The following is a 53,108-nucleotide window of genomic DNA, read 5'->3' on the forward strand; positions in this document are numbered from 1 at the left end:
TCGTGTTGGTCTAGCGGCAGCGACTATCGGTGTGGCAGGCCTGCTGTTTGCGGGTTGCACCACCACCAGCCCCAAGTCCACCGCAACAGCGACTGACAAGCGCGAGTCAATGAACAGCGCTGCGAACGCGACCCTCTCCAAGCTCTACGAAGCATCGCCGCAATCCAAGGAATTGGTGGCGCGCGCCAAGGGCGTCCTGGTCTTTCCTGACGTGTTGAGCGGCAGCTTCATTGTGGGCGCTGAACACGGCAATGGCGTCTTGCGGGTGGGCGGCTCCAATGCCGGCTACTACAGCACGACGGCGGGTTCGATTGGCTTCCAGGCTGGCGCGCAATCCAAGGCCATGGTGCTGTTGTTCATGACGGATGATTCCCTGAACAAGTTCCGCAACAGCAGCGGCTGGACCGTGGGCGCGGATGCGACAGTGGCTGTCGTGAATATCGGCGCCAATGGCCGCATCGACACCAACACGGCGCAGCAGCCGGTGGTCGGTTTCGTGATGAACAACGGTGGCCTGATGGCGGGCGTGTCGTTGGCCGGTACCAAGATTTCGAAGTTGAACTGGTAATCGGTTAATCGGTCACCCCCAAGCAAAACGCCGCGGAGAGTTTTCCGCGGCGTTTTTTTGTGGGTGGCTGGTTTAGCCGAGCAGGGTATCGCCGTTATTGCGGACGGCGCTTTCGCGTTGCATTTCGGCTTCTTCGATGTTCGGGTCCAGGCCGCGCCAACGCACGATGTGGCCGCGGTCTTGCTCGGGTTCCCAACCCAGCATGCCGTAGCGCGTGATTTCAGTTTCGCCTGTGTCGAATTCCACTTCAAAGTAGCCCTGACGATCGGGTAGCGTGCCACCGGGGAACCATTCTGTTTCGGGCATGGTTTGCTCCTTGCTAAGCGATGGGAGGGACGCCGGCGCGCAAGTGCGCACCGACGGATTCATTGTGCGGGCGCGGCCGTGATCCCGCAAGTTTCTGAAAGCGTCGCGCGGTATCTTCAGGCGAGCGGAACGGCGGTGGTGTAGAGCACCTGCTTGAGCGCAAAGCTTGAGCGGATACTGGCCACGCCCGGGATACGCGTGATGTGTTCGACGATCAAGCGTTCCAGCGCATCGACATCCGGCACCAGCGCGCGGATCAGATAGTCGGCATCGCCCGACATCAAATAGCACTCCATGATTTCGGGCAGGACGGCAATTTCGCGTTCGAAGACATCCAGTGCGGCCTTGCGCTGCTTGTCCAGCGAGATCTGGATGAACACGTTGACCTTCAGGCCCAGCTTGCGCGCATTCAGCAAGGTGACGCGGCGATCAATCAGCCCTTCGGTTTCCAGCCGGCGCACGCGCGCCAGGCATGGCGAGGCCGACAAATTGACCCTCGCGGCGAGCTCGACATTGGTCAGACGCGCATCGCGCTGCAGTTCGTTAAGAATTCGGATGTCAGTGGCATCCAGGTTGATTTCCGGCATAAGTCACCTAAGGGCTTTGAATAGACAGTGCATTCGTGCTGTGCGTGCAGTGTATCGAAGTGAATTGAGGTGAAATATGCTGGGGTTTACCCTATAGACTATTCCTTCCTTTGGCTAATCGGCCAAAGCGCAGAATAATCCAGCAGTCACCGAGCAGTAATGAGTCAGCAAAGCACGTTGCGCAAGTTCTTGCCCCTGGTGGGCGCGGTCATGATCTGGGGCGGCAATTGGCCCGTCATGAAGCTTGGGCTGGCGCACATGAGTCCGCTCTGGCTGGCCGCCAGCCGGTTCGGGTCTGCTGCCTTGATCAGTGTGCTGGTGCTGGGCGTGTTGGGCCGCTTGCGTCTGCCCAGCCGCCAGGAATGGCCATTGGTGGCGGGGGTGGCGCTGCTGCAGATGGGCGCGTTCACCGCGTTGGCGCTGTGGGCCTTGCAATATGTGGCGCCGGGCCGCGCGTCGGTGATTGCCTATGCGACGTCGATATGGGTGATTCCGCTGTCGGCGCTGATTCTGAAAGAACGGTTGTCGGCCGGGCAATGGCTGGCCACCGCGTTGAGCTATGCGGGTATTGGCGTGATCGTTGCACCTGCCTTCAGCCCGTGGCAGGCGCACACGGTGATCGGTTTGGTCATGCTGTTGGGCGCGTCATTCGCCTGGGCGTGCAACATCATCCAGTTGCGTGGCAATCGTCATGTGCGATTGGGGGCAGACATGATTCCGTGGCAGACGGCAATTGCAACGGTGCCGCTGGCGGCGCTGGCCTGCATGCGCGACGGGGCGCCCACGTTCCTGACGGTGCCGGACGCCTGGCCCATCATCTTGTACACGGGGCCGCTTGCCACCGCGTTGACGTTCATCGTGGTACTGGGCATGACGCAAAAGATGCCGCCGGTCGCAACGTCCATCGCGATGCTGTGCGTGCCGGTGATCGGGCTCATTGTGTCGTCAGTGGTTTTCCATGAACGCATTTCGGCTGATCTGGCGTTGGGTCTCTCGTTGATCGGTGTGAGCGTGGTGCTGTCTGCTGTGGCCTCGCGCTTCAAGCGGCCGCTGGTGCTGCGTCCGTCGTAGCGGGCCCATGCGCGGATGGGCGGATAGGGACTTGCCTCGTCGTGCTATCGTTTCGCAATTGAAGAGAGAGTCACGCATGGCATTGCATCGTTTCCAGAAGGGCGAACTGGGTCATTGGCTTCGGGCGGTTGCCGACCAAGACGAACCGGGCGCCGCACCCGCTGAAGTGCCTGCCGAGGTTTCGCAGGCGCTTGTGACGCTGCGCTGCATTGTGGCCAGCGCCGATGGCCATTGGCAGATCACTGAAAAGGGCAAGCTCGCCCTGCGCATGGAAGAACCGGGCGCCATTCACGTGCGCTAAGCGATCACAGGGCCAGCATTCGCTGGCCTATCGTCACCATCGCTGCGGTCCCCGATATCCCACTTGGCTCGCTGCGTCTTGCATCAAGACGTGCCGGTTTGCTGCATATCTTGCGAATATTTTCGCTGTATGTCGCGTATTTGCGGGTAAATCTTGCGCAGTACGGGAATCTCCTGAGACGGAATGTGGCAATTGGCATCCTCCGGACGTATCGCGCACATCGGGTCGCCAGTAAGATGAACTTGCGTGACGCTTTCAGGTCTATTTGTTTACGCGGGAATTTGATCCCGCCACGTCACGCGTGGTTCACGCGTTTAGGTAACCGACTGGGAGGTAGCACATGCAGCATCGTGACCAGGAAGTTCTGATCGACGTTTCCACAGCGGCCATGGATACCGGCGGATATGGCGTTTTGCTGACGGTAACGGCCGAGGGCGGCACCGAAGTGGATGCCGCGTTTTCCCACTTGGGCAACTGCGCTTCCTTGGACGAAGCACGTGATCGCGCGGAAATATTCGCGCAGAACTGGGTCGAGGAAAACATCTTCCGATAGGGCGTACTTCCCTTGACGGAGCTGATCGGTTGAACCGGTCTGTGTGTGCATGACGCTTCGGAGAATACTCAAAAATTTGCGACGAAAATTTCGGTTATCGTTGCTGCTCCAAAACCTGGGGCCCTTTTTGGGTATGCGTCGTTCCAAGATGACTGCCGCACAGACCAATCTCTCTCTGACGGAGCATATCCGCGCGTTGCGCGAGCATTACGCCTCTGTCATCCTGCCCATGTGGATGGGGCAGGGCTTCAATAGCGCACTCGGTCTCCCATTTGAATCGCTGGATGGCGCAAGCGGCGAGCCCTTGCCGCCCGCGCGTTATCGCGCGATGGCCTGCGCGCGTCAGCTGTATGTGTTTGCGCAAGCGCCGGGCGCGGCCGCGGGTCAGCATGCGGATCGCCTGTTCGAATCGTTGCGCCGTGTGTTCCGTAGCGAACACGGGGGCTGGCGCTACAGCGTGGACGTCCAAGCGCTTCCGCTCGATGACACCCAGGATCTTTATACGCACGCGTTCATCGTGCTGGCCTGCGCTGCGTACTTTCAGCGTAGCCGCAACGCCGATGCGCGCAAGCTCATGCTGGCAACGGCCTCGACGATCGAGTCGCGCTTCAAGACGCAGGATGGGCTTTACCATGCTGCGCTCAGCCCCGATTTGACCCAGCCGCTGCGCCCGCCTGCGCAGAATCCCATGATGCATTTGACCGAAGCGTATCTGGCTGCCGCTCAAGTTGCGGAGCCGGCGTTGTTTGCTCAGCATCTGCGCAGCCTGGCGCAAGGCATGAGCCAGTTCTTCGTGCATGCCCCCACGCAGTGCATTTCGGAAGCGTTGCAAGGCACTGCCGATAACCGGCTGGAGCCAGGACATCAATTCGAGTGGTTGTCATTGGTGCAAGGCGCCGCCCAGGTTTTCGAAGGGCTGGATCTGGTTGAAACCTTGCCGCGCGCCATGCAATGGTCGCGCCTTCATGGCGTGGATGTGGGCGGGCCGGGCGTGTTGGCGTCGTTGGATGAGTCGGGGGCGGTGGTGGATGACACCCGCCGTATCTGGGCCCAAACGGAGTACTTGCGCGCGCTGGCCGTGGTGGGCGATCTGCCTGAGTTGGCGTCTGGCTTGGCGGCTTTCCGGGCCAATTTCCTGCACCCCGGCGGCTGGTACGAGTGCCTGGACGGCACCGGCGCGGTAGTGCGCAGCGATATGCCGTCGACCTCGCCTTACCATTTGGCGACCTGCCTAGCGGCGTTACCAATCGTTGTTTAATTGCCGTATTAACAATTATTGTTGTTTGATTGACATAAATTGATAGAAAAATATTGGTGAAATCCCTTACAATTTGGCAACACTGTTTGTGGGGAAGCATCAATGAGCGTTATGTGCTTGGCTTGCCAACGCATTAACCCGGGACTTTCGGGCGTGGCCCCGCATTCGCACCTGGGACATCAAGGTTTCACCAATCCGACCCAAAAAGGGCGGGAAGAAAGCCGTGAAGACCACTTTCGGTGCCTAAGTTGCGGGGCAAAGTGGTTGCGCGAGACCGATAAGTGGGGCGTGGATCTCGGATTCAAGCTCGCACCCTGATCGCTTTAGGGCGGTTTTCGGTCGCTTTCCGTCGCATTACAAGCGGGCCTCTGAAAAGAGGCCCGTTTCATTTGGAATTATGTGGCCGTCAAAACCAGAAACTGAAAGTTTCTTAATATGACGATACATTGCTATTCGGCTTGACCCGCCGCCACAACGTCAGGGTCCGCGCTGGCCGTTTGCAGCAGCCATTGGCGAAAGCAGGCCAGCGCGTAGTGGTCTCGCCGCTGCGTGGGTGCGCACAGGTGGTAGCCGCGGCTCAGCCGAATCGGCAGATCGGGGAACGGGGCGGCGACACGGCCGGCCTGAAGCTCATCGCGCACCAGGCAGCGTTGCAGGACGGCGATGCCCATATCGGCCATCACCGCCCGAATCAGGATGGACACCTGATCGAACCCATTGGACAAGGTCACGGCATCCCGCGGCACGCCCGCCGCGGTGAACCACTGCGCCCAATTGCCCATGCCATTCGTGTGATACAGCAGCGGCTCGCCCAGCAAACCGTGGGGCGTGCTCCACAGCCCTTGCGCCTGACGCAGGGCCAGACGATCGGGGTGGCAGATCACGACCATCTCGCGGCCGATCACGTAGTCGGCATCCCAGCCCGGCCATTGCTCCGGCGTGCCAGACAGAATGCTGGCGTCGGGCGTTGCGCCTGAGAAGTCCTCGTTGCGGCGGTAGGCCGCAAAACTCAGCTGAATGTCTGGATGGCGCCGATGAAAATCGGGCAGATGAGGCACGAGCCAGGCGCTGGCCAGCGTGGGCACCGTGGACAAGGTCAGGCGCAGCCGGCGGTCGTCGGCGCGCAATTCGGTGCTGAGCGTTTCGATGGCCTGCAAGGGCGCTTGCGCGCCGTCGTATAGCCGTTGGCCCATCTCGGTCAGGGTCAGCCCGTGCGCGTTTCGATGCATCAACGGCTGGCCGAAATGCGCTTCCAGGCGGGCGATGGCGCGGCTGATCGCGCCCTGCGTGACGCACAGCGTCTGCGCGGCTTGCGTAAAGCTGCCCAAGCGCGCCGCCGTGATGAAGGCATGCAGCTCGGACATGGAGGGCGAATGCAGCCGCATCGAGCATGACCTTTGGTAATGAAGGCGTGCAATATAGTCGTTTGAAAGCAGATCGTAAAGTTCGGACACTGGCGGCCGTGTTCGCAGACCCGCGAACGACCTCACCTTCGGAGTTGCTCCATGTCTCGCCGCCTGTTTGGCCGGTCCGCGCGTTGCGCGCTTGCCGGCATGTTCGCCACGTTGTCCTTTGCCGGCATCGCGCATGCCGCCGGTTATCCCGAGCGCCCCATCAAGCTGGTGGTGCCGTTTGCCGCGGGCGGATCGACCGATATCGTTGCCCGCCTGGTGGCGGAATACGCCGGCCGCGACTTGAAGCAGACCATCGTGGTCGAGAACAAGGCGGGCGCAGGCGGCTCCATGGGCATGGAGCAGGTGGCGCGGTCGACCCCCGACGGCTACACGATCGGCATGGCCACGATGAGCACGCACGGCTCGAACCCGGCCGTGTACCGCAAGATGAATTACGACCCCGTCAAAGATTTCGCGCCCGTGGCGAATGTGCTGGCCGTGCCCAGCGTGTTTGCCATCAACCCGAATCTGCCCGCCAAGAACATGGCCGAATTCGTGGCGCTGTCCAAGAGCGCACCCGCCGACCGCTACAGCTTCGCGTCGCCCGGTATCGGTTCGCTGGGACACGTGAACATTGAGAACTTCATGATGCTGTCGGGCATCAAGCTGCTGCATGTGCCGTATCGCGGCGCAGGCCCGGCATTGAATGATGTGATGGGCGGCCAGGTGGATGCGATCACCGACAACCTGTCGTCGACCTTGCCGCAAGTGCTGGGCGGCAAGCTGCGCGCGCTGGCTGTGTTGGGCGCCGAACGTTCGCCGTTGCTGCCGGATGTGCCCACCTACATCGAGCTGGGTTATCCCGACATGGGCACGGGCGGCTGGTTCGGTCTGGTGGCCCCAGCTGGCACGCCGACTGCTGTCATCGACCGCTTGAACCAAGCCGTGCGCGCCGCGATGCAAGACCCGGAATTCCGCAAGAAGGCCGAGGACGTGGGTGGTACGCTGATGCCCACGACGCCCCAAGAATTCCAGGTCCAGATCGAACAGGCCCTGGCCCGTTACGCCAAGGTGGCCAAGGCCGCCAACATTCAGGCTGATTGACGATGACACACGCCGATTTCAACGCGGTATCCGTGCATGAACCCGAAGGACCCGCCTTGCCGCTGGTCTGTGATTCGCCGCACAGCGGCGAACGCTATCCCGATGATTTCGGGGCAGCCGCGACGCAGGCGCAACTGCGCCAAGGCGAAGACACGCACGTGGACGCGTTGTGGTCGGCGGCCCCCGCGCTGGGCGCGACGCTGATTGCGGCGAACTTTCCGCGTGTCTACATCGACCCCAACCGCACGTTGCAGGATCTGGACCCGGAGTTGTTGGCCGAGCCCTGGCCCCACCCCCTGGACCCGGGCGAGAAGACGCGTCTGGGCAAGGGGCTGATCTGGCGCCGGATGGACAAGGCCACGCCCATTTACGACCGCAAGCTGAGCCTGGCCGAAGTGCGCCATCGCATTCAGGCTTATTACGAGCCTTATCACGCGGCCTTGTCGCAAGCGATCAGCCGTGTCGAACAGCGCTTTGGCGCGGTCTGGCACTTGAATCTGCATTCCATGCCGAACGACGCCTACGAGCGTCTGGGCCGGCACAGCGAACATCCGCTTGCCGACCTCGTCTTGGGTGATCGTGATGGCACCACGTGCGAGCCAGAGTTCATCGCACTGATCGAAAAAGCCCTGCGTGACCTGGGCTACACGGTGGCGCGCAATGATCCCTACAAAGGCGTGCAACTGATCGCGCAGATCGGCCAGCCCGCACTGAACCGGCACAGCCTGCAAGTGGAGATTCGCCGCCCCTTGTACATGGACGAGGCGACGCGTGAACGCAACGCGGGCTTCGAAATTCTGCGCGGGCATTTGTCGACGGTGCTGGAACAGGTGGCGGGCTATGTGCGTGTGCGCATGGAGGCGGTTACGTCGACAAAATAAATTCGTTTGTATGTGCGTTGCGCGCGCCGCACACGACTAAGCCGGGGTTGATTCACATCAACCCCGGCTTTTTGTTGGGCGCTTAAGTTTTCTACCGGACGGCCGTTGTCGCTAACAATGAGCTGCGCCGTTTTTGGCCGCAGCGATTGGGGACCGCAATGCTAGAGAAGACGATCAACGGATTTTCAGTGGTGGCGTACGCGACGCAGCCCGAAGGGCGCACGCCCGCTCGCGCGTTTCTGGAGACGAGGCGCCTGCCGCCCAAGGTGAAGCCGGGCGAGGCTGTCGAGCAGGAAGACGCCGATGCCGCAGCGGTTGAGGACAAGCCCGAAGGCCAGCCCTTCGAGATCTTTGTCAGCCGGCGTTTTCGCAGCGCGATCGAAGCGATGTCGGCCGCGCGCAACGCGTTGGACCGTGTGAAAAGCGTGGATGAAGAGGGCGTGCCGGACCATTTGCCCGAATAAGCACAAGCAACACCCACGCGGGATTCCGCTAGCCTGAGGCGCGCTGCGCGGCCATCAGGCCCATATTGTTATCCCCACTTTGTATTTGTCGAACGCCTGAGCACAGGCTGATGATGCCGCATGGCAATCATCGCCATTCACAGTCTGCTCATAAGGAAGGTTGATGAATACGAACGTCCATTCCAGCGCGAATTCGTCGCGTGGAGTTTCACGCCGCGCGCTGTTGCGTGCGGCCGGCATTGCGGGATTGGCCGCGCCGCTTGGCATGCTGGGTTCACGCGTGCTAGCGGCCGATGCGTCGCCCCGAACGTTCAAAATTGCCTGGAGCCAAACGGCAGTCTGCCAGTCGCCGGTGTCGGTGGCGCTGGAACGCGGCTTCTTCGAAAAGTACAACCTGAAGGTCGAACGCATCAATTTCAGCGGGTCCACCGATCAACTGCTGGAAGCGATTGCCACGGGCCATGCCGACGGCGGCATCGGCATGGCGCTTCGCTGGCTTAAACCGCTGGAGCAAGGCTTTGACGTGAAGCTGGCGGTGGGCACGCACGGGGGGTGCATGCGTTTGCTGACGGCTGAAGACTCGCCCATCAAGAGCGTCAACGACCTGAAGGGCCGCCGCGTGGCCGTGTCCGATCAGGCCAGCCCCGTGAAGAATTTCTTTGCGATCCGCGTGGCGCAGTTGGGCATTGACCCGGAATCCGTGGACTGGCGCCAGTACCCGCAAGACCTGTTCGGCGAGGTGCTGCGCAAGGGTGAAGTGGACGCCATCGCGGGCGATGACCCCTTGATCTACACGCTGCGCGAAGACAACAAGCTGCGCGAAATTGCGACCAACATCGAAGGCGACTACGAGAACCGCACCTGCTGCGTGTTGGGGCTGCGCGGCGACCTCGTGCGCAAGGACCCCGAGTCGGCCGCGGCCATCACGCGTGCGGTGATTGATGCACAGCGCTGGACGGCATCAAACCCGGATGAAACCGCGCGCATCTTCGCGCCCTATGTGCCGGGCAAGGTGCCCGCCGAACGCGTGGCCGCCATCTTGCGCAGCCATAGTCACGGCCACGCATCGACCGGCGCGGCGCTGCGCGAGGAAATCGTGGGCTACGCCAAAGACTTGAAAACCATCAAAGTCCTGAGCGCCAACCTGGACATCAACAAGTACGCACAAGTGGTGGTGCCCAATGTCCTCGGCTGACGCGTCGTTGCCCGTGCGCGGGGCGGCGCTGGCCGCCGCGCCGGGGTGGAGGCTGTGGAAGACCGGCGTTGCCGCCGCCGCGTTGTGGGCGGGCGTGGGAGCGGTGACGCTGGCATGGCCGAATGTGGAAGTGGGCTTTTCGTCATGGGGCTACACGCGCGAATTTGGCGTGGCGGCACTGGTGCTGGCGGTGCTGCTGTTGGTGTTGGCGGCGTCCGGCGCAGAACAGCCGCGCGCCGTGCAGGCGGTGCGGCGCGCAGGGCCGTGGCTGCTGGCGCTGGCCATTGCCGTAGGCGCGTGGGAAATCGCCACGGCAAAACTGGCGTGGCTGCCAAGCCCGTTCTTTGCACCCCCGCAGTCGCTGATTGAGGTCTACGTGACCGACTACAAGCGGCTTGCAGACAGCCTGCTGAATTCGCTGTGGCTGCTGGCCAATGGCTTTCTGCTGGGCGCGGCAGCCGGGTTTTTAACGGGTGTGGCCATCGGCTGGTCGCGCGGGCTGGGCTATTGGGTGCATCCCGTGCTGCGCTTTCTGGGTCCGGTGCCGTCTACCGCCTTGCTGCCGATGGCGTTCTTCTTCTTTCCCTCCAGCTGGTCGGCCGCTGTGTTTCTGATCGCGCTGGCGACGTGGTTTCCGGTGACTGTGCTGACGTGGTCGGGCGTGGCGGGCGTGAACCGCGCTTACTACGACGTGGCGCGCACCATGGGGGCGAACGAATGGTTCCTGGTGCTGCGCGTGGCCATTCCCGCCGCGTTGCCGCAAGTCTTCGTGGGCTTGTTCATGGGGCTGGGCGCCTCGTTCTCGGTGCTGGTTGCGGCCGAAATGATGGGCGTGAAATCGGGCTTGGGCTGGTACTTGTCGTGGGCGCAGGGCTGGGCGTCGTACGCAAATATGTATGGCGCGCTCATCGTGATGGCGCTGGTGTTTTCCGGTTTGATCACCTTGCTGTTCCTGGGACGCGACCGTCTTCTGGCCTGGCAGAAAGGAGTCGTGAAATGGTGAGCGCAGCGGTGACGGCGGCAAAGACGATGAACCCGCACGCGGTTTCGCGCGGCGCGGCGTTGGCCGTGCAGGGCGTGAATCATCACTTCGATCTGGAAGGCGCGGCGTTGCCGGTGCTGGACAACATCGACCTGGAGGTCAAGCCCGGTGAATTCGTGGCCTTGCTGGGCCCCAGCGGCTGCGGCAAGTCGACGTTGCTGCGGCTGGTGGCTGGGCTGGAGCCGCCGGCGCAAGGCGGCTTGCTGGCTGACGGTGCGCCGATTGATGGGCCATCGCCGTCGCGCATCGTGGTCTTTCAAGACCCGACGCTGTACCCCTGGCGCACCGTGTGGAACAACGTGGCGCTGGGCTTGCAGGCGCGCGGTTTGTTGAAAGCCGAACGTCACCGGGTAGACGACGCGTTGCAGCGCGTGGGCTTGGCGGACTTCAGCCAGGCGTATCCGCATCAGTTGTCGGGCGGCATGGCGCAGCGTGCGGCGTTGGCGCGCGCCTTGGTGAATGATCCGCGCATCCTGATTATGGACGAGCCGTTGGGCAAGCTGGATTCGCTGACGCGCATCGCCATGCAATCTGAATTGGTCGAGCTTTGGCAGCGTACGGGCTTTACGGCCTTGCTGGTGACGCACGATGTGGAAGAGGCGCTGTTCATGGCGTCGCGCATTATTGTGCTGAGCGAACGGCCCGCGCGGATCAAGGACGAGATCATCAACGATCTGCCATATCCCAGGCACCGTGGCGACCCGCGTTTGGCGGAACTGCGCCATCGCGCGCTGGCCTTGTTGGGGCTGGATGCAACGTGGTGAGGCTGCTGGGGCTGGCGGTGGCGGCGCTGGCGTTATTGACGCTTGCCGCCGCCGTGGTGATCTGGCGGCAACCGCCTTCTGCGTTAGCCATTTCGCACTGGCCGTTCGCGTGGCGCTACGACCCGGACCTGCCCGTCAGCCCCCATACGTGGCGGCAGCTGTGGCTGGCGTTGGCGCAGAGTGGCGTGGCGCTGGTGTTGCTGGTGTGGGCGTTGTTTGTCCGACGCTGGCGGGTGGGTTTGCTGGTGGCCGCTGCGGTGTTGGCCGCAAGCGCGCATTGGCCGCGTCCGCAAATGCTGCTGACCGAGGCGCATCGCACGTCGTATCAGCGTTCACCCTTGGCATTTTCGGAGGCCAACGTGTTGCAGGGCGGGCGGCTATACCAGGCGCATTGCGCTGGGTGCCATGGCGTGGCGGCAGACGGCCGGGGGCCGCGCGCGGCCAGCCAGCCTGTGTGGCCCAGCGTGCTGGGCGCGGCGCTGTTTGATAACCGGCTGGAAGGTGACTTGCACTGGCGGGTGGCGCAGGGCGACGCGAGTGCGTCGATGCATGGTTTTCACGCGGTGTTGCATGACGACGAGATTTGGCAGGTGCTGGACTACCTGCGCTTGCAAGCGTACGGCGCAAGTGGCGGCGTGGGCATGCCGGCCATCCCCGCACCCGTCGTGCCGCTGACATGCCGTGACGGACGCGCGCAAGATCTACGCGGACTGCGCGGCTTGCCGCTGCGCGTGGTGGCAGTGGCGCCCGGCGCGCCGGAAGAACCCCAAGACCCGCGTGTGCTGACGGTGGCATTGACGCGGGGGTCGGCGAGTGACGTCAACGCTGATTGCGTCGCGTCTGGCGCGGGGGCGTGGGACGCCTATGCGTTGGCCGCTGGTTTGAGCGCAGATGCGCTGGCTGCTGGCGCCAACGTAGATACGCAGGCTGCTGGGGCCAACGTGGATGCGCTGGCTGCTGGGGCCAACGTGGATGCGCTGGCCGGCGCGCAGTTCATGGTGGACCGGCGCGGTTGGCTGCGCGCGCGCCGCTTGCCAGGCGCGGCGCCCGCCTGGACCAGCGCCGACAACGTCTGCGGCCCGGGCGGCCGGATGGAGGGTGCGTCCGCCCGAGGCCTGGGCGATCTATTGCGCGCGATGGACGACACGCCCATCGCCTTGCCTGACCGGCGGCTGCCTTAAAGGGCACCACGATTGGGCGCCACAAGTTGGCGCCACAAGTTGGCACCACAAGTTGGCACCACGAGTTTGCGTCACGAGTTTGCGCCACGATTTCTCTGCACTTTTCTCACTACAAGCGAGGGTTGCACGATGAGTACGTTGAACGAATACCTGGGTCAGAAACGCGCGGCCGTACTGGTGCGCAATGGGCGCGATCCCCAAACCGTGGAGCCCGTGAAGCTACGCGCCCACGTCAGCGCGGAAGGGCGCAGCGGCGTGCGGCGCATCCGCATTCGCGATCATCAGGTGGTCAGTGACAGCCCTGCCGATTTCGCGGGCTACGACTTGGGGCCGAGCTCGCCGGAGCTGTTGCTGGGGTCGTTGGGCAGTTGCCTGACGCATATCTTTCTGATCAAGGCGGCCGAGCTTGAACTGCCGCTGGAGTCATTGGAAGTGGAGATCGAGGGCGATCTGGACCCCCGTGGCGGCAAGCCGGGGTTCGAGAAGGTGCCGTTCTTTCCGCACAATATCCGCTACACCGCGCACATCGTGTCGCCGGCGGATGACGCCGCAGTGCGCGCCGTGCATGAAGCGGTGGAGCAGTGGTGCCCGATTTTGAACCTGTTGAAGCAGCCGCAGCCGCTGGAAGGCAGCGTGCGGCATACGCGCCCCGCGGCGCAATAGGCGAGGGCGGTTCAGGTCAGCGTGCTGCGCATCAGAATCTCGGTCAGGGCGCGCGTGGGCTTGTTGGGCGCGGGGGCCGAGATGACGATGAATTCCACTTGCGGCAGCGCGGGCAGTTGGGCGCTGGCGGCGGGTGCGGCCAGCCCCGCCGTGGATAAGTGCGACGGCTGCACCGTGATGCCCAGCCCCGCGCGGGCGGCCGCCTGGCAGCCCGCGTAGCTGGTGCTGGTACACACGATCTGCCAACTGCGGCCGGCGCGTGCCAGCGCATCCAGCGTCAGCGTGCGCGTCACGCTGGGTTCACGCAGCAGGATCAGCGGCAGCGGCTCATCCGGCGCAATGCGCAGGCCGTCCTTGGCGCGCCATAGCAGCGCTTCCTTATGCAGCGTCTGGCCCCGGCGATCGCCGCGGCGGCGTTTGCCAATCATCACGTCCAGCCCATCGTCGTCCAGCAGCTTGTAGAGCTCACTGGTGACGCCGATGGTCAGGTCCAGCTCGACTTCGGGATGCGCCAGCCGGAACGCCGCCAATACATCAGGCAGCGGCCCCATGGCCAAGTCATCAGAGGTGCCCAGGCGAACCCGGCCGCGCAACCGGGGCGCATCGAACAGGCGTTCGGCGCGCTCATGCGCATCCAGGATGATGTCGGCGTGCACCAGCAGGCTGCGGCCGTCGCTGGTCAGCGTCAGCGAATGCGTGTCGCGCAGGAACAGCCGGCGGTTGACGGCCTGCTCCAGCTGCCGGATGTGTTCGCTGACGGTGGGCTGGGTCAGGCCCAGGCGCCGCGCGGCCTCGGTGAAACTGGGCGCGGCGGCGGCGGCCTGGAAGGTCTTGAGCCACAAAGGGTTGAGCATGGCGGCGTTGCCTGGTCATTGGATATTTCGATGACAGTTAAAGTAATCAGTGGCCTTCACGATGGCAAGAGGCACGCCTATAGTTCGCGGTAACTTTTCTGGAATCGCCTTTGCCATGCGCCGCTTTTTGCCCGACCAATTCACCCTGATCCTGATCGCCACCGTGGCCTTCGCCAGCTTTTTCCCGGCCGTGGGCAAGGGGGCGTCGTTCATGATGGTGGCCAGCAACGTCGCCATTTCGCTGCTGTTCTTTCTGCACGGCGCGCGCCTGTCCACCGACGCCATCGTGGCGGGCGTGAAGGATGTGCGCTTGCACGCGCTGATTCTGGCTTGCACCTTTTTGTTGTTTCCGGCCTTGGGGCTGGGCCTGCGGGCGCTGTTTCCGGGGCTGCTGACGCCGTCGCTGTGGCTGGGCGTGCTGTTCGTGTGCACCTTGTCGTCGACGGTGCAGTCGTCCATTGCGTTCACGTCGATGGCGCGCGGCAACGTGCCGGGCGCGATCTGCGCGGCGACCGCGTCGAACCTGTTGGGTACCGTGCTGACGCCGTTGCTGGTGGCGGTGCTGCTGCATCGCCAGGGGGGCGGCCATGGGCTGGCCGACGCGGGCCGCATTCTGTTGCAGCTGCTGTTGCCGTTCGCGGTGGGCAGCTTGTTGCGGCCGTGGATTGGCGCGTGGGCGCAACGCAATAGCCGGACCCTGTCCAAGGTGGATCGCAGTTCGATTCTGCTGGCGGTTTACACGGCCTTCAGTGAAGCCGTGGCGCAGGGCATCTGGCACGCGTTTCCGGCAATTGATCTGGCCACGATGGTGCTGGTGAACGCCTTGCTGCTGGGCTCGGTGCTGCTGATCACCACCTGGGGCAGCCGCAAGCTGGGGCTGTCCAAGGAAAACGAGATCACGCTGGTGTTCTGCGGATCGAAGAAGTCATTGGCGTCCGGCATTCCGCTGGCGACGGTGCTGTTTGGCACGTCGCAGATGGGCGTGGTGGTGTTGCCGCTGATGATCTTTCACCAGATGCAGCTGATGGTGTGCGCGGTGCTGGCGCGCCGTTATGCGGAACGCCAGCAGCCGGAGCAGGTGGCGGTGGCGAGCGCGTAGAGGATGTTGCCCGGGCTTGCCGGATCGGCGGGGTCCGTCCGGTCGATCAGGGCCAAACCGGCCTGGGCCGGGGCGGTCAGGGCCAAGCCGGTCAGGGCCGGGTCGGTCAGGGCCAAGCCGGCCAGGGCCGGGGTGGTCAGAGCGAAGCCGGCCAGGGTCGGGGTGGCCACAGGGCCAAGCCGGTTTTAGGCAGCAGCCTCGTCCCGCGGGCGAATCTTGCCCGTCGGCTGCCAGAAGACGCTGCCGTCGCGTTCGTCCACCGTCAGCACGGTCAGCCGGCCATTCTTACAGGGGCCGCCCACGCATAGGCCAGTGTCGGGCTGATACGTCGCACCGTGGCGCGCGCACATGATCAGGTCGCCCGCGCGGGTGAAGAAACTGCCTTCCCAGTCGAGTTCAACGCCGACGTGCGCGCAGCGGTTCAGGTAGCCGTGCACGCGGTCCTGGTAGCGGACGAAGAAGGCGGTGGTCTGGCCCGCGCCGTCGGTCACCGGCACCTTGACGCCCAGGCCGCCATTGACAAGCTCAGCGGCGGCGCAAACGCGGACTTCGGGGGCGGCGGAGGAATCCAGCATGGCGGGGCCTTCAATGAAAGGGTGCGATCTTCGGGCAGGTGAAGGGGGTTGTCAATCCGCGGGCGCGTCAGGGCCGCTGTTGGCATTGCTGGCGGACGCGTCATGGGCGCTGGGCGTGCTGTCCTGCTGACGCGCCCACATGCCGGCATACGCGCCGCCTAGGGCCAGCAGCTGCGGATGGCGGCCGCGTTCCAAAATGCGGCCGTCGGACAGCACGATGATCTCGTCCGCGTCGGCCACGGTGGACAGGCGGTGGGCGATGATCAGCGTGCTGCGGCCCTGGCTGACTTCGCGCAGGTTCGCCTGGATTTCGCGTTCGGTATGGGTGTCCAGCGCGCTGGTGGCTTCGTCGAACAGGAAGATGGCGGGGTTCTTCAGAATGGTGCGCGCAATCGCCACGCGCTGTTTTTCACCGCCCGACAGTTTCAGGCCGCGCTCGCCCACCATGGTCTGGTAGCCGTCGGGCATGGTCATGATCAGGTCGTGGATGTGCGCCAGGCGCGCGGCGGCCTGGATTTCCGCGTCAGTCGCGCCGGGGCGGCCATAGCCGATGTTGTAGTGGATGGTGTCGTTGAACAGCACCGTGTCTTGCGGCACCACGCCAATCGCCGCGCGCAGGCTGGCCTGGGTCACGTCGCGCACGTCCTGGCCGTCGACAAGAATTGACCCGCTGTCGGCGTCATAGAAGCGGAACAACAGCCGGGCGATTGTGGATTTGCCCGCGCCTGACGTGCCCACGACCGCCACGGTTTTGCCCGCCGGAATGGTGAAGCTGACGCCCTTCAGGATGGGCCGGCGCGCGTCGTAGCCGAAATACACATCCTTGAATTCGACCTGGCCGCCCGCCACGCGCAGCGGTTGGGCCTCGGGGCGGTCGGCCACTTCGCGGTCTTGGCCCAGCAGTTCGAACATGCGTTCCATGTCGATGATGGCTTGCTTGATCTCGCGGTAGATGAAGCCGAAGAAGCTCAGCGGCTGGTACAGCTGGAGCAGGTACGTGTTGACCAGCACGAAGTCGCCCAGCGTGTAGCGGCCTTCGGCGATACCGGTGGCGGCCATCCACATGACTAGCGTCAGCCCCACCGAGATGATCGCGGCCTGGCCGATGTTCAAAATGGACAGGCTGACCTGGCTGCGCACGGCGGCGCGTTCGTAGCGGGTCAGCGACGCATCGTAGCGTTGCGCCTCGTGCTCTTCATTGCCGAAGTATTTGACTGTCTCGTAGTTCAACAGGCTTTCGATGGCCTTGGTGTTGGCCTCGGAATCCGTTTCGTTCATCTGCCGCCGGAACTTGGTGCGCCATTCGGTGACGGCCAGCGTGTACGCCATGTACGTGATGACGGTGACGCCGGTGGCCAGCGCCAGCCACACGTCGAACATCTTCCACAACACAATGCAGACAAGCCCGATCTCAAAAAACGTCGGCAGGATGTTGAACAGCAGAAACGACAGCAGTGTCTGGATGCCCTTGGTGCCGCGTTCGATGGCGCGCGTCAGCCCGCCCGTTTGGCGCGACAGGTGAAAGCGCAGCGCCAGCGCGTGCAGATGGCGGAAGATTCGCAGCCCGACCGCGCGGATGGCGTGCTGGCCGACGCGCGCGAAGATGGCGTCGCGCAATTCCGAAAACAGCAATGACAACACGCGTGCCGTGCCGTAAGCCAGGATCAGCCCCAGCGGCACGGTGACGGCCCCGGGCGCGCCTTTGCCGAGCTCGTCGATGGCGTGCTTGTAAATCAGCGGCACGTAGACGGTGGCGGCCTTGGCGGCGAACAGACAGAGCAGGGCCGCCACGACCCGCACCTTCAGCCCGGTTTGCCCGGGCGGCCACAGATAGGGAAAGAGGGTGCGCAGGGTGGAAAATCCGCCGCGATTCTTGGGCTGCGCGTCAGGGGAATTCATGGTTTTTCAGGGGTGCCGATGCAAGGGCCAGAGGCCGTGTGACGGGCATTATCGGACACGGGCGCTATTATTTGGCAGATAACCCCTGGTACTTGTATACCCTGGCCGGGGGATGAGGTTCCGATATCGTGACGCGGGCGCAGCTCGGCAAGCCCGCTCTTTTTTCTCTTCAATCCTGGGTTAAGCCGGGCTGTGCCCAGGGTTGCGCGACCTGGCGCGTATTCGCCGCGCCAGTGTTGCGGTGCATGTTTCGGAGGGTCTTATGGCGAAGGTACCCGCAGTGAAATTGAACGACGGAAACAAGATTCCCCAGTTGGGGCTGGGCGTTTGGCAAGTGCCGGACGAGCAGGCCGCGGCCAGCGTGAAAGAGGCGCTGGCGGCGGGTTACCGGTCGGTGGACACCGCGGCCATCTATGGCAACGAGGCGGGCGTGGGCACGGGTCTGCGCGCATCAGGCGTGGCGCGCAAGGATCTGTTCATCACCACCAAGCTCTGGAATGACCGGCACGGCTATGAAGACGCCCACAAGGCCATGGACGAAAGCCTGGAGAAGCTGGGCCTGGCCTACGTGGACTTGTATTTGATCCACTGGCCCGTTGCCGGCAGCACGAAGTTCCTGGACGCGTGGCGCGCCATGGTCGAGATGAAGGAAGACGGCCGGGCGCGTTCCATTGGCGTGTCCAATTTCACGCGGGCCAATCTGGAACAGCTGATGGAGGCATCGAAAGTGGTGCCGGCCGTGAATCAGATCGAGCTGCATCCGGGGTTCGCCCAGCCCGAGCTGCGCGCGTTCCATGCCAAGCACGGCATCGCCACGGAGTCGTGGAGCCCGCTGGCCCAAGGCGGCATCACCAAGGAAAAGGTCATCCTGGATCTGGCGGAGAAGCACGGCAAGTCACCCGCCCAGATCACGCTGCGTTGGCACTTGCAGAGCAATCTGATCGTGATTCCAAAGTCGGTCACGCCTGCGCGCATCCGCGAGAACATCGACGTGTTCGATTTTGAGCTGTCGGCCGACGAAATCGCCGCCATCGACGGCATCAAGGAAGGCGCGCGCCTGGGGCCAGACCCGGAAAAGTTCGGTAAGTAGGTGGGGGCGCCTAGCTGGGGGGCGCCTAGCTGGGGGCGCCGAGCTGGGGGCGCCGAGCTGGGGGCGCCGAGCTGGGGGGGCGCCGAGCCGGGGCGCCTAGCCGGGGGCGCCAAGTCAGGCGTCTAGCCGGGTGCGGGGCAGCGGGGCCCCGTCTCCGGCCTAGTGTTTCAGCGGGAACACCCAGTAGCGCACGATCACCACAAGAAGCACGGTCAGCGTGATCCACGACGCCCAGTGCCATGCGCCGGTGCCCAGCAGCGCGGCCAGCAGGCCGAATACGCTCAGCACGCCCAGCACGATCGGCGCGGCCCAGACGAACATGAAGCCGCGGCCCCCTTTGGTTTTGCTCTTGCTCATGCAGGGGTCCTTTGCGGGGCGGCGGCGGCCTGGTGCCGTTTCACGAGTTCGTTGATGCGGGCTTCGGTGGCGCGGCGGCGCGCCACCCACAGGTACAGGCCGCTGACGAGCACCACGATGGTGATCAGGTCCAGCAGCGCCCAGATGATCTTCAGCGGCAAGCCGGCGTAATCGCCAAAGTGCAGCGGACGTGAAACCTCCAGCGCGGTCAGATACCAGGGCATCTTGGCCACGGTGGTGAGCTCGCCCGTCTTGCCGTCCACCAGTACGGGCGTGTTCAGCTTGGACGTCAGCGGGGTGTCGCCACGCATCCAGGCGATGTAGTGGTGCGGGCTGCCGAAGGCGTTGCCGGGGAACGCGATGAACGACACTTCATTGCCGGGCATGGCCTTCTTTGCGGTATCGGCCGCAAGCTGCGCCGACGCCAGTTCGGTGGGCACGCTCTGGCCCTTGTACGGTTCCAGGATGCGGACGAGTTCAGTCGATTGCCACAGGCGGAACAGCGGCGTCGACAGCTCGTTGATGACGCCGGTAAATCCCACCACGAATGCCCAGACCAGCGTGACGATGCCCAGCAGGTTGTGCAGGTCCAGCCATTTCAGGCGCGTGGAGCGCGTGGCGCGCACGGTGCCGAATTCCAGTTTCTTCATGAAGGGGCCATACAGCACCACGCCCGACACGATGGCCACGCAGAACAGCAAGCCCATGAAGCCCAGGAACAGCTCGCCGGGCAGCCCCGCGAACAGGTCCACGTGCAGCGCCAGCATGATGCCCATGAACGAAAACTTGTCTTCGGCGTAGGGCGGGCCATCCAGCAGCACATCGCCCGTGCGGCCGTCCATGCGCACGGCGTGGCCAGACACCTGGCCGTCGCCCGGCTTCTTCGCCATGCCGACATACACCTGCGGTTCATCGGGATCGAAGAACAGGTAATCAATGACTTCGCCCGGGTACATGGACTTGGCGCTGTTGACCAGCTTGTCCAGGTTGGCGGGCGGGGTGCCGGCAGGCACGTCCGACAAGGGCTTGGCGTCGTCGAGCCAGTGTTCGATCTCGTGATGGAACACCAGCGGCAAGCCGGTCAGACAGATGATGAGCAGGAAGATCGTGCAGACAAGGCTGGTCCATTTGTGGACCCAGTACCAAGTTTTGATGGTGGACGCGGCAGTCATGGCGACGGCAGGAGGGCGGCGTGCGCGGCCCCCCTTTAAGGTATTTGTGAGGAAAGTCGAAACATTATCACGAATAATAGCGATTCTCGTAACGTAATATTTTGACCCCTCTGGCGACAGAGGCCAAGGCCTGCCGCAGGGTAAAGCAGGTTAAAAAGAAGGGTCGTATTTCAACAGGCACGAATCGCCCCGGCGAGCTACCAAGAGACGGATTGCGTCCGTTTGGCGCCGGTGGCTGCGGATCATCATGGAGCAGCGTTTTTTAAAAGTCCCGCGTAACGAACGTGGCCGCGATTTTGCGGTGGGCGACGTACACGGGCATTTTTCACGTTTACAGGAAAGCCTGGACCGGCTGGGCTTCGATCCCGGCGCTGACCGGCTGTTCTCAGTCGGCGACCTGGTCGACCGCGGCCCCGAAAGCGAGGCCGCGCTGGACTGGCTGGCCCGCCCGTGGTTTTTCGCGGTGCAAGGCAACCACGAGGACTACGCGATCCGCCACGTGCGCACCGGGCAGGTCGATGTAATGAACTGGCGCGGCTACGGCGGCGGCTGGTTCCTGGACCTGCCCGAAGACCGCCAGAAGGTCTACGCCGAAGCGTTTGCGCAACTGCCCATCGCGATCGAGGTCGAGACCTCTGACGGCGCCGTGGGGCTGCTGCACGCGGACTGTCCGGTGCTGTTCTGGCCGCGCCTGGAATCCGCCTTGCAAGACCGCTACAAGCGCACCAGCGCGGCGTGCCAGTGGTCGCGAGACCGGCTGCGGCAAATGAACCGGACGGGCATTCAGGGCGTGCGGGCGGTGGTGGCCGGGCATACGCCGGTGGCCGCGCCCCTGCAACTGGGCAACGTTTATCACATTGATACCGAGGGCTGGCGCGAGGGGTATTTCACGTTCCTGGACCTGGAATCCCTGGCGGCTTGGCCGCACGAGGTGGTGACGGAGCTGATGGCCGAGGAATAGGGCGTGTCCGCTGCGGCAACGGCGGCAACGGCGGCAACTGTGGCCGCTGTGGCCCGCGCATGAACCGCACTGGAAAAAAAATGGGCGCCGCAAGGGCGCCCATTGTGTTTGGCGGAGAGCCGGTCAGAGCGGGCGGGCCGTCACGGAGCCCACGGGGGTCACCGCACTGGCGCTGGCGGGCGCACCATCGGCGCCGAGCGGGGCGGCGACGGGCGCCGCAGCCGGTGCCGCGCCGTTATCCGTGCGCGGGACTTGAATCGGTTGCAGCGGCGCCTGGACGGCGCTGGTGTTCGGATTCTGCGGCAAGGCCGCGCCGGGCGTCGGCAGCGGCTTGACCGAAGTGTCCACGCCGTCGGTCGAGCGGTTGTTGTTCAGGAAGTCGGTCAGGGCATCGCCCGAAGACAGATCCAGCGACGCCACGGCCTGGCCCGGCGGGAATTCCGAGAAATAGTATTCGCCGTTGTCCACCAGCAGCCCGTCCGGACGCGGCGCGGGCTTGCCTTCCGGCACGCCCTTGAGCACCGGCTGCATGTAGTCCAGCCATGTCGACAGGGCCAGGCCGCTGCCGAATTCATTGGTGCCCAGCGACTTGGGCTGGTCAAAGCCCATCCAGACGGTGGTGGCCAGCGTGGGCGTGAAGCCCGAGAACCACACGTCCACGGCTTCGTTGGTGGTGCCGGTCTTGCCGCCGACGTCGTTGCGCTTGAGCACCTGATGCGCACGCGCGGCGGTGCCGCTGGTGGTGACGCCGCGCAGGATGTCGGCCATGACCCAGGCCGTGCGCGGGTCGATGGCGCGCGCAGCTTCGTCGCCTGCGGTGACGGGCTGGGCTTCCATCAGGATCTTGCCCGAGCGGTCGGTGACGTGGGCAATCAGATACGGCGTGACGCGGTAGCCGCCATTGGCGAAGACGCTGTAGCCGTTGACGACTTGCAGCGGCGTGGCGCCGCCCGCGCCCAGCGCCAGCGGCAATACGGCCGGCCAGCGGGATTTGTCGAAGCCGAAGCGGGTCAGGTAGTCCTGCGCGTACTGCGGCGAAATCGCTTGCAGGATGCGGATCGACACCATGTTCTTCGACCGGTACAAGCCCTGGCGCAAGGTCAGCATGGGTTCGTACTTGTTGCCGTCGTTCTTGGGCTGCCAGTCTTTGGAGCCGGTCTGCGCGGCGGTCAGCATGAAGGGCTGGTCCGAGATCTGGGTGGCGGGCGTGAAGCCGCGCTCCAGTGCGGCCGCGTAGACGAACGGCTTGATGTTGGAACCCGGCTGGCGCCATGCCTGCGTCACGCGGTTGAAGTTGCCGCGGTTGTAGTCAAAGCCGCCGATCATCGCGCGGATGGCGCCGTCTTCGGGAACCATCGACACCAGCGCCGCCTGCAGCGCCGGCATGTTGATGATTTCCCAGTTGGTGCTGTCCTTGTCGCCGGTCTTGTGGATGTAGACCACCGAGCCACGGCGGATGCGCTGGCTGTCGCTGGCCTTCGGGTTCAGCGCGCGGGCCACCACGGCCAGCGCCTTCTTGTCGGAAATGGTGATGATGTCGCGCGAGCTGCGGGCCACCTTCACTTCAGTGGGGCTGGCCGACAGCACGACGGCCGCAAGCAGGTCTTCGCTGTCGGGCGTCTTGTCTTGCACGCCGTCCAGAATTTCGTCCAGCGCCTGCCCGTCGTTTTCGACGTTGTCAGGCAGGTCGATCTGGTCTTCCGGGCCGGGGTAAACGGCGCGGCGCGTGTAGTCCATCACGCCGTCGCGCACGGCGCGGTAGGCGGCTTCCTGGGCTTTCGAGTCGATCGTGGTGTAGACGTCGATGCCCTTGGAATAGGTTTCTTCCTGGAACACGCCGTACATCAGCTGGCGCGCCAGTTCGGCGGGGTAGTCGCCGTGCACCGCGAAGCCGCGCGCGCTGGAGCCGTCCGCGCCGCGGATGGTCAGGTGCTGCTTCAGGGCTTCGTCGGCCTGTTCGGGCGTCAGATAGCCCAGCGTTTTCATGCGGCCCAGCACATAGTGCTGGCGGATTTCGGCGCGCGGGAAGTTGGTGATGGGGTTGAAACGCGACGGGGCCTTCGGGATGCCCGCCAGCATGGCGGCTTCGGCCGGCGTCACTTCCGACAAGGGCTTGCCGAAGTACGTGCGCGACGCCGCCGCGAAGCCATAGGCGCGATGGCCCAGATAGATCTGGTTCATGTAGAGCTCAAGGATCTGGTCCTTGGTGAGCTCGTTTTCAATCTTGAACGTGAGCAGCAGTTCGTAGAACTTGCGCGAATAGGTCTTTTCGGACGACAGGTAGAAGTTGCGCGCCACCTGCATCGTGATCGTGCTGCCGCCCTGCGTCTTGGACCCTTTGACCACGTTGGTCAGCACGGCGCGCGCAACGCCCATCCAGTCGACGCCACCGTGGCTGTAGAAGCGGTCGTCTTCGGCCGCCAGCACGGCTTGGCGCATCACGGGCGGGATTTCGTCAAAGCGCAGCACATTGCGGTGCTCTTCGCCGTATTCGCCGATCAGGACTTTGTCCGCCGTGTAGATGCGCAGCGGCACGCGCGGCCGGTAGTCGGTCATCGCGTGCAGGTCGGGCAGGCTGGGCCAGGCCAACGCCAGGGCGAGCCCCAGCAGAACGGCGCCGCACACGGCGGCGCCGGCCGCGAGGATGCCCGCTTTGACCAGGAGTCGTTTCCAGGGAAGGCCCGATTTGCCGCCCGGGGTGGCGGTGGATTGCTGGGGGGTGCTCATTGCAGGCGATTCTAGGACAGAACGCTATAGACCGGCCAGGGCGCAATAAGGTTTCGGTAACCAAACTTGCCGGGGGCTGGGTGGGCGCGATTTGCCACGTAAATAAGGGGACGGGGTCTAGCATACGCGGGGCGCGGCGTTCGTGCGCGGGCGAGTGAAAAACCTTGATGAAATGCGCTGTGAAATGTATTGCGCGCGGTGACAAACGGCAAGGCCCCAAGCGTGCTTTTTTTGCCCACCCGGCGCGGTTTTGGGGGGCTCGCGCGCGCTTGCGCCGTGCTTAAGCGCGGTTTTATTAGGTATTCAGCTTGCGTTCAGCGCATCGGCATTTTGCAGATATCGCTGGGGCGGCGCGCCCAGCGCCCGATGGAACATGGCGCTGAAGGCGCTGGGGCTGCGATAGCCCAGATCGGCGGCAATGCGCGCCACCGGCACGCCCAACGACAAGCGGCATACCGCATCTGCCAGTCGCACTTGCTGCACCCATTGGCGGTAGTTCAGCCCCAGCTCGGCCTGAAATAGCCGGATCAGCGTGCGCGCGCTGGCGCCCACTTCGCTGCCCCAGGCTTCGATGCTGCGTTGCAGGCCCGGCTGGTCCAGGATGGCCGTGCAAATGGTTTGCAGACGGCGATCGCGCGGCCATGGAATCTGGATGGGCACCACGCGCGCCGCCGCCAGTTCGGACAGGATCAGCGACGCAATCTGCTCGACCCGGCCTCCCAGCGGATAGTCGATGGGCTCGGCGGTCAGCGCCAGGATCAATTCGCGCAGCAGGCCGCTGACTTCGATCACCTGGCATTGCGGCCAGAAGCGGGCGGCGGCGTCGGCCTGAATGTAGAGCGACCGCATTGATACCGGGCCCACCATGTCCACCCCATGCGGCATGCCCGCCGGCACCCAGAGCGCGCGCAGCGGCGGCAGCGCCCAGAAACCGCTGGGCGTGGTGACGCGCATGACGCCGTCAACCGCATACAGCAGTTGAGCGCGGGGGTGGGAGTGCGCGCCGGTCTGGGCGCTGGCGGGAAATTCCTTGGCCATGGCGGTGACCACGCGGGGGCGATGCTGATAGTCCTGAGCATTGACGCTGCGGCCGGGATCGGGAGGCTGAGGCAAGGGCAGGCGGACGGGCATGATGTCACTTCCGACAAAAGGATGAGTCGAACGGTGAAAGGAGGATGCCGGTATTTTGTCACTTCTGCGACGAATATTGGCAGATCAATCTGGCGGCAGATTTCTACACTGTAGACGGAGCCCGGCACCGTTGCCGGGCCGTCTTTTCTCTTACGCATACGCCCATGCCCCCCGCCCAGAATCCCGCCGCAGTTTCGCCTGCCTCCGACTCTTCCACCGCCTTCAAGGTCTTGGGCGCCATCAGCGTCGCGCACCTGATGAACGACATGATCCAGTCGATCCTGTTGGCGATCTATCCGATGCTGAAGGAATCGTTCAGCCTGTCGTTCGCGCAGATCGGGCTGATCACGCTGGTGTACCAGCTGGCCGCCTCGCTGTTGCAGCCCTTCATCGGCTTCTACACGGACCGCAATCCCAAGCCGTATTCGCTGCCGGTAGGCATGGGCTTTACGTTGGCGGGGCTTCTGCTGCTGTCGGTCGCCCCGTCGTTCGGCTGGCTGCTGGTGGCGGCGGTGCTGGTGGGTACGGGCTCGTCGGTGTTCCATCCCGAGTCGTCGCGGGTGGCGCGCATGGCGTCGGGCGGGCGGCATGGCCTGGCGCAGTCGCTGTTCCAGGTGGGGGGCAACGTGGGTTCAGCGCTGGGGCCGCTGCTGGCGGCGCTGTTCATCATTCCGCACGGGCAGGGCAGTGTGGCGTGGTTCTCGCTGGCGGCGCTGTTTGGCATCGTGGTGCTGACGGGCATCGGCCGCTGGTATAGCGCCAACCGGGTCCGGCTCAAGCCGCGCGCGCGCAGCGCAGGCGCCGAAAACGGGCTGAGCCGCAATCAGGTGCTGGGCGCTTTGGCCGTGCTGGGCGTGCTGGTGTTCTCCAAGTACTTTTATCTGGCCAGCCTGAACAGCTACTTCACGTTTTATCTCATCGACAAGTTCGGCTTGTCGGTGCGCGAGGCGCAGCTTTACCTGTTCCTGTTCCTGGCGGCGGTGGCGGTGGGCACGGTGGTGGGCGGCCCGGTGGGCGACCGCATCGGCCGCAAGATCGTGATCTGGGTGTCGATTCTTGGCGTGGCGCCATTCACGTTGCTGCTGCCCTATGCGAACCTGTTCTGGACGGCGGCGCTGGTTGTGATCATCGGCATGGTGCTCGCGTCAGCCTTTTCCGCCATCGTGGTCTATGCGCAGGAGCTGGTGCCGGGCAAGGTGGGCATGATCGCCGGCCTGTTCTTCGGGTTCGCCTTCGGCATGGGCGGGGTGGGGGCGGCCGCGTTGGGCAAGCTGGCGGACGCCACCAGCATTGCTTATGTGTATCAGGTGTGCGCCTATCTGCCGCTGCTGGGCGTGGTGGCGATTCTGCTGCCGAATGTCGAAAGAAAGGCATCCGGGGGTAAGCCCGCAAAGTAGAAGTTTTAACTGTCAAATACTGCAAAGGGTGATCCACACGCCCTGAGCTTGGCGTATTCTTCGCTGCATACCGTGCAATCGTCTTGGCGCGGGTAGTAAAGGTTCTGGACACTGACACCGGCCGTCGCGACCGAAAATCGTCGCGACCCCGGTGGTTTCTTTTGTCCTGCTGGTAACAAAAAGCATCAAGCATGCTGACGTGTAACGCGTCCCCACCCATGAACCCAGTGCAACGGCAGATCCAAGCGACGGCGAACGCTAAACAGGCGCCCGCCGGCAGAAACCATGACGACTTCCTTATTCTTCTTGATGTGGGGGCTGGCTACGGCGTTGGCGTTGCCGTTGCTTTTGCCTTTCCACACGCGCGGCGTCGGCGGCATTCAGGCTTTTACCGCGGCCAATGCCCTGGCCGTGGTGTCTCTGCTGTCTTATGCGTCGGCCGAGATCGTGCCCCCTGGCATTTACATCATGCTGTCCAACGCCGCCTGGGTCTGTGCGGCAAGCCTGGTGTATGTGGGCGTGCGCCAGTTCTTTGGCCTGCGTCCGCAGATCGGGCGCATGGTGTGCATCACCCTGGCCTGTTTGGCCGGATTTGCGGTGATGCTGTATGGCCATGACGCAATGAGCGGCCGCATGCTGCTGTTTTCGGCCTACACCTGCGTCGTGATGACCGCCACGGGCCAGATTGTGTTCCAGCAACGCAAGCGCATTGCCACGCGCGGCGTAACGCTCTATCTGATGCTGGCGATCTTCGGCCTGGCCTTGCTGCATGCGGGACGCGTGTTGGTGTATGGCACCGGCCTGGCTGAGCCCGTGTCCATGCTGCACCCTTCGGCGTGGGGGTTGTTCTACATCGTATGCGGGTCGGTGACGGTGCCAGCGTTGTTTCTGGCGCTGCTGCTGATGGTGCAGACCCGCTTGTCTGAACAGATGCAGGCCGCCTTGACGTTCGACAGCCTGACCCACGTGTATTCCCGGCGCACCATTCTTGACGAGCTTGAGCGCGAATTACAGCGTTGCGGGCGTTCGGGTTGCCAGCTGGCGGTGCTGGTGTTGGACATCGACCATTTCAAATCCATCAACGACCGCTACGGCCATGCCGCGGGCGACACGGCGTTGCGTCATTACGCGAAAGTGGTGCAGAACGCGGTGCGTGGAACCGACCGCTTGGGCCGGCTGGGCGGCGAAGAATTTGTGCTGCTGATGGTGGATTGCGACCCGGCGCGCGCGCTGGTGCACGCGCAGCGCGTGTGCGATGCCTTGCGCGATGCGCCGTTGTACCTGCAAGGCGTCGAGGTGCCGATGACCACCAGCGGCGGGTTGGCGTCTTACCAGYCGGGTGATAGCGCCGACGTGATTTTGGCGCGTGCCGACGTGGCCTTGTACCGCGCCAAGGACGAAGGGCGCGATCGCGTGGAGATGGCGTTTACCGGTTTGGGCGCAGGCCGCCCGCAAATGGGCGGCCTGGCCAGCGGCGCGGCGGCAAATGCGCCCGTCGCCGCTCAGCAAGCAGCGGGGACTACGGTTTGAGGTGTTCCGTCAGGAACTTCTCCATGGCTTCGTAGAACTCGAACTTGTTCTCGTCGTTGTGGAAGCCGTGGCCTTCGTTGTCCTTGACCATGTATTCCACTTCGACGCCGCGCGCTTTCAGCGCCTTGACCATCTGATCGCTTTCGTCCTTGTTGACGCGGGGGTCCTTCGCGCCTTGGGCAATGAACAGCGGCGTTTTGATCTTGTCCGCATGCAGCGCGGGCGAGGTCGCGGCCAGCCGGTCCTTGTCGCGTTCCGGGTGGCCCACCATGTCCTGCATCTTGTCGAGCATGGGCTTCCAGTACGGCGGAATCGACTTCATGAACGTGAACAGATTCGACACGCCCACATAGTCCACGGCGGCGGCGTACAGATCAGGCGTGAACGTCACACCCGCCAGCGTGGCGTAGCCGCCGTAGCTTGCGCCATAGATGCCGATGCGTTTGGGGTCGGCGATGCCTTGCTGGATCAGCCATTGGACGCCGTCGGTGATGTCGTCCTGCATCTTCAAGCCCCATTGGCCGAAGCTGGCTTCCCAGAACGCGCGGCCATAGCCGGTTGAGCCGCGGAAGTTCATCTGCAACACGCAGAAGCCGCGGTTGGCCAGGAATTGCGTTTCCGGGTTGTAGCCCCAGCCGTCGCGCGCCCACGGGCCGCCATGCGGGTTCACGATGCAAGGCAGGTTCTTGGGATCGCGGCCTTTGGGCAGCGTCAGGTAGCCGTGAATAGTCAGGCCATCGCGGCTTTGATAGCTGATGGGCTGTACCTGCGACATGTCGCTTTCCGGAATGGCCGGGTTGATGTCGGCCAGCTTGGTCAGCGTGTCGGAGGCGGCGTCGTACAGGTAGCGCGAGCCCGGCGTGCGGTCGTTGTAGGCGGCCACGATGAAAACGTTCTCGTCGCGGTTGGAGCCTTGCAGCGCGATGTCGTAGCCCTTCAGTTTTTCAGACAGCGTCTTGAACAGGGCTTCGGATTGCGCGTCGAAGAATTTGTATTGCGGCTTGTCGGTCTGGTAGGCCGCCAGCGTCAGCACGCGGCGCTTGCGCGAATAGCCGGCGCCGTCGAGATCAACGGTGTCGGGCGTGAAGACTTCTTCTTCGGCGTCGGGCTTGGCCGGGTCGATGACCACCAGCGAGAGCCGGTCGCGGCCGCGGTTGCTCAGCGCGTACATCTTCTTGTCGTCGAACGTGAAGAATGACGGGCTGACGCTCGTGCGGTAGTCGGTCGTGATCAGCGGACGGAATTCGGACGCTTCGTCGTCGCGATAGAGCAGGGTGGTGTTCAGGCCGTCGCTGGTGACGGCGGCGCGCACCTTGCCCGCGTGGTCCGTTTGCCAGCCGACGATATTGCCCGGGTTCTGCGCCACCAGCACGGCGGCGCCCGTATGGACGTTGACGCGGTACACGTCGAAGACTTCGGGGTTGCGCTGGTTGTGGCTGATCAGGACGTGGTCGGGATCATCTTCCAGATCGTCTTCGATGCTGGCGCGCGCGCCTTCGTACGGGGTCAGGTCGGTGACCTTGCCGGTCTTGGCGTTGACGGCCAGCACGTGGTAGTTCTCATCGCCGCCGAAGTCCTTCTGGTAGAGCACGACGTCGCCGCCCTTCCAGAAGTAGTTGCTGATGTCGCGGGCGGTTTCGCTGGTGATCTGGCGCGGTTCGCCGATCAGCTTGCTGCCTTCCAGCGGCTGCACATAGATGTTCATGCGGGCCGGGTTGCCGTCCACGCTGGTGGGCTGCATGAAGGCTAGCGTCTTGCCGTCTTCGGCCAGGCGGAAAAAGCCGCGCTCCGGATTGCGGAAGAAATCTTTCAGGGGGTAGGCGCGGGGCGGCGGCTGCGTGGCGCAGGCGCCCAGCGTGGTGCCGACGATGCCGGCGGCCAAAATGGTGCGCGTCATGAATGCAAACAAGGGAAGACCTCCGTGATTTCAATGCCTTAGCTTGCGGTTGGCACGGCTGCGGCATTGTTGCGGATATGGCGCGGGCCGGCATTTGCCGGCCCCGCGAAAGCCACGGGCGCCAGGCGCCAGCGGCTCGTCGATAATGCCATAGTCGCGCGGGCGGTGTCGAACCGGCCCTACTTATGCCGCCGTACGGTTTGCGGGATAATCGCGGCAATTCATCTGGAGAATTACATGTACAGGAATCTGGTCGCGGCATCGGCGCTGGCCCTCGGCCTGGCGGGCTGCTCGCTGGGCATTTCGAAAGACAGCGCGGGGCCTCACAGCGAGTTCAAGGCCCCGGTCGCGTTCAAGGACGCCTACGCCACGGTGATCCGGCAGTCGAACAACTGCCTGCGCAGCACCGACAACGCCTATCGTGTGATTTCTGATCTGAACGAAGGCGCGCAGTCGGGCGTGGTGCGCGTGCTGGCGCCGTACACCGACAATGAAATGTCGCGCGTCGAGCTGAAAGCGGCGGGCGCAAAAAGCACCGACGTGCGCATCGTGATGTGGGGCAAGGGCACCTGGGATGCCGCGGCGATGCAGGCGATGCAGGACGCGATCTACTACAGCATCACGTCGTGCAGCACCTACATGCCGCTGGACCCGCGCCCGGCCGTGAAGCCGTCGCGCGACCTGCCGAAATAAGCGGATGGCGGCGTCTGGCCGGACGCCGCATCTGGCGCGGCTTAATCGCCGCCCGGGCGGCGGCGGATGATCTTGAAGGTGGCGGTGGCGCGCGCGACCAGTTCGCCATCGGCGCGGCGAATATCGCCTTCACAGAACGCGATGGACGCGCCACGGCGCAGGCAGCGCGCTTCGATGACCAGATTGCCCGTGCCGGGAGACAGGAACGTGGTGTTCATGTCGATGGTGGCCATGCCTTCGGTGGCGTCGGCCGAGCCACGCGCCGCCGCGCTGAGCGTGAAGTCCAGCACGCTCATCAGCGTGCCGCCATGCACGTCGCCGCGGCTGTTGGTCAAGTCCTGGCGCCAGGGCAGCGTCGTGCGGGCATAGGCCGGCGCAATGCTTTCAGGCACCAGGCCGATGAAGCTCATGAAGGGAATCGTCAGGCCGAAATAGTCGGTTTGGGCGGGTGCTGTCATGGGTAGGCGTGGACGCAAGGGATAAGCGGATAAGCCGGTCATAATATATTTTTTTGGTGTGGGCGCCATTGCCTGCTGCGGGCGGCCACGTTGTCTTGAACGGAATGTCTGAACTCTTGCGCAAGATCGTGCATGTGGACATGGATGCGTTTTACGCGTCTGTAGAGCAGCGCGACAATCCTGAACTGCGGGGCAAGCCGGTCGTCGTGGCCTGGACTGGCCCGCGTTCGGTCGTGTGCGCCGCGTCCTATGAGGCGCGGCGCTTTGGCGTTCACTCGGCCATGTCGGCCATACGCGCTGAACGGCTCTGTCCGCAAGCCATCTACGTGCCGCCGGATTTCAACCGCTACCGCGAGGTCTCGCGCCAGATACGGCAGATCTTCGCGCGCCACACCGACCTGATCGAACCCTTGTCGCTGGACGAGGCCTACCTGGATGTCACCGTCAACAAATGCGGGTTGCCATCAGCCACGGAAGTGGCGCTGGTCATTCGCCAGCAGATTCGCGAAGAGACCGGGCTGACGGCCTCGGCCGGCATCGCGCCCAACAAGTTTCTGGCGAAGATTGCATCCGACTGGAACAAGCCCGACGGCCAGTTTGYGGTGCGCCCAACCAAGGTGCTGGAATTCTTGCAGCCCTTGCCCGTGCGCAAGGTGCCGGGCGTGGGCAAGGTGACGCAGGCGCGGCTGGAGCAACTGGGCATTCAGACGGTGGGCGACCTGGCCACGCACAGCGTTGAAGAGCTGACCCATTATTTCGGCCGTTACGGCAGGCGCCTGTATGAGCTGGCGCGCGGCATCGACGAGCGCGAGGTGCAGACCGATCAGCCCTTGCAGCAGGTGTCGGCCGAGACGACGTTTTCAGAAGACATCCGGCTGGACGCGCTGGGCGACGCCATTGACCGCATGGCGGACAAGGTGTGGGATCAGGCGCTGAAGAAGGGGGCGCTGGGGCGCACGGTGGTGCTCAAGCTGAAGACCGACCGCTTTCGCATCCTGACACGCAGCCAGACCAGCCCGAACCCGCCGGGGTCGGCGGCCGAGCTGGCCGCGGTGGCCAGGCTGCTGTGCGAGCGCGTGGAATTGCCGCCGGAAACGCTGTACCGGCTGGCGGGCGTGGGGATGAGCAACTTTGCCGACCCCGCCGAGCAGTCGCGCCAGCCGGATCTTTTCGGCGGTGCGTTTTAGGGGCTAAAAGCGGGGGCTAAAAAGCAGGGGCTAAAAAGCGGTGGCTAAAGCGCGGCGGCTAAAGCAGCGGCGGCTAAAGCAGCGGGAGCTAAAAAGCGGTGGCTAAAGCAGCGGCTGATGCCGCGGCCATAGCCCCCGCGGCAGGCGATCAGGCCAGACGGGCCTTCACTTGGGCCGACAATGCGGTCATGTCGGCACGGCCGGCCAGCGCTTGCTTGAGCAGGCCCATGACCTTGCCCATGGCGGGTGCGCCCGTCACGCCTTGCGCGGCCACTTCGGCGAACGCGGCGTCGATGGCGGCGGCGACTTCTTCAGGGCTTGCGGCCTGCGGCAGGAATTCCTGCAGCACCAGCAATTCAGCCTTTTCCTGTTCCGCTGTTTCGGTGCGGCCGGCCTGTTCGAACGCGGCGATGGACTCGCGGCGTTGCTTGACCTGCTTTTCGATGATGGCGGTGACTTCGGCGTCGTTCAGTTCGCGGCGTTCGTCCACTTCTTTCTGCTTGACGGCAGCCAGCAGGAAACGCAGCGTGGTCAGGCGCTCGGAGGCCTTGGCGCGCATGGCGTCCTTGACGGCGTCCGAGAGGCGGGTCTTGAGCGTAGCAGTGCTCATGGGGAAACCTTTAATGTGGTGTTGCGGCAATCGCCAAGTGTAAACCGGGCGTGCTGAATCGGGCGTCGCCTGAATCGGCTTTCCCAGACTCAGCTTTACTTCACCTGGGTCAAGTCGCCGCGCAGCGCCACGCCCGCCACCGTGGCGCCCGCATGGCATTCGTAATCCGTCTTGCTGGTGGACACGTTCTTGCGATAGTAGCTAACGATATTGGTCACCGCATTGGCATTGGCCTTTTTGGCGGCTTCGTGCAGGGCGATCACGGCGGATTGCGCCACCCATTCGCAGGCCACGGCGTCCTTCTTGGCGATGGCGTTGGTCTTGCGGTTGGTGACAACGCCCGATTCCAGCACCTTGCCCTTGGGGCCCGTGCCGGCCAGGTAGAACTTGACGCTGCCGTCGATCTTGCCTGCCGCCAGCGCGGCGTCGATGGCGGGTTGCAGCGGCAGGAAGACGGTGCGATCCGCAGCCAGCGCCTGGGCCGAGCAGGCAAACGACAAGGAGAGGGCGCCGAACAGCTTGTAGGAAATCTTCATGACTTCTCGTTCCAAAAGTGAAGGTTGAAATACGCGCGCGCGTTGTCGGCGCTCAAGGCCAGCGGCGGAAAATAAGGGACGTATTTATCCCGCCAAACGCGAAATTGTTGTTCATGACGTATTCGTTATTCATGTGGCGGCCCTCGCCCTGCAGGTAATCGAGCTCGCCGCAACGCGGGTCGATATTGCGCAGGTTCAAGGTGGGCGCGTACCAGTCGCGGTTCATCATTTCGATGCTGAACCACGACTCCAGCACGCCGCACGCGCCCAGCGTGTGGCCCAGAAAACTCTTCTGCGAGCTGATCGGCATGCGGCTGCCAAACAGGTTGTGGGTGGCTTGGGTTTCGGCGATGTCGCCTTGTTCGGTAGCGGTGCCGTGGCCATTCACGTAGCCGATCGCCTCGGGCGGCAAGGCGGCATCAGCCAGCGCCATTTCCATGGCGATGCGCATGGTGGCGGCTTCGGGGCGGGTGATGTGCGTGCCGTCGGAGTTGCTGCCAAAGCCCACGATTTCTGCGTGGATGCGCGCGCCGCGCGCCAGCGCGTGGTCCAGCGATTCCAGCACCAGCATGCCGCCGCCTTCGCCAATGACCAGGCCGTCGCGGTCACGGTCATACGGGCGTGGCGTCAGCTCCGGCGTGCCGTTCTGTTGGCTGGTGGCGTAGAGCGCGTCGAACACCAGCGCTTCGCTGGCGCACAACTCTTCCGAGCCGCCTGCCAGCATCATTTCCTGACGGCCGTAGCGGATGGCTTCGTAGGCGTAGCCGATGCCCTGGCTGCCCGACGTGCAGGCGCTGGAGGTCGGGATGATGCGGCCTTTCAGCTCGAAGAAGATGCCGACGTTGGCGGCGGTGGTGTGCGGCATCATGCGCACGTAGGAGTTTGCGTTCAGGTCTTCCGTGACGCCGTTGAGCAGCATGTTGCCGAAGGCGCGGATTTCGGCGGTGCTGCCCACTGATGACCCGCAAGCCACGCCCATGCGGCCATCGGTAATGCTGGGGTCGCCCAAGAGCGCGGCGTCGGCCAGCGCCAGTTCGGCGGCGCGCACCGATAACTGCGACACGCGGCCCATGCTGCGCAGTTGCTTGCGGGTCCAGTGCGCGGGCACCTTGAAATCTTCAATCGGGCCTGCCAAACGGGTATTCAGTTCGGCAAAGCGCGACCAATCGGGCATGTAGCGGATGGCGCTGCGGCCCGATGCAAAGGCTTGCTGGACGCTTGCCCAATCGGAACCCAGTGCGCTGATGCCGGCCATGCCGGTGATGACGACGCGTTTCATCAGCACAGCCCTCCGTTCACAGCGATGACCTGGCGCGTGATGTAGGCCGCACCGGGCGACATCAGGAACACCACGGTGGCGGCAACCTCTTCGGGCCGCCCCATGCGTTGGGCCGGCACGGCTTTCAAGATCTCTTCCACGGGCACGTGCTCGTCAATCATGTCGGTGTCGATCAGGCCGGGGGCCACGCAATTCACGGTGATCTGGCGCTTGGCCAGTTCAACCGCCAGCGCTTTCGCCGCGCCGATCAGCCCGGCTTTGGACGCGCTGTAGTTGACCTGGCCACGGTTGCCCACCAAGCCCGACACCGACGCCATGCAGACCACCCGGCCTGCCGCACGGCGCCGGATCATGGGCATGGCAAGCGGGCTGAGCACGTTGTAGAAGCCGTCGAGATTGGTGCGCAGCACCTGGTCCCAGTCGTCGCCCGTCAGTGCGGGGAACGCGCCGTCGCGAGTCAGGCCGGCATTCAGCACAACACCGTAATACGCGCCGTGCGCGTCAACGTCTGCTTGCAGGACGGCGGCGCATTGGGCGCGGTCAGACACGTCAAATTGCAGGACGCGGGCTTGCCGGCCGCGCGCCTGGACTTCGGCCTGTACGGCTTCGGCTTGTTCGCGTTGCTGGCGGCAGTGCAGCACCAGGTCATGGCCTGCGTCGGCCAGGGCCAGCGCGATGGCGCGGCCGATGCCGCGGCTTGAGCCGGTTACGAGGATGGGGGCAGCGCTCATTGAAGGGGGGCTTCCTGAATAAATGCGGTGGGGTCTTTGGGCTGATAGACATTCAGCCGGGCCAGGGCCAGCAGGCGGGTCTCGTCGCGCAGTTCGCACTCGAAGACGCTCATGCCGCTGGCGTCGATCAGGCCGCGTTGGACGTGGATGGATAGCGCCGCGCCTGCGGGCAGGCGGTCGATATGGCATTCGTAGCGGCGCGTGCCAAGCAGAAAGCCCAGCTTCACGGCGTCACCCGCCTGGCGCGCCTGGCAACCGGCCCACGCGCCCACGGCTTGCGCCATGAGCTCCATGCCCAGCCAGGGCGGCAGCGAACCGTCGGGCAGCGAGTACGGGCCGGGTCTGACGACGGCGCGGGCGCGCAGGCTGTCATCGTCATAGCCGTCGACGTGGTCGATCAAAATCATGTTGCCGGCGTGCGGCAACAGGCTGGCCACGGGCCAGGGGCAGGCGTTCATGAGCGGGCTCCCAGGATCAGGCTGGCGTTGTTGCCGCCGAAGGCAAACGAGTTGCTCATGGCGATGCGCGCGCGTCCGCCGGCGTAGTGTTGCTGGCCGGTGCTGAACGTCAGGGCTGGCAATGCCGGGTCGCCTTGGCCGTCCCACACGTGGGGCATCAGGCGGCCGTCGGCATTGCGTGACGACAGCGTCATCCACGCCAGCGCGGCTTCCATGGCGCCGGCGGCACCCAGCGTGTGGCCGGTCAGCGCCTTGGTCGACGCGCACGGCACGCCGTCGGGGAACACGGCTTGCATGGCGTGGCTTTCCATGGCGTCGTTGTGCGGGGTGCCAGTGCCGTGCAGGTTGACCCAGCCGATGCTGGCGGGCGTCACATTCGCCGATTGCAGGGCCGCCAGCATGGCCTGCCGCGCGCCTGCACCCGTGGGCTCGGGCGCTGACATATGCCAGGCGTCGGAACTGGCGCCGCCGCCCAGAAGCGCCACGGCATCGGCGTCGGCGGCCTCGCGCTCCATCACGAACAGAACACCGGCTTCACCGATGTTGATGCCGCGGCGGTTGGCCGAGAACGGCAGGCAGAGCGCGTCGTCCACGGCTTCCAGCGTGGCGAACCCATTGATCGTCAGGCGGCACAGCGTGTCTGCGCCGCCGCAGACGACGGCGTCGCACAGGCCGGCGGCCAGCAGCCGGCGCGCCGACAGCAGCGCGCGGGCGCTGGACGTGCAGGCGGTGGACAGCGTGTAGGCCGGGCCCGTCACACCCAGGTGCGCCGCCAGAAACGAGGCGGGCGACGACAAGGCCTGGCGCCGATAGTCGTAGCGGGCGGGCCAGGCCCCGTGCGCCGCCAGATGGCGGAAGTCGGGCGCGTTGTCGTTCACGCCCGACGTGCTGGTGCCCAGCACCACCGCCACGCGGTCCGCGCCGTAGCGGGCGATGGCGCGTTGCAGTTGCGGCGCGATCTGGTCTGCGCACGCCAGCAGCAATTGGTTGTTGCGGCTGTGATGCTGCGCGGGCAGGGCGTCAGGGATGGCGGGCAACGCGCCTGCGTAGCCGCCCAGCGTCAGGCTGCGGCCATCGACCCAGCCGGTTTGCGCGCGCATGCCAGAGGTGTCGCCGTTGAACGCGGCTTGCGCGACCGTATCGACGCCCGCACCTAGCGCGCAGACGATACCCGGGGTGCCCAACCAGCTGTTCATGGTTGCTCCTTGAGCGGCGAGATGCGCCACGTGACGCCGCTAGCGGTGGTAATCGAAAACACGTCGGCGTTTGAGACGTTTGTTGTTGTGGTTTGCGCATTCGTGGCTTGCGCATTGGTGGCTTGCGCATTCGTGGCTTTCGCGTGGGCGGCGTCCGCGTTGGGAGCTTGCGGCCAGCGGACCTTCCAGCGCACCGCGCCCCGCTCCAGCAGGCTGCGTTCGGCCGCGCCGCCGCTGTCTGTCTGCGCACGCCAGTTGCCCGCGCCGTAGGCGGCATCCAGATTTTCTTGCGGCGTCCACGCGAACATCAGCGCGGCGAACAGGTCGCGCGCCTGCGCATTGGGCCGCAAGAAACCGTCATTGCGCCATTGCCCATGTTCCAGCATCTGGCGCGCCTGCGGCACGCCCATGGGATCGAACAGCGACCAACGCAGCGCCGCGCCTTCGCGCTGCACGACCAGCATCGCGTCCAGTGCCGGTTGGCCCGGCGCTTCCTGCACGACATGCAACTGGCGCGGAACGGAAAAATCGGCATCGCGCGCAGGCATGGGCGGCGCGCCCGCGCAGCCGGCCAGCAGGGCGAACGTCATTGCCACGGCCAGCGTGTGGCAAGAGAGCAGGAAGGACGGAATGGCGCGCATCGTTGGAATCAGACCGGTTCCGCTTGCGCGTCGGCGCTGCGGCACAGTTCGCTCAGCATGCGCAGACGGCGCTGCGGGCTGGCGACGAAGGGGTTGCTCGCGTCCCAGGCGTAGCCGGCAAGAATCGAGCTGATCATGCGGCGGATTTCCGGCTGCGCGTTCTTGTAGAACACGACGTCCTGGAATTCGCCGCTGTACCAGCCTTGCACGTAAGCGCGGAACGTTTCCACGCCCACCATCAAGGGGTCGGCAAAGTCCGCTTGCCAATCCACGATTTCACCGCCCAGCTGGCGGTGCAAGGCGTCGGTGGCCAGTTTCGACGAGCGCAGCGCAATGGTGACGCCGGAGGAAAACACCGGGTCCAGGAATTCGGCGGCGTTGCCCAGCAGCGCATAGCCCGGGCCATGCAAGCGCGTGACGCTGGCGGAATAGCCGCCGATGGTGTTGGCGGGCGTGTCCCAGACCGCGTTGGCCAGCACGCGCTTCAGGTTGGGGGCGGCGTCGGCCATGGCGCGCAAGGTGGTCATCAGGTCTTGGTCGGGGCCGCCGAAAAGGTCTTGCCCGCCCACCACGCCGAACGAGCAGCGGCCGTTCGAGAACGGGATCAGCCAATACCAGATGCCCGGTTCTTCGGGGTGCACGCTGATCAGGATCTTTTCGCGGTCAAAGCCGGCGTCGTCGATGCGGTCTTCGATGTGCGTGAAGATGGCCTTGCGCGGCGGCATCGACGACGGGCGTTCCAGGTCCAGCAGGCGCGCCAGCACCCGGCCGTAGCCGCTGGCGTCCAGCACAAAGCGGCTCTTGATCTGGCGGGTGACGCCGTCGGCGTCGCGCACGTCCAGCACGGGGCTGTCGCCGTTGAAATCCGCCGCCGTGACTTCTTGCAGATAGCGCACTTCAACGCCCTGGCGGGCGGCGTCGTCGGCCAGCACCTTGTCGAAGGTGGCGCGCTGCACCTGGAAGGTGGTGCCGGGGCCGGGGCTGAATTTGTCGCGGAAATCGAAGTAGGTGTATTCATCGCCGCGCGCGAAGGCGGCGCCGTTCTTGACCTGGAAGCCTGCGGCCTGAACGGCGGGCATCATGCCTGCCTCTTCCACGAATTCCAGGCAGTGCGCCAGCAGGCTTTCGCCAATGGAAAAGCGCGGGAACTGCTGGCGTTCCAACATCAGCACATCGTGCCCTTGCCGCTTGAGCAGGGCGGCCGCGACTGCGCCGGCAGGGCCTGCTCCGATAACGACGACTTCACGATGTTCCATGCGAGATGCTTCCATGTCAGTGTGATGAGTGGGGGTAAAGGTCAGGCGGATTGCGGTGGGCGTATCCACGGGGCCCACAGCAACGAGAACGCAACGCCTAGCGCCACCGCCAGCCCGAAATTGGCGATGGCGGGCGTTTGGCTGATGGCCAGCAGGCCGAACGACAACAGCGTGGTGACGGCGCCCAGCAAGATGCCGACAAGGCTGGCCGCCGCGCCCGCCACGCGTTCGTACATGAAGATGGCGTAGTCCACGCCGATGGCGGACACCAGCAGCAGGCCGAACAGGCTGAACAACGTCAGCGGTTGGCCCAGGTATCCCAGCGCGGCCAGCGCGCAGGCGGTGGCGGCCAGCGGCACCGCCAGAATGCGCCAGGTTGCCGCGCGCCCCAAGGTCAACAGCAGCAGCACGGCGGCCACGCCGTAGGACAGCAGCTTGAGCTCGGCGGCTTCAATGCGGGTGGCGGCGAACATGCGGTTCAGGTCGCCGCTGCGGTCCACCAGCACGACGCCCGGCAGGCCTTCTGCAATGCCCTCTAGCGCGGCGGCGTTGCGCAGGCCCAGTAACGTGACCATGCCTGCTGCTTCGCCGTCGTGCACGCCCAGCCATTGACCGCGCCAGCGTTCGGCCAATGGCCCTTGCAACGCGTCGTCGATGGTGATTGCGGGCAGCGTGGCCATGGCTTGCAAAGTCTGCTGCAAGGCGTCAAACGGAATACCGATGTCTGTCAGCGGCTTCCACACGTCTGGCTGCGCGGCCAAGGTTGCCAGGCGTGCGCCTAGCGCTTGTTGATCGGCTGCCGGCGACACCAGCTGGCTAAGCGCGTTGTAGGCGGCAAGGTCGCCGTTCTTGACCAGCGCATCCAGCTTTCGGCCCACTTGCGCTTGACGGCGCAACAGCTCGTCGGCGTTGGCGGCGCGAACCAGGAAGAACTGGCTCGTCGGCGTGAAGCCGGTGATCTCGCCAATCTGGCGCGCCTGTTGCAAGAGCGGCGCGGGCAGGCTCAGCCATTGGCGCAAATCATCCTGGATGACCAGCCGGCTGATGCCGCCCACTGTGGCGGCAGCCATGATCAGCGCGCCGATGCCCAGCAGCGCGCGCCGGCTGGCCAGACGTTCGCGCGCGCGCAGCGCGGCGTTGGCGGCGTGCAGCAGCGGCGGCCAGGGGCGCGGACGCCATCCGTCCATCCAGGCGGGCAGCTGGCAGACCGTGCAGGCGTAAGCGCCCAGCAGGCCAGCGGCGGAAAACACGGCCGTCTGCGTCAAGGCGGGGAAGGGGGTGAAGGCCAGCGCGATGTAGCCGACCAGGCTGGCGGCCAGGCTGATCGTCAGACCCGGCAACACGCGGCGCAACGCCGGCCACGCGCGCCAGTCGGGCATGCCATAGCTTTTGCCGAGCCAGTGCATGGGAAAGTCCACGGCCACGCCGATGAGGCTGGCGCCAATCACCAGCGTCAGCACATGGATCGACCCAAACACCGCCACGCAAGCCACCGCGCCCGTCAGCAAGCCCACCGCTACCGGCACAAACGCCAGCAGCGCGCGCACGCGGCGCAAGGCCAGCAGCAAGACCAGGATGATGCCGGCCATGGCGCTGGAACCGATCCACGAACTTTCCGCTACCGCCTGCTGGCGGCCGGACGCAGCGTACAGCGGGCCGCCCGCCACGAGCAGTTCCGCGCCATCCGCGCGCAGCGCTTCGCGGTCTCGCTCGATTTGTGCCGACATGCCTTGCGGCGCATCGGTGTCGAACGCGTCGGCGCGCGTTTCAGCGCGCACCAACACCCAGTGCTTGCCGCCGTGTTCGGCTTGCAGCATGCCTGTGCCCATGTCGTACTGCACCGCGCCGCCCGGGCGCAGCGCTTGTTCGGCGCGGCGGGTCAAGCCCAGCCAATCCTGGTCCACGGGCACCAGCCCCGATGACGAGAACGGGTCCGACAGCTCGCGCGCGCGCCGTTGGGCGTAGGCGGTGGGGTCGGACAGCAACTGATCACGGTCGGCCGCAGGCAGCATGGCCAAACGGCCGGCCAGCAATTGCGCGCGCACGGCGGACAGGTCCACGTTCAGCTCAAGCTTGACCGACGCGAACAAGCCGCTGCGCGTCCAGCGTTCGGCGAGCAACTTCGCGGGCGCGGCCGGGTCCGCGGCGTCCGCTCGGGCCGCAACCAGCGCCAGCACTTGGCGCGACAGCGGCTCCTGGATGCGGGCTTCGGCCAATTGGCGCGTGGCGTCTGCGGTGGCGGCGTGCGGCACCAGCTCCATCAGGTTGGCCGACACCGGCCAGCCGTGGCGGCACTGCCAGGCGCCTACACACAGCACCAGCAGCAAGCCCAGCTTGAAGAACCGGGGAAGCCAGCGTTCAATCGGCAAACGCACGTTGCTCCTCGGGGGTCAGCGCGTCGGCGGCAGCGGCGTCCGTCATTTGCAGCACGCTGCGGTCGCCTTGGGTTTCGCGCAGTTCGATGCGGTCGACGAGCTTGCCGCCGTTGATCTGAATGTTGTCGAAAATCTGGCGCAGCAAGGCCGAACGCGGCGTCAAGAGCAGTTGCCAGGCATCGGCCTCGCCGGTCAACGCCAGGTCAAAGTTCTCTTGCAGCCCGCGGGTATCGCCCGCCAGCACCGACAGGAACAACCGGTTTTCACGGCCCGAGCCGGTCTGTTGCGGCAGCGCCTGCCACACGCCGGCCTCGTTGCGCCGCGAAATGCCATTGGCGTTGATGCGCAGGTCTTGGGCGATGGGCGTGCGCAGCAGCCACAACAGCCCCTTGCCAGCAGCCAGCGTGAAGTCGCCACGGCTGGTCAGCGGTTGCGGCAGTGAACGCAGAAATTTCTGCTGCACGAAATGGCCGCGCACGATGGGCGTGGCGCGCAGCTGCGTTTGCAAGTCGTTCAGGTCGAACGCGTGGGCGGACCAGGGCAGGGCGGCGAGCGTGAGCAGCAGGGATCGCAGCAGGAGCGGCAGCAGGAATCGCTGGTGGATTCGCCGTTGGAACCGCAGTTGCAATATGCTGCGCGGCATGTGTGCCGCAACGGCGCGTTGGGCGAATAGCGTCAACATCTTCATGCCGTGGCCTCCAGGGCTTGCAGCTTGCGTTCCACCGCCTCAACAAATACGGCAGGCGAGGCCAGCTGCATTTCACGCGTCTCAATGCTGACCGCGACTTGTTCGGTGGTGGCGCGCGTCAAACGCGTGCCGGTGGCCGAATCCAGAATCAGGTAGTTGATCTTCAAGCGGTTTTCCCATTCCACCAGTTCGGCGCGCACGGTCAGGCGCTGGCCGAACTGGGCGGGTTGCGCGTAGCGCAGGTGCAGGTCGATGACCGGCCAGGCGTAGCCGCTGGCACGCATGGCGTCGTAGTTGTGGCCCAGCAGGTCCAGCAATTCGCAGCGCGCCTGTTCCAGATACTTCACGTAGTGGCCATGCCAGACCACGTGGATGGAATCGACATCGAAAAAGGGCACGCGGATCTCGACTTCGGCGCCGATCAGGCCTCGTTTACGCATCGTCTTTCCAGAAAGGGTAGAAGTTGAACCATTGCAGCGGCGCCAGCCGGCAGTGCGCGGCCAGGCGGTCGGCATAACGCTGCGCCCAATAGGCGATGCGTGCCTGCCGCGTGGCGCGCGTCCACTCGATACCGTCAGATAGCCGTTCCATGGCCACGCGATACCGCGCGCCGTGCCGCGTGCAGAACAGCACGTTGACGGGGCAGCGCAACAGGCCGGCCAGCAGCCATGGGCCTTGCGGCAGCGGGGCGCTTGCCCCCAGAAACTGGACGGGCGTGGTGCGGTCGCCTTGCAGCGGCACTCGGTCACCGGCGATGGCGAGCCATTCGCCGCGGTCCAGCCGCTGCGCCAGGTCCAGCATCACGGGCGCATCCAGCTCGCTGACTTGAATCATGCGCAGCCCGCCGCCCGCTTCGCTCAGCAGGCGGTTGAAATGCACAGCGTGTTTGTTGTGGACCAACACGTTCAGGCGCAGCGCGCCCGAGCGTTCGGCCAAGGCGCGGCACACTTCAATGTTGCCCAGGTGCGAGCCCACCAGAATCTGGCCCCGGCCCGCGCCCATTTGTGCGTGCAGGCCGTCAGGGTCGGCAATGTCCAGATCCGCCATCGTGATCTTGCTTTGCCAGACGTCCAGCTTGTCCAGCATGGCGTCGGCAAACGCCAGGTACTGGCGGTACACGGGCAGGGTGCGCGGCAGCGGCACGGGCAGGTCGCCCGATTGCGCCAGCCGCTGCTGGTATTGCGCGATGGCGCGGCGGGCGCGGCCGCCGAAGGCGTAGAAGTACAGCACCACCCCCCACACCACGGGCGCAACCACGCGGCGGCCCAGCTTGCGGGCGGCCCACGCGGTCAGGCGCATCAGCACCGGGCTGCCGCGTTCGGGCTGAGCCGCCCAATGCGGATCGGCGGCGGTCAAGGCGCGAGCCCTCGCGTCAGACGGCGCCATAGCAGGGCCGGCGAGCGGGCCAGCATGCCGAAGAACAGCCGCGCATGCATCCGGCTGATCAGCAGGTTGTCTTGCAGGCCCTTGAAGTGCGAGACGCCGCCTTCGGGATAGACCACGCGCGTGGGCAGCCACGCCATGGGAACGCCACGCCAATGCAGGCGCACCAGGATGGCGATGTCGAAATCCATGCGGCGGCCCACATGCGTGCCGTTGATGACGGGCAGCACTGCCGCCAGCGGGTACACGCGAAAGCCGCACATGGCGTCGGGAATATCCAGCGACAAGGTGTTGATCCACACCCACACGCGCGTGAGCCAGCGGCCATAGAGACGGCTGCGCGGCACGTCGTCGCCGTAGACGGGCGCGCCGCAAATAACGGCTTGCGGCTGCGATTGGGACGCGCGGGCAAACGCCGCGGCATCCGGCAGCGCGTGCTGGCCGTCGGCGTCCACTTGCAAGGCGTGGGTGTATCCCAGCGCGGCAGCGGCGCGCAGGCCATCTTGCACGGCGGCGCCCTTGCCGCCGTTTTCGGCGCGGCGGACCAGATGCGTATGCGGCAAGGCGCCCAGCGCGTCCAGCGCCGCGGCGCAACCGGGTTCGGAGCCATCGTCCACCAGCACGCAGGGCAAGCCTTGCGCGGCCAGTTGTGCGTGGACGGCGGCAACCGTGGCGCCGTGGTTGTAGACCGGGATGACGGCGCAGAGCTTATAGGCCGTCATGGCCATCCGCCTGAAGAATGCGGCCCGACGAGCAAGGCGCATCGTCCACCGTGCACGTGAAATACAGCTTCTGTTTGGCGTCATCCCAACGCAGTGCCAATTGGGCAATGTCGCCGGGGCGTAGCAGGCGTTGAAACTTCAACGCCTCCATGCCGCCGAAACGCAAGCCAGGGCACAAGCCGCGCTGGGCCAGCGACATCGCCCAACTGATCTGCGCCACGCCCGGCACGACAGGCACCGACGGAAAATGCCCGCTGAAGTGCGCCAGGTCGTAGGGGATGTCCAGCGTGTAGCGGCGTTCGTTGTCGGGCTGGCCAGGCAGTTCCACGGCAACCGGCTCCACGGGGCGGGGGCCGGCGGCGATGTCAAACACGGACTGCGGCAGCTTGCCTTGTGCGTTGGCGGGCAGGTGCCGGAAGAAGCGCCAGGTGCGCGGAATGGCGAGCGATTCGAAGCCCGCGGCCAGATGTGCGCGCAAGGCATCCACCACCGTTTTGCGGCCCTGGTTGCGCAAGGCATGCAGGCCCGCGGCGGACAGGGCGATCAGGCCGGTCAGACGGGCGCTGCCGCGGTGATCCGCGCGTCCGGGTTGCCCCGTGTGACCGGGGGCGTCGGGTTGAGCTGGCTGGCCGGGTTGGCCCAGCCGGGCGTCGGCCACGAAGGCATGGCGCATCAGCGCCTGCTCCAGCATGGGCAGCGAGATGCGCTTTTCCTCAATCTTCACGATGCGGTCCAGTCGGCCCAGCAATTGGAAGCCGCCGGACGTGAGCTGGGCGCCGTCGGACGTCTGCTCATCGGCCGCGTTCACCCAAGGCGATTGCACATGCAAGGCGCCGTCCGCATTCAGGCTGACCACCGCGCCGGGCAAGGGCTGCCAGTCGGCCGAACCGGTGCGCCACGCCACCGCGCCCGTTTCGGAACTGCCGTAGATTTCGGTGGGGCGCAGGCCCAGACCGCGTTCGATATCGTCGGACACCTCGGGCGGCAGCGCGCCGCCTGATGAATGAATGCGGGTCAAGCGGCCGCGCAGTTGCGCCCAGTCCAGACGCTGCCCCAGCCGGCGCAGCAGCGCGGGGCTGGCGATCCAGGTGAAGGACGGGTAACGCAGGCTGGCCTGTTGCAGCTCTTCGGGATAGAGCCGTTGGCGGCGGTCGATCTGGCGGCCCGAACACAGGGGCCACAACACACGAAACGGCAGGCCGTACATGTGTTGGGCGGACACGCTGCCCAGCACGGGCGCGCTGGAGTCCGGCCATTGCTGTTGCAAGGCCTGAACCTCTGCCGCCAATTGCCGCCACTGTTTGCTCAACGGCTTGGGCGTGCCGCTGGACCCGGATGTGCACAGCACAAGCGTCACGGACGGGTCCAGCGCGGCGGGGGGCAATGCGGCGTGGTCTTGCAGGGTGTCCAGGCGCCATTGCCGGGTGGCGGGTACGGGCAGGTCGATATCGGTTAGCCAGGCATCGACGTCCGCATCCAGCGCGGCGCAGGTTTGCGCCTGCGCGTCGCCAGGAAGCACGGCGACGACGCCCGCGCGCCAGCACGCGAACAGGGCGATGGCCAGTGCGGCGGCGTCGTCGAACCAGAGGGCGACACGGCGGGGGCCGCGCGCCTGCAACGCGCCGGCGGCGAGCAGGCTGGCGTGCGCGAACGCCGCGCGCGTCAACAGCGGGTGATCAGCGACCGGGGCGGCAGCGGCGGCAGGGGCTGCGGCGGCAGCAGGGGCGGCAGGGGCGGCAGCGGCAGCGGCGGCAGCAGGGGATGCAGCAGCAGCAGCAGCAGCAGCAGCAGCGTCCCCGGCGTTATCCGCGTCCGACGCCGGCAGCAACAGGTGGGGAAGCGGTGTCCAGCGCATGATCAAACCGCCCGCGCGGCTGCGGGGCGCAGCAGCCATTCGCCCGCGATCAGCAGGCCCATCAGGCCGTAGCTGGCCGCGCCGTTATAGGCGACCCACCAGCTCCACGGCGCCCATGCCGCCAAGCCCGCCGCAATGCCGCCGTTCACCGCAAAGAACACGCACCACGCGCGCGTGACGTTGCGGGTATAGCGCACGCCTTCGGGCGGCAGATCGGGGTGGCGCAGACGCGCCAATTGTTCGATGACCGGGCGGCCAACGCGCAGGCTGATGCCGAAGACGGCAAGCATCATGGCGTTGACCAGCACCGGGTACCAGCGCAGCCACGCCTGTGAATTCGAGACGGCAAGGATCAGGCAAAAGGCAACCGCCACGGCGGGCAGCAAGCGTCCGCCGGGCTGGGCGCTGCGCGCGGTGAGCCCGCGCGCGAGCCACAACAGGGCGAGCGGCAGCGCCAGCCACGCCGGGCTGACGCGCCCCAGCGTTGCGTAAACCACAAAGGGATACGCCACGCCGGCAACGGCCAACGCGGCCGCAGCCCCGCGCCTCATGCGTCGGGCGCCTGCTTTTGCCACATGGCCTGGACGACGTCCTCAACGGTGCGCACCGTGCGGAAGTCGTTGGCGTCCAGCTTGCGGCCGGTCTGGCGGCGTACGTGGTCGATCAGGTCGATGGCGTCGATGCTGTCGATCTCAAGGTCCGTATAAAGATTGGCCTCGGGCGTGACGCGTTCCGGTTCGATTTCAAACAGTTCGACCAGCGCATCGCGCAACGTGTTGAAGATGTCCTCGCGGGTATGCATCGTGGACTCCGTATGCGTTAATCGCGCCGTTGCGCGGTGACAAAGGCCGCAAGGCTATTGATGCTGGTGAAGTGTTCGCGCATATTGCGCGTTTCGGGGTCGATGGTGATGCTGTAGCGCTTTTGCAGCGCCAGGCCCAGTTCCAGGGCATCTACCGAGTCCAGGCCCAAGCCGTCACCAAAGAGCGGGGCGTCGGACGCGATATCGTCGGGGGTGATGTCTTCCAGCCCCAGCGATTCGATGACGAGCGTTTTCAGCTCAAGTTCCAATTCATTCATCCCGCTTAGACTCCGCTGCCACCGTCAGGGGTGGCGTGTTCGTTCATGAGAGCACCGGCCGGCGCGGTGCGCGCCAGTTCGGCTTCGAAATAGGCATGCAGCCAGGCATTCATCTTGCGTCCCGCCGCCGGCAGCGGGTGCGCGCTGCTCCAGACGGCCGGATCAATATCTTCGCCAACCTGAATCACGTAACGCATCCGGCGCGCCGGAATGCGGTACCAGGGTTCGCCTTTGGTCAGGCTGCGCGGATTCATCTGGATGACGACGGGCGTGATAACCCGCGCGCCGCGCAGCGCAATGGCGCAGGCGCCACGGTGAAATTGGGGCAAGGCGTCCGGCGGCGTGCGCGTGCCTTCGGGAAAGACGATCAGCGTTTCGCCGTTGCGCAGCACGTCGGCGGCGCGGTCGAACATGTCGAAGCTTTCATCGTTGGTGATGTAGCCGGCGTTGGCGATGGGGCCGCGCGTGAAGGGGTTGGTGGCCAGCCCGTGCTTGACGATGCAGTTGGCGTTCTTGACGTGGCCCACCAGGAACACGACATCAAGCAGCGACGGGTGGTTCGCCAGAATCATCTGGCCCGGCTTGCCCAGGCGTTCCGCGCCCTTGAACTCCACCGTCAGGATGCCCACGCGGACCATGAACCGGATGAAAAGACGGAACGTGCCGTTCAACGCCCAGCGGGCGCGGCGCTGGCGGTCCAGCCTGTCGCCGGGAAAGAGCCGCTGCGGCGGGAAGACCAGCACGCGCAGCAGCAGGCCGCCCAGGCCGAACATCGTGAACGCCATACCGGTGGCGACCAGGCGCCAGAGCCAGAAATCCTGGCGGGGTTGCGTGGTGCTAGTCATGCAGTACGGGTCCAGGTCCAGCAGCGGACGTCATTCGCGTGCCGCCATGTGGGCGTGCAAAGCGTCAGGTGGCGCAGCAGATTCAAGGGGTTGGGCCAGGCGGGCGCCGCTGCCGGGGCGGGCAGGGCGGATGCGTTGGCCGATGCGCTGGCCGATGCGCTGGCCGACGCGTTGACCGATGTGCTGGCCGATGCGTTGACCGATGCATTGGCCGATGCATTGGCCGACGGGGCAGCCGCTGTATTAGTGGATGCCGTCAGCGTCCAGTCCGTGCCCGGACGCAGGTGAAACGCGGCGGCGTAGGTATAAGGCGCGTCGTCGATCCAGGGGGCGTAGGGCGCGGGCGGGCGTTCTTCGGCCAGCACGACGAGCACGTCTTCATGCCCCTCGCCAAACAGCATGGCGGCTTCCAGGAAGGCGTGCTCCAGCCCGTCGTCTTCCACAGAAAGCGCGATGGACTCGGTGGTTTCGCGGCGTATGATCGACCACTGCGCGGCAATGGCGTTGTGCACCGACAAGCCGAACGCCGTGGGCGACAGCGGCTCATCGGCCGCCAGCGCTTGCAGCAAACCGAAATTGCGTGTGGTTTCCCCATGGCGCGAGGCGAACACCAGCGGCATGGCGGGGCGTTCTGCGGCTAACGGCCAGGCGCACTCGAACACCGCGCGGGCCAGCGGGCTGAGCCGGCGGCGCTGCATGGGCGGCAGAAAGTCGAGGCGGGGCGCGCGCTGTTCACCAAGGGGGCAGTAAGGATGTTCGGCCCACTGTAACCAGTCAGCGGGGGAGTCGATTCCTTGCGCCCAACCTTGCCATTGCGCGATTGAGAACGTCAACATAGCGCGCGATTCTACTATGGCCGCGCGCCTGGATTTTGTTTTTGATGGTTACGTTGTATTCAGTTACTGCCTGTGGGCGTGGTTTTTTTGACCAATAATTAGTTACTTAATTCCGTGGAAGTTCAGGAACTATTCATGTATTGGGCGGACCAAAGCGCCGCCGCTCACTATCAAGTGAAGGATCTGTCACCTGATGACGCCCGGCGGGCGCCTCGCGTCACGCCCCGGGCCATAGCAGACTGGCAGGTCAGCCGCGTGTTGCTGCACGCCGTCAGGCAAACCCACCCTCTTTCTGGCGTGACGTCGCTGAGCCACAGCCATGGCCACGCCCTGTGTGGCCGGGCGCCTGCGGGCTGGGCGCTGGGCGTGGATCTGGAACGCCTGCGCCCGCGCAACTTTCTCCAGTTGGCGGCCTGGGTGTGTTCCGCGCAAGAGGCGGCGGCGCTGTCCGCGCTGCCGGGCAAGGCGCAAGCGGAACGGTTCTATTTGCTGTGGACATTGAAAGAAGCGTTCATCAAGGCCGCCGGGCTGGACTTTCCGGCGGACATGGCCACGGTGGGCCTGGAAACGGACGCGCAAGGCCGGTGCCGGCTGCGCGCGCCGGCAGGCGCCTGGCGCGCGTGCACCTGGCGGGTGGGAACGGAATGGATGGCGTCGGCGGTGTGGTTGGCCCCAGATGGTGACGCGACGTTTCCGTCGTGGCGTCCGGTGGCCGATTGCGGCTTGCCCGCGCTGACACAACTGGGCATCTGGTCTTCCTGAAAGTAGGGATTTGAGCCTGCGCGGCGGGCGTTTTGCCATTGGCTGTTAAAGATGTATTATGAATATATGTTTAAGAGCGAGCACGATCGCAATCCAAGGAGCAGCAGATGTTGAGCCCCCAAATCCGCGCGCTGGTCAAAGCCACGGCCCCCGTTCTCAAGACCCATGGCGTGGCGTTGACCCGCCATTTTTACGCGCGCATGTTCGAGCACAACCCCGAGCTCAAGCACATCTTCAATCAGGGCCATCAGGCCGGCGGCCAGCAGCAGCACGCGCTGGCGGGCGCGGTCACGGCCTATGCGGAACATATCGACGATCCCTCAGTGCTGATGCCGGTGGTGACGCGGATCGTGCACAAGCATGTCAGCCTGGGCATCCGCCCCGAGCACTACGCCATCGTGGGCAAGCATTTGCTGGCGTCCATCCGCGAAGTGCTGGGCGAGGCCGCCACCGACGAACTGGTGGACGCCTGGGCCGCCGCGTATGGGCAGTTGGCCGATCTGCTGATCGCCGAAGAGGCGCGGCTGTACGCCGAGTCGGCCGGCAAGCCGGGCGGCTGGACGGGGTGGCGCGCATTCCGAGTAGTGGGCAAGCAGCCCGAAAGCGCCGAGATCACGTCGTTCTATCTGGCGCCGGCCGATGGAGGCGCAGTGCCGGCTTATCAGCCCGGCCAGTATGTGTCCGTGCGCGTCTACGTGCCGGAACTGGGCTTGATGCAGCCGCGCCAATACAGCTTGTCGGATGCGCCGGGCCAGGACCGCCTGCGCATCTCGGTCAAGCGCGAAGCCGCTGGCGTGCAGACGCCGGCCGGGCGCGTGTCCAATGCGCTGCATGACCGTCTGGAAGAGGGCGGCGTGCTGGACGTGGCGCCGCCGCAAGGGGATTTCCATCTGAAGCAAGACGGCGATGCGCCGGTGGTGCTGCTGAGCGGCGGGGTGGGGCTGACGCCGATGGTGTCGATGCTGAACCATCTGGTCAAAACCAACGACGCGCGCCAGATCCGCTTTGTGCACGGCTGTCGCAACCGCTCGGTGCATGCCATGAAAGACCACGTGAACCGCATCGCCGCCGAACGCGGCAACGTGCAAAAGGCCGTGTTCTACGAGGAAATCGCCCACGACGACCAGCCCGGACGCGACTACGATCACGCGGGCCGCGTGGACTTGCACGTCATCCGCGACAACGCCATCGTGCCCGGCGCCGACTATTACCTGTGCGGCCCGGCGCCCTTCATGCAGGCGCAGCGCGCGGCCTTGCTGGAACTGGGTGTTGCCGCCGATCGCATTCACGCCGAGGCCTTTGGCACCGGAGGCGCGCCGGCCTGAGCGGTGTATCCTGGCGGGCTGATCCGGCTGATCCGGCTGATCCGGCTGATCCCGGCTGATCCCGGCTGAGCCCGCCCGACCCGGCTGAGCTGCCTTACCCGCCTGATCTGCCTGGGCTGAACGCAACCCCGCCGCCCCTGCCACTCCTGCCATGCAACTGACCCGATTCACTGACTTCGGCCTGCGCGTCCTGATGTACCTGACGCAATGCCGCGACCGGCCCGCCGCCGTGACCATTCCCGAAATCGCGGAACGGTTCGCGGTGTCGCGCAATCACCTGGTCAAAGTCGTGCATTTCATGTCGCAGCGGGGGTGGGTGAGCACATCGCGCGGCAAGGGCGGGGGCATGAGCCTGGCGCGCCCGCCCTGCGATTACCGCGTGGGTGACCTGATCCGCGAACTGGAACAGCAAGGCCCGCTGATCGATTGCCGCGAACCGCCCTGTGCGCTGGACGGCGCCTGCCGCCTGGCCGGCGTGCTGGCGCAGACCTTGAATGCCTTCTACGACGCCCTTAACGGCTACACGCTGGCCGATCTGGTGCGCGACCCGACCGCCGCCGCCATCATCAAGCTGCACCGCGCCGCCTGAGCCGGGGCATGATGTTTTGTTATGGATGCTGCGGCGTTTGGCATTTGCCGGGCGGGCGGCGCGCGTTTCAGAATAGCGGCAACTTCCCGTTTTCTTGGATATAGGTATGCGCGTTTGCGTGATCGGTGCGGGCGTCGTCGGCGTGACGTCCGCCTATTTCCTGGCGCGCCAGGGGCACGACGTGGTGCTGGTGGACAGCCAGGCGCGTCCGGCCGAGGTGTCCAGCTACGCCAACGGCGGCCAGCTCAGCTATAGCTATGTGGCGCCGCTGGCCGGCCCTGGCGTGCTGCCCAGCGTGCCGGGCTGGCTGTTGCGCCGCGATTCCCCGCTGCGGTTCCGGCCCCGGATGGATCTGCATCAATGGCGCTGGTGCCTGCAATTTGCTCTGGCGTGCCGCGCATCGGTGGCCAAGGCGTCCACCGCGCAACTGTTGGGGCTGTCCTATCTCAGCCGCGACGTCATGCATACGCTGCTGGCGCAGGAAGACCTGGCGTTTGGCCATCTTAAAAACGGCAAGCTGATCGCGTATCGCAGCCCGGCCTTGCTCGACAAGGCGCGCGCGCTGGTGGCGTATCAGGCGGGGCATGGCGCCGAACAACAGGTGCTGGACGCCGCACAAACGCTGGCCATGGAGCCAGCGCTGGCCGCCATGGGCAGCAAGCTGGCGGGCGCCATCTACACGCCCAGCGAAGAAGCGGGCGACTGCCGCCAGTTCACCGAAGCCTTATTCGACCGCCTGCAAGCCATGGGCAATGTGGAATGCGCCATGTCGAACCCGGTGTCGGGCTTGCAGCGCGAAGGCCGGCGCATTGTGGCCGTGAACACGCGCAACGGCGATATCGGCGCGGACGCCGTCGTGCTGGCTACCGGCATCGGCACGCGTAATTTGCTCAAGCCGTTGGGCCAGGACGTGCCGCTGTATCCGCTGAAGGGCTACAGCCTGAGCGTGCCGCTGGCTGATGACGAGACCGTCGCGCCGCGCATCAGCGTGACGGACTACGAACGCCGCATCGTCTATGCGCGCGTGGGCGGCGTGCTGCGCATCGCGGCCATGGTGGATATCGGCAGCGCCAACGCCGACATCGACCCTGCGCGCGTGGCCTTGCTGAAAGAACAGGTGCTGGAAGCGTTCCCCTCGTTGGACCTGCGCCAGGCCATTCCCTGGGCGGGTCTGCGCCCGGCCACGCCCACCGGCAAGCCCCTGATCGGGCGCAGCGGCGCGGCAGACAACCTGTGGCTGAACGTCGGCCAGGGCGCGCTGGGCTTCACCTTGGCTTGCGGCAGCGCGGCGCTCTTGACGGCCCAGATGGCCGGCGTGGAGCTGCCCTTGGACCCGGCGCCTTTCAGGCCCTGATGCGTCCACGCTTTGTACGGCAGGCCCGGTCAGCGGCGCAATATCCCGCAGAGCAATGTCCATTTTGCGATAGTCCGTGCCATTTCATCGGGAGACGGGCTGAACGCCGCTCAATAGGATAGCGATCGTCCCCCGCGCCAACGCGCTTGCGCACGTTGAACGCGGGCGGGTCCGATCCCCTTCCTGCGAGCGTACGCATCATGTCCTATCTGTTCCCCTTGTTCGCCA

General features: G+C 65.1%; 58 protein-coding genes (2 of these 58 running past the window's edge). 26 read left to right on the forward strand and 32 right to left on the reverse strand.

Annotated features, from left to right (window positions below; all coding sequences use genetic code 11):
* Window positions 1-568, forward strand: partial view of a BPSL1445 family SYLF domain-containing lipoprotein gene (locus tag AC1DSJ_RS06375; RefSeq protein ID WP_054422306.1) — the 3' portion only. Its footprint begins 26 nt before the window's first position; only the last 568 of its 594 coding nucleotides appear in the window; its start codon lies off the left edge, out of view; it ends in the stop codon at window positions 566-568.
* A gap of 72 nt (window positions 569-640) precedes the next feature.
* On the opposite strand, the gene AC1DSJ_RS06380 is transcribed toward AC1DSJ_RS06375, so the two are convergent.
* On the reverse strand, window positions 641-874 hold the full coding sequence (locus tag AC1DSJ_RS06380; RefSeq protein WP_054422305.1) for a hypothetical protein: 234 nt from the start codon (window positions 872-874) through the stop codon (window positions 641-643).
* A 116-nt stretch (window positions 875-990) separates the two neighbouring features.
* Window positions 991-1,461 carry an Lrp/AsnC family transcriptional regulator gene (locus AC1DSJ_RS06385; RefSeq protein ID WP_006226939.1) on the reverse strand — a complete coding sequence of 157 codons (471 nt, stop codon included), beginning with the start codon at window positions 1,459-1,461 and terminating at the stop codon, window positions 991-993.
* Window positions 1,462-1,620: 159 nt separating this feature from the next.
* Here AC1DSJ_RS06385 and AC1DSJ_RS06390 point away from each other — a divergent pair, with 159 nt between their 5' ends.
* The 5 genes from AC1DSJ_RS06390 to AC1DSJ_RS06410 all read left to right on the forward strand — a co-directional run bounded on the left by AC1DSJ_RS06390 (window position 1,621) and on the right by AC1DSJ_RS06410 (window position 4,962).
* Window positions 1,621-2,532: a DMT family transporter gene (locus AC1DSJ_RS06390; RefSeq protein ID WP_441371133.1), complete on the forward strand. Its 912-nt coding sequence runs from the start codon at window positions 1,621-1,623 to the stop codon at window positions 2,530-2,532.
* Between the two features lie 76 nt (window positions 2,533-2,608).
* Entirely contained in the window at window positions 2,609-2,833 is a 225-nt protein-coding gene (locus AC1DSJ_RS06395) for a hypothetical protein (protein WP_175169855.1), read from the forward strand.
* A gap of 340 nt (window positions 2,834-3,173) precedes the next feature.
* Entirely contained in the window at window positions 3,174-3,386 is a 213-nt protein-coding gene (locus tag AC1DSJ_RS06400; protein WP_006218759.1) for a hypothetical protein, read from the forward strand.
* 148 nt (window positions 3,387-3,534) lie between these two features.
* On the forward strand, window positions 3,535-4,644 hold the full coding sequence (locus AC1DSJ_RS06405) for an AGE family epimerase/isomerase (RefSeq protein ID WP_441371310.1): 1,110 nt from the start codon (window positions 3,535-3,537) through the stop codon (window positions 4,642-4,644).
* Window positions 4,645-4,746: 102 nt separating this feature from the next.
* Window positions 4,747-4,962: a hypothetical protein gene (locus AC1DSJ_RS06410; protein WP_082386981.1), complete on the forward strand. Its 216-nt coding sequence runs from the start codon at window positions 4,747-4,749 to the stop codon at window positions 4,960-4,962.
* A gap of 131 nt (window positions 4,963-5,093) precedes the next feature.
* Here AC1DSJ_RS06410 and AC1DSJ_RS06415 read toward each other — a convergent pair whose 3' ends face one another.
* Window positions 5,094-6,029: a LysR substrate-binding domain-containing protein gene (locus AC1DSJ_RS06415; RefSeq protein ID WP_476760281.1), complete on the reverse strand. Its 936-nt coding sequence runs from the start codon at window positions 6,027-6,029 to the stop codon at window positions 5,094-5,096.
* A 120-nt stretch (window positions 6,030-6,149) separates the two neighbouring features.
* Here AC1DSJ_RS06415 and AC1DSJ_RS06420 point away from each other — a divergent pair, with 120 nt between their 5' ends.
* The 8 genes from AC1DSJ_RS06420 to AC1DSJ_RS06455 all read left to right on the forward strand — a co-directional run bounded on the left by AC1DSJ_RS06420 (window position 6,150) and on the right by AC1DSJ_RS06455 (window position 13,332).
* Complete coding sequence (locus tag AC1DSJ_RS06420; RefSeq protein WP_441371135.1) at window positions 6,150-7,142, forward strand: Bug family tripartite tricarboxylate transporter substrate binding protein; 993 nt, start codon at window positions 6,150-6,152, stop codon at window positions 7,140-7,142.
* A 2-nt stretch (window positions 7,143-7,144) separates the two neighbouring features.
* Window positions 7,145-8,023 (forward strand): N-formylglutamate amidohydrolase, encoded by an 879-nt coding sequence (locus AC1DSJ_RS06425; protein ID WP_441371136.1) that lies wholly within the window; start codon window positions 7,145-7,147, stop codon window positions 8,021-8,023.
* Window positions 8,024-8,181: 158 nt separating this feature from the next.
* Window positions 8,182-8,487: a hypothetical protein gene (locus tag AC1DSJ_RS06430; RefSeq protein WP_175169856.1), complete on the forward strand. Its 306-nt coding sequence runs from the start codon at window positions 8,182-8,184 to the stop codon at window positions 8,485-8,487.
* 163 nt (window positions 8,488-8,650) lie between these two features.
* Window positions 8,651-9,682, forward strand: a complete 1,032-nt coding sequence (locus tag AC1DSJ_RS06435) for an ABC transporter substrate-binding protein (protein WP_054422297.1) — start codon at window positions 8,651-8,653, stop codon at window positions 9,680-9,682.
* Entirely contained in the window at window positions 9,669-10,685 is a 1,017-nt protein-coding gene (locus AC1DSJ_RS06440) for an ABC transporter permease (RefSeq protein ID WP_342066519.1), read from the forward strand. Before AC1DSJ_RS06435 ends, AC1DSJ_RS06440 begins: the two co-directional genes overlap by 14 nt.
* The gene (locus AC1DSJ_RS06445; protein WP_342066518.1) at window positions 10,679-11,488 is read left to right on the forward strand and encodes an ABC transporter ATP-binding protein; all 810 of its coding nucleotides are present in this window, start codon (window positions 10,679-10,681) and stop codon (window positions 11,486-11,488) included. Before AC1DSJ_RS06440 ends, AC1DSJ_RS06445 begins: the two co-directional genes overlap by 7 nt.
* A complete protein-coding gene (locus AC1DSJ_RS06450) occupies window positions 11,482-12,669 on the forward strand; it encodes a c-type cytochrome (RefSeq protein ID WP_441371137.1) in 1,188 nt (395 codons plus the stop codon). The genes AC1DSJ_RS06445 and AC1DSJ_RS06450 overlap by 7 nt, the downstream gene beginning before the upstream one ends.
* Window positions 12,670-12,798: 129 nt before the next feature.
* A complete protein-coding gene (locus tag AC1DSJ_RS06455; protein ID WP_054422293.1) occupies window positions 12,799-13,332 on the forward strand; it encodes an OsmC family protein in 534 nt (177 codons plus the stop codon).
* 11 nt (window positions 13,333-13,343) lie between these two features.
* Here the strand turns inward: AC1DSJ_RS06455 and AC1DSJ_RS06460 are convergent, their stop codons facing one another.
* Window positions 13,344-14,186: a LysR family transcriptional regulator gene (locus AC1DSJ_RS06460; RefSeq protein ID WP_054422292.1), complete on the reverse strand. Its 843-nt coding sequence runs from the start codon at window positions 14,184-14,186 to the stop codon at window positions 13,344-13,346.
* Between the two features lie 115 nt (window positions 14,187-14,301).
* On the opposite strand from AC1DSJ_RS06460, the gene AC1DSJ_RS06465 reads away from it, so the two are divergent.
* Window positions 14,302-15,285, forward strand: coding sequence for a bile acid:sodium symporter family protein (locus tag AC1DSJ_RS06465; RefSeq protein ID WP_175169858.1), 984 nt, complete (start codon window positions 14,302-14,304; stop codon window positions 15,283-15,285).
* On the opposite strand, the gene AC1DSJ_RS06470 is transcribed toward AC1DSJ_RS06465, so the two are convergent.
* Genes AC1DSJ_RS06470 through AC1DSJ_RS06480 form a run of 3 tightly spaced genes read right to left on the reverse strand, consistent with a single transcriptional unit; the run spans window position 15,237 to window position 17,759 of the window.
* Window positions 15,237-15,455 (reverse strand): hypothetical protein, encoded by a 219-nt coding sequence (locus AC1DSJ_RS06470; RefSeq protein ID WP_441371138.1) that lies wholly within the window; start codon window positions 15,453-15,455, stop codon window positions 15,237-15,239. The two genes, AC1DSJ_RS06465 and AC1DSJ_RS06470, sit on opposite strands and share 49 nt — an antisense overlap.
* A 15-nt stretch (window positions 15,456-15,470) precedes the next feature.
* Window positions 15,471-15,860 (reverse strand): Rieske (2Fe-2S) protein, encoded by a 390-nt coding sequence (locus AC1DSJ_RS06475; RefSeq protein WP_175169859.1) that lies wholly within the window; start codon window positions 15,858-15,860, stop codon window positions 15,471-15,473.
* 51 nt (window positions 15,861-15,911) lie between these two features.
* Window positions 15,912-17,759 (reverse strand): ABCB family ABC transporter ATP-binding protein/permease, encoded by a 1,848-nt coding sequence (locus tag AC1DSJ_RS06480; RefSeq protein WP_054422289.1) that lies wholly within the window; start codon window positions 17,757-17,759, stop codon window positions 15,912-15,914.
* Between the two features lie 262 nt (window positions 17,760-18,021).
* On the opposite strand from AC1DSJ_RS06480, the gene AC1DSJ_RS06485 reads away from it, so the two are divergent.
* Window positions 18,022-18,849 carry an aldo/keto reductase gene (locus AC1DSJ_RS06485; protein ID WP_054422288.1) on the forward strand — a complete coding sequence of 276 codons (828 nt, stop codon included), beginning with the start codon at window positions 18,022-18,024 and terminating at the stop codon, window positions 18,847-18,849.
* Between the two features lie 159 nt (window positions 18,850-19,008).
* Here the strand turns inward: AC1DSJ_RS06485 and AC1DSJ_RS06490 are convergent, their stop codons facing one another.
* Both AC1DSJ_RS06490 and AC1DSJ_RS06495 read right to left on the reverse strand, forming a co-directional pair.
* Window positions 19,009-19,206 carry a hypothetical protein gene (locus AC1DSJ_RS06490; RefSeq protein WP_441371139.1) on the reverse strand — a complete coding sequence of 66 codons (198 nt, stop codon included), beginning with the start codon at window positions 19,204-19,206 and terminating at the stop codon, window positions 19,009-19,011.
* Window positions 19,203-20,378 (reverse strand): PepSY-associated TM helix domain-containing protein, encoded by a 1,176-nt coding sequence (locus AC1DSJ_RS06495; RefSeq protein WP_054422286.1) that lies wholly within the window; start codon window positions 20,376-20,378, stop codon window positions 19,203-19,205. The genes AC1DSJ_RS06490 and AC1DSJ_RS06495 overlap by 4 nt, the downstream gene beginning before the upstream one ends.
* A 247-nt stretch (window positions 20,379-20,625) precedes the next feature.
* Here AC1DSJ_RS06495 and AC1DSJ_RS06500 point away from each other — a divergent pair, with 247 nt between their 5' ends.
* The gene (locus tag AC1DSJ_RS06500; RefSeq protein ID WP_175169861.1) at window positions 20,626-21,339 is read left to right on the forward strand and encodes a metallophosphoesterase; all 714 of its coding nucleotides are present in this window, start codon (window positions 20,626-20,628) and stop codon (window positions 21,337-21,339) included.
* Window positions 21,340-21,462: 123 nt separating this feature from the next.
* Here the strand turns inward: AC1DSJ_RS06500 and AC1DSJ_RS06505 are convergent, their stop codons facing one another.
* Both AC1DSJ_RS06505 and AC1DSJ_RS06510 read right to left on the reverse strand, forming a co-directional pair.
* Complete coding sequence (locus AC1DSJ_RS06505; protein ID WP_175169862.1) at window positions 21,463-24,066, reverse strand: penicillin-binding protein 1A; 2,604 nt, start codon at window positions 24,064-24,066, stop codon at window positions 21,463-21,465.
* A gap of 303 nt (window positions 24,067-24,369) precedes the next feature.
* The gene (locus AC1DSJ_RS06510) at window positions 24,370-25,197 is read right to left on the reverse strand and encodes an AraC family transcriptional regulator (protein ID WP_441371140.1); all 828 of its coding nucleotides are present in this window, start codon (window positions 25,195-25,197) and stop codon (window positions 24,370-24,372) included.
* Between the two features lie 164 nt (window positions 25,198-25,361).
* On the opposite strand from AC1DSJ_RS06510, the gene AC1DSJ_RS06515 reads away from it, so the two are divergent.
* Both AC1DSJ_RS06515 and AC1DSJ_RS06520 read left to right on the forward strand, forming a co-directional pair.
* The gene (locus AC1DSJ_RS06515; RefSeq protein WP_054422282.1) at window positions 25,362-26,594 is read left to right on the forward strand and encodes an MFS transporter; all 1,233 of its coding nucleotides are present in this window, start codon (window positions 25,362-25,364) and stop codon (window positions 26,592-26,594) included.
* 285 nt (window positions 26,595-26,879) lie between these two features.
* On the forward strand, window positions 26,880-28,124 hold the full coding sequence (locus AC1DSJ_RS06520; RefSeq protein WP_476760282.1) for a GGDEF domain-containing protein: 1,245 nt from the start codon (window positions 26,880-26,882) through the stop codon (window positions 28,122-28,124).
* Here the strand turns inward: AC1DSJ_RS06520 and AC1DSJ_RS06525 are convergent.
* Window positions 28,114-30,021: a S9 family peptidase gene (locus tag AC1DSJ_RS06525; protein WP_156336437.1), complete on the reverse strand. Its 1,908-nt coding sequence runs from the start codon at window positions 30,019-30,021 to the stop codon at window positions 28,114-28,116. The two genes, AC1DSJ_RS06520 and AC1DSJ_RS06525, sit on opposite strands and share 11 nt — an antisense overlap.
* A gap of 237 nt (window positions 30,022-30,258) precedes the next feature.
* On the opposite strand from AC1DSJ_RS06525, the gene AC1DSJ_RS06530 reads away from it, so the two are divergent.
* Complete coding sequence (locus AC1DSJ_RS06530; protein WP_054422279.1) at window positions 30,259-30,714, forward strand: BPTD_2524 family lipoprotein; 456 nt, start codon at window positions 30,259-30,261, stop codon at window positions 30,712-30,714.
* Between the two features lie 41 nt (window positions 30,715-30,755).
* On the opposite strand, the gene AC1DSJ_RS06535 is transcribed toward AC1DSJ_RS06530, so the two are convergent.
* Complete coding sequence (locus tag AC1DSJ_RS06535) at window positions 30,756-31,172, reverse strand: PaaI family thioesterase (protein ID WP_342066509.1); 417 nt, start codon at window positions 31,170-31,172, stop codon at window positions 30,756-30,758.
* A gap of 104 nt (window positions 31,173-31,276) precedes the next feature.
* On the opposite strand from AC1DSJ_RS06535, the gene dinB reads away from it, so the two are divergent.
* Complete coding sequence (dinB, locus tag AC1DSJ_RS06540) at window positions 31,277-32,359, forward strand: DNA polymerase IV (protein WP_476760283.1); 1,083 nt, start codon at window positions 31,277-31,279, stop codon at window positions 32,357-32,359.
* Window positions 32,360-32,507: 148 nt separating this feature from the next.
* Here dinB and AC1DSJ_RS06545 read toward each other — a convergent pair whose 3' ends face one another.
* From AC1DSJ_RS06545 to AC1DSJ_RS06635, 19 genes are all read right to left on the reverse strand, one after another.
* Complete coding sequence (locus tag AC1DSJ_RS06545; protein ID WP_054422276.1) at window positions 32,508-32,969, reverse strand: GatB/YqeY domain-containing protein; 462 nt, start codon at window positions 32,967-32,969, stop codon at window positions 32,508-32,510.
* A gap of 95 nt (window positions 32,970-33,064) precedes the next feature.
* A complete protein-coding gene (locus AC1DSJ_RS06550; protein ID WP_175169865.1) occupies window positions 33,065-33,505 on the reverse strand; it encodes an excinuclease in 441 nt (146 codons plus the stop codon).
* Between the two features lie 52 nt (window positions 33,506-33,557).
* Window positions 33,558-34,784: a beta-ketoacyl-ACP synthase gene (locus AC1DSJ_RS06555; protein WP_054422274.1), complete on the reverse strand. Its 1,227-nt coding sequence runs from the start codon at window positions 34,782-34,784 to the stop codon at window positions 33,558-33,560.
* Window positions 34,784-35,515 (reverse strand): 3-oxoacyl-ACP reductase FabG, encoded by a 732-nt coding sequence (gene fabG / locus AC1DSJ_RS06560; RefSeq protein WP_054422273.1) that lies wholly within the window; start codon window positions 35,513-35,515, stop codon window positions 34,784-34,786. Before fabG ends, AC1DSJ_RS06555 begins: the two co-directional genes overlap by 1 nt.
* Entirely contained in the window at window positions 35,512-35,973 is a 462-nt protein-coding gene (locus AC1DSJ_RS06565) for a hotdog family protein (RefSeq protein ID WP_346552709.1), read from the reverse strand. The genes fabG and AC1DSJ_RS06565 overlap by 4 nt, the downstream gene beginning before the upstream one ends.
* Window positions 35,970-37,169, reverse strand: a complete 1,200-nt coding sequence (locus AC1DSJ_RS06570) for a beta-ketoacyl-ACP synthase (protein WP_441371141.1) — start codon at window positions 37,167-37,169, stop codon at window positions 35,970-35,972. Before AC1DSJ_RS06570 ends, AC1DSJ_RS06565 begins: the two co-directional genes overlap by 4 nt.
* A complete protein-coding gene (locus tag AC1DSJ_RS06575) occupies window positions 37,166-37,810 on the reverse strand; it encodes a DUF3261 domain-containing protein (protein WP_441371142.1) in 645 nt (214 codons plus the stop codon). Before AC1DSJ_RS06575 ends, AC1DSJ_RS06570 begins: the two co-directional genes overlap by 4 nt.
* Window positions 37,811-37,818: 8 nt before the next feature.
* A complete protein-coding gene (locus AC1DSJ_RS06580; protein WP_175169868.1) occupies window positions 37,819-39,066 on the reverse strand; it encodes an NAD(P)/FAD-dependent oxidoreductase in 1,248 nt (415 codons plus the stop codon).
* Window positions 39,067-39,107: 41 nt separating this feature from the next.
* Window positions 39,108-41,441: an MMPL family transporter gene (locus tag AC1DSJ_RS06585; protein ID WP_441371143.1), complete on the reverse strand. Its 2,334-nt coding sequence runs from the start codon at window positions 41,439-41,441 to the stop codon at window positions 39,108-39,110.
* Entirely contained in the window at window positions 41,425-42,129 is a 705-nt protein-coding gene (locus tag AC1DSJ_RS06590) for an outer membrane lipoprotein carrier protein LolA (RefSeq protein WP_441371144.1), read from the reverse strand. The genes AC1DSJ_RS06585 and AC1DSJ_RS06590 overlap by 17 nt, the downstream gene beginning before the upstream one ends.
* Window positions 42,126-42,569 (reverse strand): acyl-CoA thioesterase, encoded by a 444-nt coding sequence (locus AC1DSJ_RS06595; RefSeq protein ID WP_054422267.1) that lies wholly within the window; start codon window positions 42,567-42,569, stop codon window positions 42,126-42,128. The genes AC1DSJ_RS06590 and AC1DSJ_RS06595 overlap by 4 nt, the downstream gene beginning before the upstream one ends.
* The gene (locus tag AC1DSJ_RS06600) at window positions 42,562-43,485 is read right to left on the reverse strand and encodes an LpxL/LpxP family acyltransferase (protein WP_342066503.1); all 924 of its coding nucleotides are present in this window, start codon (window positions 43,483-43,485) and stop codon (window positions 42,562-42,564) included. Before AC1DSJ_RS06600 ends, AC1DSJ_RS06595 begins: the two co-directional genes overlap by 8 nt.
* Window positions 43,482-44,234 (reverse strand): glycosyltransferase family 2 protein, encoded by a 753-nt coding sequence (locus AC1DSJ_RS06605; protein WP_427946952.1) that lies wholly within the window; start codon window positions 44,232-44,234, stop codon window positions 43,482-43,484. The genes AC1DSJ_RS06600 and AC1DSJ_RS06605 overlap by 4 nt, the downstream gene beginning before the upstream one ends.
* On the reverse strand, window positions 44,221-46,128 hold the full coding sequence (locus AC1DSJ_RS06610) for an ApeI family dehydratase (protein WP_441371145.1): 1,908 nt from the start codon (window positions 46,126-46,128) through the stop codon (window positions 44,221-44,223). The genes AC1DSJ_RS06605 and AC1DSJ_RS06610 overlap by 14 nt, the downstream gene beginning before the upstream one ends.
* Window positions 46,092-46,640 carry a COG4648 family protein gene (locus AC1DSJ_RS06615; RefSeq protein WP_054422264.1) on the reverse strand — a complete coding sequence of 183 codons (549 nt, stop codon included), beginning with the start codon at window positions 46,638-46,640 and terminating at the stop codon, window positions 46,092-46,094. The genes AC1DSJ_RS06610 and AC1DSJ_RS06615 overlap by 37 nt, the downstream gene beginning before the upstream one ends.
* Window positions 46,637-46,891, reverse strand: a complete 255-nt coding sequence (locus AC1DSJ_RS06620) for an acyl carrier protein (RefSeq protein ID WP_054422263.1) — start codon at window positions 46,889-46,891, stop codon at window positions 46,637-46,639. Before AC1DSJ_RS06620 ends, AC1DSJ_RS06615 begins: the two co-directional genes overlap by 4 nt.
* 17 nt (window positions 46,892-46,908) lie before the next feature.
* Window positions 46,909-47,169, reverse strand: a complete 261-nt coding sequence (locus AC1DSJ_RS06625) for a phosphopantetheine-binding protein (RefSeq protein WP_054422262.1) — start codon at window positions 47,167-47,169, stop codon at window positions 46,909-46,911.
* A gap of 5 nt (window positions 47,170-47,174) precedes the next feature.
* On the reverse strand, window positions 47,175-48,014 hold the full coding sequence (locus tag AC1DSJ_RS06630; protein WP_441371146.1) for a lysophospholipid acyltransferase family protein: 840 nt from the start codon (window positions 48,012-48,014) through the stop codon (window positions 47,175-47,177).
* Entirely contained in the window at window positions 48,011-48,850 is an 840-nt protein-coding gene (locus AC1DSJ_RS06635) for a beta-ketoacyl synthase chain length factor (protein WP_441371147.1), read from the reverse strand. The genes AC1DSJ_RS06630 and AC1DSJ_RS06635 overlap by 4 nt, the downstream gene beginning before the upstream one ends.
* Before the next feature lie 135 nt (window positions 48,851-48,985).
* Between AC1DSJ_RS06635 and AC1DSJ_RS06640 the strand changes: the two genes are divergently transcribed.
* The 5 genes from AC1DSJ_RS06640 to AC1DSJ_RS06660 form a co-directional block, all read left to right on the forward strand.
* Window positions 48,986-49,612 carry a 4'-phosphopantetheinyl transferase family protein gene (locus AC1DSJ_RS06640; RefSeq protein ID WP_441371148.1) on the forward strand — a complete coding sequence of 209 codons (627 nt, stop codon included), beginning with the start codon at window positions 48,986-48,988 and terminating at the stop codon, window positions 49,610-49,612.
* 107 nt (window positions 49,613-49,719) lie between these two features.
* The gene (gene hmpA / locus AC1DSJ_RS06645; RefSeq protein WP_441371149.1) at window positions 49,720-50,937 is read left to right on the forward strand and encodes an NO-inducible flavohemoprotein; all 1,218 of its coding nucleotides are present in this window, start codon (window positions 49,720-49,722) and stop codon (window positions 50,935-50,937) included.
* Between the two features lie 151 nt (window positions 50,938-51,088).
* Entirely contained in the window at window positions 51,089-51,526 is a 438-nt protein-coding gene (locus AC1DSJ_RS06650) for an Rrf2 family transcriptional regulator (protein WP_054422257.1), read from the forward strand.
* Window positions 51,527-51,632: 106 nt separating this feature from the next.
* Window positions 51,633-52,880 carry a D-amino acid dehydrogenase gene (locus tag AC1DSJ_RS06655; protein ID WP_175169874.1) on the forward strand — a complete coding sequence of 416 codons (1,248 nt, stop codon included), beginning with the start codon at window positions 51,633-51,635 and terminating at the stop codon, window positions 52,878-52,880.
* Window positions 52,881-53,080: 200 nt separating this feature from the next.
* A protein-coding gene (locus tag AC1DSJ_RS06660) for a DMT family transporter (RefSeq protein WP_441371150.1) crosses the window boundary here: on the forward strand, window positions 53,081-53,108 show its 5' portion. 887 nt of this gene lie beyond the right edge of the window; 28 of the gene's 915 nt are visible here — the first part of the coding sequence; it begins with the start codon at window positions 53,081-53,083; its stop codon lies off the right edge, out of view.

The organism is Achromobacter sp. 01N37 (assembly GCF_056399725.1).

Excerpts from the sequence above, each read along its gene's own strand:
- AC1DSJ_RS06595 (WP_054422267.1), bottom strand. The coding sequence starts at position 42,569 with ATGCGTAAACGAGGCCTGATCGGCGCCGAAGTCGAGATCCGCGTGCCC.
- AC1DSJ_RS06530 (WP_054422279.1), top strand. The coding sequence starts at position 30,259 with ATGTACAGGAATCTGGTCGCGGCATCGGCGCTGGCCCTCGGCCTGGCG.
- AC1DSJ_RS06635 (WP_441371147.1), bottom strand. The coding sequence starts at position 48,850 with ATGTTGACGTTCTCAATCGCGCAATGGCAAGGTTGGGCGCAAGGAATC.
- AC1DSJ_RS06420 (WP_441371135.1), top strand. The coding sequence starts at position 6,150 with ATGTCTCGCCGCCTGTTTGGCCGGTCCGCGCGTTGCGCGCTTGCCGGC.
- AC1DSJ_RS06475 (WP_175169859.1), bottom strand. The coding sequence starts at position 15,860 with ATGCTGGATTCCTCCGCCGCCCCCGAAGTCCGCGTTTGCGCCGCCGCT.
- AC1DSJ_RS06460 (WP_054422292.1), bottom strand. The coding sequence starts at position 14,186 with ATGCTCAACCCTTTGTGGCTCAAGACCTTCCAGGCCGCCGCCGCCGCG.
- AC1DSJ_RS06395 (WP_175169855.1), top strand. The coding sequence starts at position 2,609 with ATGGCATTGCATCGTTTCCAGAAGGGCGAACTGGGTCATTGGCTTCGG.
- AC1DSJ_RS06400 (WP_006218759.1), top strand. The coding sequence starts at position 3,174 with ATGCAGCATCGTGACCAGGAAGTTCTGATCGACGTTTCCACAGCGGCC.
- AC1DSJ_RS06415 (WP_476760281.1), bottom strand. The coding sequence starts at position 6,029 with ATGCGGCTGCATTCGCCCTCCATGTCCGAGCTGCATGCCTTCATCACG.
- AC1DSJ_RS06620 (WP_054422263.1), bottom strand. The coding sequence starts at position 46,891 with ATGCATACCCGCGAGGACATCTTCAACACGTTGCGCGATGCGCTGGTC.
- AC1DSJ_RS06495 (WP_054422286.1), bottom strand. The coding sequence starts at position 20,378 with ATGACTGCCGCGTCCACCATCAAAACTTGGTACTGGGTCCACAAATGG.
- fabG (WP_054422273.1), bottom strand. The coding sequence starts at position 35,515 with ATGAGCGCTGCCCCCATCCTCGTAACCGGCTCAAGCCGCGGCATCGGC.
- AC1DSJ_RS06590 (WP_441371144.1), bottom strand. The coding sequence starts at position 42,129 with ATGAAGATGTTGACGCTATTCGCCCAACGCGCCGTTGCGGCACACATG.
- AC1DSJ_RS06650 (WP_054422257.1), top strand. The coding sequence starts at position 51,089 with ATGCAACTGACCCGATTCACTGACTTCGGCCTGCGCGTCCTGATGTAC.
- AC1DSJ_RS06570 (WP_441371141.1), bottom strand. The coding sequence starts at position 37,169 with ATGAACAGCTGGTTGGGCACCCCGGGTATCGTCTGCGCGCTAGGTGCG.
- AC1DSJ_RS06580 (WP_175169868.1), bottom strand. The coding sequence starts at position 39,066 with ATGGAACATCGTGAAGTCGTCGTTATCGGAGCAGGCCCTGCCGGCGCA.
- AC1DSJ_RS06435 (WP_054422297.1), top strand. The coding sequence starts at position 8,651 with ATGAATACGAACGTCCATTCCAGCGCGAATTCGTCGCGTGGAGTTTCA.
- AC1DSJ_RS06380 (WP_054422305.1), bottom strand. The coding sequence starts at position 874 with ATGCCCGAAACAGAATGGTTCCCCGGTGGCACGCTACCCGATCGTCAG.
- AC1DSJ_RS06615 (WP_054422264.1), bottom strand. The coding sequence starts at position 46,640 with ATGAGGCGCGGGGCTGCGGCCGCGTTGGCCGTTGCCGGCGTGGCGTAT.
- AC1DSJ_RS06425 (WP_441371136.1), top strand. The coding sequence starts at position 7,145 with ATGACACACGCCGATTTCAACGCGGTATCCGTGCATGAACCCGAAGGA.
- AC1DSJ_RS06550 (WP_175169865.1), bottom strand. The coding sequence starts at position 33,505 with ATGAAGATTTCCTACAAGCTGTTCGGCGCCCTCTCCTTGTCGTTTGCC.
- AC1DSJ_RS06605 (WP_427946952.1), bottom strand. The coding sequence starts at position 44,234 with ATGACGGCCTATAAGCTCTGCGCCGTCATCCCGGTCTACAACCACGGC.
- AC1DSJ_RS06405 (WP_441371310.1), top strand. The coding sequence starts at position 3,535 with ATGACTGCCGCACAGACCAATCTCTCTCTGACGGAGCATATCCGCGCG.
- AC1DSJ_RS06465 (WP_175169858.1), top strand. The coding sequence starts at position 14,302 with ATGCGCCGCTTTTTGCCCGACCAATTCACCCTGATCCTGATCGCCACC.
- AC1DSJ_RS06390 (WP_441371133.1), top strand. The coding sequence starts at position 1,621 with ATGAGTCAGCAAAGCACGTTGCGCAAGTTCTTGCCCCTGGTGGGCGCG.
- AC1DSJ_RS06575 (WP_441371142.1), bottom strand. The coding sequence starts at position 37,810 with ATGCGCGCCATTCCGTCCTTCCTGCTCTCTTGCCACACGCTGGCCGTG.
- AC1DSJ_RS06555 (WP_054422274.1), bottom strand. The coding sequence starts at position 34,784 with ATGAAACGCGTCGTCATCACCGGCATGGCCGGCATCAGCGCACTGGGT.
- AC1DSJ_RS06505 (WP_175169862.1), bottom strand. The coding sequence starts at position 24,066 with ATGAGCACCCCCCAGCAATCCACCGCCACCCCGGGCGGCAAATCGGGC.
- AC1DSJ_RS06480 (WP_054422289.1), bottom strand. The coding sequence starts at position 17,759 with ATGAATTCCCCTGACGCGCAGCCCAAGAATCGCGGCGGATTTTCCACC.
- AC1DSJ_RS06565 (WP_346552709.1), bottom strand. The coding sequence starts at position 35,973 with ATGAACGCCTGCCCCTGGCCCGTGGCCAGCCTGTTGCCGCACGCCGGC.
- AC1DSJ_RS06625 (WP_054422262.1), bottom strand. The coding sequence starts at position 47,169 with ATGAATGAATTGGAACTTGAGCTGAAAACGCTCGTCATCGAATCGCTG.
- AC1DSJ_RS06515 (WP_054422282.1), top strand. The coding sequence starts at position 25,362 with ATGCCCCCCGCCCAGAATCCCGCCGCAGTTTCGCCTGCCTCCGACTCT.
- AC1DSJ_RS06430 (WP_175169856.1), top strand. The coding sequence starts at position 8,182 with ATGCTAGAGAAGACGATCAACGGATTTTCAGTGGTGGCGTACGCGACG.
- AC1DSJ_RS06385 (WP_006226939.1), bottom strand. The coding sequence starts at position 1,461 with ATGCCGGAAATCAACCTGGATGCCACTGACATCCGAATTCTTAACGAA.
- AC1DSJ_RS06525 (WP_156336437.1), bottom strand. The coding sequence starts at position 30,021 with ATGACGCGCACCATTTTGGCCGCCGGCATCGTCGGCACCACGCTGGGC.
- AC1DSJ_RS06545 (WP_054422276.1), bottom strand. The coding sequence starts at position 32,969 with ATGAGCACTGCTACGCTCAAGACCCGCCTCTCGGACGCCGTCAAGGAC.
- AC1DSJ_RS06630 (WP_441371146.1), bottom strand. The coding sequence starts at position 48,014 with ATGACTAGCACCACGCAACCCCGCCAGGATTTCTGGCTCTGGCGCCTG.
- AC1DSJ_RS06485 (WP_054422288.1), top strand. The coding sequence starts at position 18,022 with ATGGCGAAGGTACCCGCAGTGAAATTGAACGACGGAAACAAGATTCCC.
- AC1DSJ_RS06445 (WP_342066518.1), top strand. The coding sequence starts at position 10,679 with ATGGTGAGCGCAGCGGTGACGGCGGCAAAGACGATGAACCCGCACGCG.
- AC1DSJ_RS06510 (WP_441371140.1), bottom strand. The coding sequence starts at position 25,197 with ATGCCCGTCCGCCTGCCCTTGCCTCAGCCTCCCGATCCCGGCCGCAGC.
- hmpA (WP_441371149.1), top strand. The coding sequence starts at position 49,720 with ATGTTGAGCCCCCAAATCCGCGCGCTGGTCAAAGCCACGGCCCCCGTT.
- AC1DSJ_RS06640 (WP_441371148.1), top strand. The coding sequence starts at position 48,986 with ATGTATTGGGCGGACCAAAGCGCCGCCGCTCACTATCAAGTGAAGGAT.
- AC1DSJ_RS06535 (WP_342066509.1), bottom strand. The coding sequence starts at position 31,172 with ATGACAGCACCCGCCCAAACCGACTATTTCGGCCTGACGATTCCCTTC.
- AC1DSJ_RS06500 (WP_175169861.1), top strand. The coding sequence starts at position 20,626 with ATGGAGCAGCGTTTTTTAAAAGTCCCGCGTAACGAACGTGGCCGCGAT.
- AC1DSJ_RS06655 (WP_175169874.1), top strand. The coding sequence starts at position 51,633 with ATGCGCGTTTGCGTGATCGGTGCGGGCGTCGTCGGCGTGACGTCCGCC.
- AC1DSJ_RS06410 (WP_082386981.1), top strand. The coding sequence starts at position 4,747 with ATGAGCGTTATGTGCTTGGCTTGCCAACGCATTAACCCGGGACTTTCG.
- AC1DSJ_RS06455 (WP_054422293.1), top strand. The coding sequence starts at position 12,799 with ATGAGTACGTTGAACGAATACCTGGGTCAGAAACGCGCGGCCGTACTG.
- AC1DSJ_RS06610 (WP_441371145.1), bottom strand. The coding sequence starts at position 46,128 with ATGGCTGCTGCGCCCCGCAGCCGCGCGGGCGGTTTGATCATGCGCTGG.
- AC1DSJ_RS06490 (WP_441371139.1), bottom strand. The coding sequence starts at position 19,206 with ATGAGCAAGAGCAAAACCAAAGGGGGCCGCGGCTTCATGTTCGTCTGG.
- AC1DSJ_RS06440 (WP_342066519.1), top strand. The coding sequence starts at position 9,669 with ATGTCCTCGGCTGACGCGTCGTTGCCCGTGCGCGGGGCGGCGCTGGCC.